General features: G+C 72.1%; 53 protein-coding genes (2 of these 53 only partly in view). 32 read left to right on the forward strand and 21 right to left on the reverse strand.

What is annotated here, in order from left to right; all coding sequences use genetic code 11:
• From ABZ471_RS14565 to ABZ471_RS14580, 4 genes are all read left to right on the forward strand, one after another.
• On the forward strand, positions 1-219 hold the 3' portion of the coding sequence (locus ABZ471_RS14565; RefSeq protein ID WP_359066196.1) for a RidA family protein. The gene continues 192 nt to the left of window position 1, outside the view; only the last 219 of its 411 coding nucleotides appear in the window; its start codon lies beyond the left edge, outside the window; the stop codon is at positions 217-219.
• Complete coding sequence (gene hisF / locus ABZ471_RS14570) at positions 216-971, forward strand: imidazole glycerol phosphate synthase subunit HisF (protein ID WP_359066198.1); 756 nt, start codon at positions 216-218, stop codon at positions 969-971. The genes ABZ471_RS14565 and hisF overlap by 4 nt, the downstream gene beginning before the upstream one ends.
• 123 nt (positions 972-1,094) lie before the next feature.
• Positions 1,095-1,682 (forward strand): helix-turn-helix domain-containing protein, encoded by a 588-nt coding sequence (locus ABZ471_RS14575; RefSeq protein ID WP_359066200.1) that lies wholly within the window; start codon positions 1,095-1,097, stop codon positions 1,680-1,682.
• A gap of 13 nt (positions 1,683-1,695) precedes the next feature.
• On the forward strand, positions 1,696-2,949 hold the full coding sequence (locus ABZ471_RS14580; protein ID WP_359066202.1) for an MFS transporter: 1,254 nt from the start codon (positions 1,696-1,698) through the stop codon (positions 2,947-2,949).
• A 3-nt stretch (positions 2,950-2,952) separates the two neighbouring features.
• On the opposite strand, the gene ABZ471_RS14585 is transcribed toward ABZ471_RS14580, so the two are convergent.
• Entirely contained in the window at positions 2,953-3,360 is a 408-nt protein-coding gene (locus ABZ471_RS14585; protein ID WP_359066204.1) for a VOC family protein, read from the reverse strand.
• A 10-nt stretch (positions 3,361-3,370) separates the two neighbouring features.
• Positions 3,371-4,006: a TIGR03085 family metal-binding protein gene (locus tag ABZ471_RS14590; RefSeq protein ID WP_359066206.1), complete on the reverse strand. Its 636-nt coding sequence runs from the start codon at positions 4,004-4,006 to the stop codon at positions 3,371-3,373.
• A gap of 82 nt (positions 4,007-4,088) precedes the next feature.
• Between ABZ471_RS14590 and hisI the strand changes: the two genes are divergently transcribed.
• From hisI to lgt, 11 genes are all read left to right on the forward strand, one after another.
• Positions 4,089-4,499, forward strand: a complete 411-nt coding sequence (hisI, locus tag ABZ471_RS14595; RefSeq protein ID WP_359066208.1) for a phosphoribosyl-AMP cyclohydrolase — start codon at positions 4,089-4,091, stop codon at positions 4,497-4,499.
• Positions 4,500-4,510: 11 nt separating this feature from the next.
• The gene (locus ABZ471_RS14600; protein ID WP_359066210.1) at positions 4,511-5,989 is read left to right on the forward strand and encodes an anthranilate synthase component I; all 1,479 of its coding nucleotides are present in this window, start codon (positions 4,511-4,513) and stop codon (positions 5,987-5,989) included.
• Between the two features lie 60 nt (positions 5,990-6,049).
• Positions 6,050-6,679 (forward strand): TIGR02234 family membrane protein, encoded by a 630-nt coding sequence (locus ABZ471_RS14605; RefSeq protein WP_359066212.1) that lies wholly within the window; start codon positions 6,050-6,052, stop codon positions 6,677-6,679.
• A 207-nt stretch (positions 6,680-6,886) separates the two neighbouring features.
• Complete coding sequence (locus ABZ471_RS14610) at positions 6,887-7,144, forward strand: HGxxPAAW family protein (RefSeq protein WP_359066214.1); 258 nt, start codon at positions 6,887-6,889, stop codon at positions 7,142-7,144.
• Between the two features lie 95 nt (positions 7,145-7,239).
• Positions 7,240-7,680 carry a DUF2752 domain-containing protein gene (locus ABZ471_RS14615; protein ID WP_359066216.1) on the forward strand — a complete coding sequence of 147 codons (441 nt, stop codon included), beginning with the start codon at positions 7,240-7,242 and terminating at the stop codon, positions 7,678-7,680.
• A 143-nt stretch (positions 7,681-7,823) separates the two neighbouring features.
• Complete coding sequence (trpC, locus tag ABZ471_RS14620; RefSeq protein WP_359066218.1) at positions 7,824-8,633, forward strand: indole-3-glycerol phosphate synthase TrpC; 810 nt, start codon at positions 7,824-7,826, stop codon at positions 8,631-8,633.
• Positions 8,634-8,654: 21 nt separating this feature from the next.
• The gene (locus tag ABZ471_RS14625; protein WP_359066220.1) at positions 8,655-8,906 is read left to right on the forward strand and encodes a tryptophan synthase subunit(beta); all 252 of its coding nucleotides are present in this window, start codon (positions 8,655-8,657) and stop codon (positions 8,904-8,906) included.
• Between the two features lie 60 nt (positions 8,907-8,966).
• Positions 8,967-10,250: a tryptophan synthase subunit beta gene (gene trpB / locus ABZ471_RS14630; protein ID WP_359066222.1), complete on the forward strand. Its 1,284-nt coding sequence runs from the start codon at positions 8,967-8,969 to the stop codon at positions 10,248-10,250.
• Between the two features lie 14 nt (positions 10,251-10,264).
• Positions 10,265-11,083 (forward strand): tryptophan synthase subunit alpha, encoded by an 819-nt coding sequence (trpA, locus tag ABZ471_RS14635; RefSeq protein ID WP_359066312.1) that lies wholly within the window; start codon positions 10,265-10,267, stop codon positions 11,081-11,083.
• A 62-nt stretch (positions 11,084-11,145) separates the two neighbouring features.
• Positions 11,146-11,919, forward strand: coding sequence for a thioredoxin domain-containing protein (locus tag ABZ471_RS14640; RefSeq protein ID WP_359066224.1), 774 nt, complete (start codon positions 11,146-11,148; stop codon positions 11,917-11,919).
• A gap of 82 nt (positions 11,920-12,001) precedes the next feature.
• Positions 12,002-12,970, forward strand: a complete 969-nt coding sequence (gene lgt / locus ABZ471_RS14645; RefSeq protein WP_359066226.1) for a prolipoprotein diacylglyceryl transferase — start codon at positions 12,002-12,004, stop codon at positions 12,968-12,970.
• A 61-nt stretch (positions 12,971-13,031) separates the two neighbouring features.
• Here lgt and ABZ471_RS14650 read toward each other — a convergent pair whose 3' ends face one another.
• From ABZ471_RS14650 to ABZ471_RS14680, 7 genes are read right to left on the reverse strand one after another with little or no spacing between them, the layout of a single operon-like run.
• Positions 13,032-13,844: a CoA ester lyase gene (locus ABZ471_RS14650; RefSeq protein ID WP_359066228.1), complete on the reverse strand. Its 813-nt coding sequence runs from the start codon at positions 13,842-13,844 to the stop codon at positions 13,032-13,034.
• The gene (locus ABZ471_RS14655; RefSeq protein WP_359066230.1) at positions 13,841-15,079 is read right to left on the reverse strand and encodes a CoA transferase; all 1,239 of its coding nucleotides are present in this window, start codon (positions 15,077-15,079) and stop codon (positions 13,841-13,843) included. The genes ABZ471_RS14650 and ABZ471_RS14655 overlap by 4 nt, the downstream gene beginning before the upstream one ends.
• Positions 15,076-15,969: a ribokinase gene (rbsK, locus tag ABZ471_RS14660; RefSeq protein WP_359066232.1), complete on the reverse strand. Its 894-nt coding sequence runs from the start codon at positions 15,967-15,969 to the stop codon at positions 15,076-15,078. The genes ABZ471_RS14655 and rbsK overlap by 4 nt, the downstream gene beginning before the upstream one ends.
• Positions 15,966-17,327, reverse strand: coding sequence for an ADP-ribosylglycohydrolase family protein (locus ABZ471_RS14665; RefSeq protein ID WP_359066234.1), 1,362 nt, complete (start codon positions 17,325-17,327; stop codon positions 15,966-15,968). The genes rbsK and ABZ471_RS14665 overlap by 4 nt, the downstream gene beginning before the upstream one ends.
• Positions 17,315-18,490 (reverse strand): ADP-ribosylglycohydrolase family protein, encoded by a 1,176-nt coding sequence (locus tag ABZ471_RS14670; RefSeq protein ID WP_359066236.1) that lies wholly within the window; start codon positions 18,488-18,490, stop codon positions 17,315-17,317. The genes ABZ471_RS14665 and ABZ471_RS14670 overlap by 13 nt, the downstream gene beginning before the upstream one ends.
• A gap of 8 nt (positions 18,491-18,498) precedes the next feature.
• Positions 18,499-19,728: an ADP-ribosylglycohydrolase family protein gene (locus tag ABZ471_RS14675; protein WP_359066238.1), complete on the reverse strand. Its 1,230-nt coding sequence runs from the start codon at positions 19,726-19,728 to the stop codon at positions 18,499-18,501.
• Positions 19,623-20,732 (reverse strand): ADP-ribosylglycohydrolase family protein, encoded by a 1,110-nt coding sequence (locus tag ABZ471_RS14680; protein ID WP_359066240.1) that lies wholly within the window; start codon positions 20,730-20,732, stop codon positions 19,623-19,625. Before ABZ471_RS14680 ends, ABZ471_RS14675 begins: the two co-directional genes overlap by 106 nt.
• A gap of 271 nt (positions 20,733-21,003) precedes the next feature.
• Here ABZ471_RS14680 and ABZ471_RS14685 point away from each other — a divergent pair, with 271 nt between their 5' ends.
• From ABZ471_RS14685 to ABZ471_RS14695, 3 genes are all read left to right on the forward strand, one after another.
• Positions 21,004-21,735, forward strand: coding sequence for a VIT1/CCC1 transporter family protein (locus ABZ471_RS14685; protein ID WP_359066242.1), 732 nt, complete (start codon positions 21,004-21,006; stop codon positions 21,733-21,735).
• Between the two features lie 402 nt (positions 21,736-22,137).
• A complete protein-coding gene (gene gltB, locus ABZ471_RS14690; RefSeq protein WP_359066244.1) occupies positions 22,138-26,730 on the forward strand; it encodes a glutamate synthase large subunit in 4,593 nt (1,530 codons plus the stop codon).
• On the forward strand, positions 26,723-28,186 hold the full coding sequence (locus ABZ471_RS14695; protein WP_359066246.1) for a glutamate synthase subunit beta: 1,464 nt from the start codon (positions 26,723-26,725) through the stop codon (positions 28,184-28,186). Before gltB ends, ABZ471_RS14695 begins: the two co-directional genes overlap by 8 nt.
• A gap of 109 nt (positions 28,187-28,295) precedes the next feature.
• Here the strand turns inward: ABZ471_RS14695 and ABZ471_RS14700 are convergent, their stop codons facing one another.
• Positions 28,296-29,204, reverse strand: coding sequence for a rhomboid family intramembrane serine protease (locus tag ABZ471_RS14700; protein ID WP_359066248.1), 909 nt, complete (start codon positions 29,202-29,204; stop codon positions 28,296-28,298).
• A 141-nt stretch (positions 29,205-29,345) separates the two neighbouring features.
• Between ABZ471_RS14700 and ABZ471_RS14705 the strand changes: the two genes are divergently transcribed.
• Positions 29,346-30,074 (forward strand): VWA domain-containing protein, encoded by a 729-nt coding sequence (locus ABZ471_RS14705; protein ID WP_359066250.1) that lies wholly within the window; start codon positions 29,346-29,348, stop codon positions 30,072-30,074.
• 75 nt (positions 30,075-30,149) lie between these two features.
• On the opposite strand, the gene ABZ471_RS14710 is transcribed toward ABZ471_RS14705, so the two are convergent.
• The gene (locus ABZ471_RS14710; RefSeq protein WP_359066252.1) at positions 30,150-31,127 is read right to left on the reverse strand and encodes an acyl-CoA dehydrogenase family protein; all 978 of its coding nucleotides are present in this window, start codon (positions 31,125-31,127) and stop codon (positions 30,150-30,152) included.
• Positions 31,127-32,266 (reverse strand): acyl-CoA dehydrogenase family protein, encoded by a 1,140-nt coding sequence (locus tag ABZ471_RS14715; RefSeq protein WP_359066314.1) that lies wholly within the window; start codon positions 32,264-32,266, stop codon positions 31,127-31,129. The genes ABZ471_RS14710 and ABZ471_RS14715 overlap by 1 nt, the downstream gene beginning before the upstream one ends.
• A 53-nt stretch (positions 32,267-32,319) precedes the next feature.
• Between ABZ471_RS14715 and ABZ471_RS14720 the strand changes: the two genes are divergently transcribed.
• The 3 genes from ABZ471_RS14720 to ABZ471_RS14730 are packed head-to-tail and all read left to right on the forward strand — an operon-like array spanning position 32,320 to position 34,961.
• Positions 32,320-33,105 carry an SDR family oxidoreductase gene (locus ABZ471_RS14720; RefSeq protein WP_359066254.1) on the forward strand — a complete coding sequence of 262 codons (786 nt, stop codon included), beginning with the start codon at positions 32,320-32,322 and terminating at the stop codon, positions 33,103-33,105.
• 24 nt (positions 33,106-33,129) lie between these two features.
• Positions 33,130-33,765: a TetR/AcrR family transcriptional regulator gene (locus ABZ471_RS14725; protein ID WP_359066256.1), complete on the forward strand. Its 636-nt coding sequence runs from the start codon at positions 33,130-33,132 to the stop codon at positions 33,763-33,765.
• 38 nt (positions 33,766-33,803) lie between these two features.
• Positions 33,804-34,961: an acetyl-CoA C-acetyltransferase gene (locus ABZ471_RS14730; RefSeq protein ID WP_359066258.1), complete on the forward strand. Its 1,158-nt coding sequence runs from the start codon at positions 33,804-33,806 to the stop codon at positions 34,959-34,961.
• Positions 34,962-35,049: 88 nt separating this feature from the next.
• Here ABZ471_RS14730 and ABZ471_RS14735 read toward each other — a convergent pair whose 3' ends face one another.
• The 4 genes from ABZ471_RS14735 to ABZ471_RS14750 are packed head-to-tail and all read right to left on the reverse strand — an operon-like array spanning position 35,050 to position 38,470.
• Positions 35,050-36,102 (reverse strand): nitronate monooxygenase, encoded by a 1,053-nt coding sequence (locus ABZ471_RS14735; RefSeq protein ID WP_359066316.1) that lies wholly within the window; start codon positions 36,100-36,102, stop codon positions 35,050-35,052.
• Entirely contained in the window at positions 36,102-36,875 is a 774-nt protein-coding gene (locus tag ABZ471_RS14740) for a CoA-transferase (RefSeq protein WP_359066260.1), read from the reverse strand. Before ABZ471_RS14740 ends, ABZ471_RS14735 begins: the two co-directional genes overlap by 1 nt.
• Complete coding sequence (locus tag ABZ471_RS14745) at positions 36,872-37,726, reverse strand: CoA-transferase (RefSeq protein ID WP_359066262.1); 855 nt, start codon at positions 37,724-37,726, stop codon at positions 36,872-36,874. Before ABZ471_RS14745 ends, ABZ471_RS14740 begins: the two co-directional genes overlap by 4 nt.
• On the reverse strand, positions 37,727-38,470 hold the full coding sequence (locus tag ABZ471_RS14750) for an enoyl-CoA hydratase family protein (protein ID WP_359066264.1): 744 nt from the start codon (positions 38,468-38,470) through the stop codon (positions 37,727-37,729). It lies immediately after the preceding gene.
• A 136-nt stretch (positions 38,471-38,606) separates the two neighbouring features.
• Here ABZ471_RS14750 and ABZ471_RS14755 point away from each other — a divergent pair, with 136 nt between their 5' ends.
• Positions 38,607-39,362 carry an SDR family oxidoreductase gene (locus tag ABZ471_RS14755; RefSeq protein ID WP_359066318.1) on the forward strand — a complete coding sequence of 252 codons (756 nt, stop codon included), beginning with the start codon at positions 38,607-38,609 and terminating at the stop codon, positions 39,360-39,362.
• A gap of 5 nt (positions 39,363-39,367) precedes the next feature.
• Complete coding sequence (locus ABZ471_RS14760) at positions 39,368-40,288, forward strand: SDR family oxidoreductase (protein WP_359066320.1); 921 nt, start codon at positions 39,368-39,370, stop codon at positions 40,286-40,288.
• Between the two features lie 83 nt (positions 40,289-40,371).
• Here ABZ471_RS14760 and ABZ471_RS14765 read toward each other — a convergent pair whose 3' ends face one another.
• Positions 40,372-41,205, reverse strand: a complete 834-nt coding sequence (locus ABZ471_RS14765) for a helix-turn-helix transcriptional regulator (RefSeq protein ID WP_359066266.1) — start codon at positions 41,203-41,205, stop codon at positions 40,372-40,374.
• A gap of 228 nt (positions 41,206-41,433) precedes the next feature.
• Between ABZ471_RS14765 and ABZ471_RS14770 the strand changes: the two genes are divergently transcribed.
• The gene (locus ABZ471_RS14770; protein WP_359066268.1) at positions 41,434-42,168 is read left to right on the forward strand and encodes an SDR family oxidoreductase; all 735 of its coding nucleotides are present in this window, start codon (positions 41,434-41,436) and stop codon (positions 42,166-42,168) included.
• 49 nt (positions 42,169-42,217) lie between these two features.
• On the opposite strand, the gene ABZ471_RS14775 is transcribed toward ABZ471_RS14770, so the two are convergent.
• Together ABZ471_RS14775 and ABZ471_RS14780 are read right to left on the reverse strand one after the other, a co-directional pair.
• Positions 42,218-43,099 carry a hypothetical protein gene (locus ABZ471_RS14775; RefSeq protein ID WP_359066270.1) on the reverse strand — a complete coding sequence of 294 codons (882 nt, stop codon included), beginning with the start codon at positions 43,097-43,099 and terminating at the stop codon, positions 42,218-42,220.
• Positions 43,100-43,213: 114 nt separating this feature from the next.
• Positions 43,214-44,971: a beta-galactosidase family protein gene (locus ABZ471_RS14780; RefSeq protein WP_359066272.1), complete on the reverse strand. Its 1,758-nt coding sequence runs from the start codon at positions 44,969-44,971 to the stop codon at positions 43,214-43,216.
• A gap of 98 nt (positions 44,972-45,069) precedes the next feature.
• On the opposite strand from ABZ471_RS14780, the gene ABZ471_RS14785 reads away from it, so the two are divergent.
• The 3 genes from ABZ471_RS14785 (at position 45,070) to pepN (ending at position 48,939) form a co-directional block, all read left to right on the forward strand.
• The gene (locus tag ABZ471_RS14785) at positions 45,070-45,948 is read left to right on the forward strand and encodes an AraC family transcriptional regulator (protein ID WP_359066274.1); all 879 of its coding nucleotides are present in this window, start codon (positions 45,070-45,072) and stop codon (positions 45,946-45,948) included.
• Positions 45,949-46,004: 56 nt separating this feature from the next.
• A complete protein-coding gene (locus tag ABZ471_RS14790; protein ID WP_359066276.1) occupies positions 46,005-46,355 on the forward strand; it encodes a chorismate mutase in 351 nt (116 codons plus the stop codon).
• Between the two features lie 103 nt (positions 46,356-46,458).
• Positions 46,459-48,939: an aminopeptidase N gene (gene pepN, locus ABZ471_RS14795; protein ID WP_359066278.1), complete on the forward strand. Its 2,481-nt coding sequence runs from the start codon at positions 46,459-46,461 to the stop codon at positions 48,937-48,939.
• 34 nt (positions 48,940-48,973) lie between these two features.
• Here pepN and ABZ471_RS14800 read toward each other — a convergent pair whose 3' ends face one another.
• Entirely contained in the window at positions 48,974-49,510 is a 537-nt protein-coding gene (locus tag ABZ471_RS14800) for a GNAT family N-acetyltransferase (protein ID WP_359066280.1), read from the reverse strand.
• Between the two features lie 226 nt (positions 49,511-49,736).
• On the opposite strand from ABZ471_RS14800, the gene ABZ471_RS14805 reads away from it, so the two are divergent.
• Positions 49,737-51,095, forward strand: coding sequence for a pyridoxal-dependent decarboxylase (locus ABZ471_RS14805; protein ID WP_359066282.1), 1,359 nt, complete (start codon positions 49,737-49,739; stop codon positions 51,093-51,095).
• Entirely contained in the window at positions 51,092-52,504 is a 1,413-nt protein-coding gene (locus tag ABZ471_RS14810) for a SidA/IucD/PvdA family monooxygenase (RefSeq protein ID WP_359066284.1), read from the forward strand. The genes ABZ471_RS14805 and ABZ471_RS14810 overlap by 4 nt, the downstream gene beginning before the upstream one ends.
• A gap of 17 nt (positions 52,505-52,521) precedes the next feature.
• Here ABZ471_RS14810 and ABZ471_RS14815 read toward each other — a convergent pair whose 3' ends face one another.
• Positions 52,522-54,327 carry a 5'-nucleotidase C-terminal domain-containing protein gene (locus tag ABZ471_RS14815; RefSeq protein ID WP_359066285.1) on the reverse strand — a complete coding sequence of 602 codons (1,806 nt, stop codon included), beginning with the start codon at positions 54,325-54,327 and terminating at the stop codon, positions 52,522-52,524.
• 149 nt (positions 54,328-54,476) lie between these two features.
• On the opposite strand from ABZ471_RS14815, the gene ABZ471_RS14820 reads away from it, so the two are divergent.
• Both ABZ471_RS14820 and pyk read left to right on the forward strand, forming a co-directional pair.
• Positions 54,477-55,172, forward strand: coding sequence for an SIMPL domain-containing protein (locus tag ABZ471_RS14820; RefSeq protein WP_359066287.1), 696 nt, complete (start codon positions 54,477-54,479; stop codon positions 55,170-55,172).
• 158 nt (positions 55,173-55,330) lie between these two features.
• On the forward strand, positions 55,331-56,278 hold the 5' portion of the coding sequence (gene pyk, locus ABZ471_RS14825) for a pyruvate kinase (protein WP_359066289.1). 489 nt of this gene lie beyond the right edge of the window; 948 of the gene's 1,437 nt are visible here — the first part of the coding sequence; it begins with the start codon at positions 55,331-55,333; its stop codon lies off the right edge, out of view.

Here is a 56,278-nt window from a genome sequence, read left to right on the forward strand (position 1 = left end):
CAGCTGGGGCTCGGCCGGGACGATGTCGTGCGCACGCGCATGTACATCACGCACGCCCGGGACGTGGACGAGGTCGGGCGGGCTCACAAGGAGCTGTTCGACACCGTCCGGCCCGCCGCATCCATGATCATCGTCTCCGGTCTCGTGGACCCCAGTCTGGTCGTCGAGGTCGAGGTGGAGGCGTTCCGCTCCAGCGGAGAACACGGAGTGTCCGCATGACCTTGGCCGTACGAGTCATCCCCTGCCTGGACGTGGACAACGGCCGGGTCGTCAAGGGCGTCAACTTCCAGAACCTGCGCGACGCGGGCGACCCCGTCGAGATGGCCAAGGTGTACGACGCCGAGGGTGCCGACGAGCTGACGTTCCTGGACATCACCGCGTCCTCCGGCAACCGGGAGACGACGTACGACGTGGTGCGCCGCACCGCCGAGCAGGTGTTCATCCCGCTGACGGTCGGCGGTGGCGTCCGCACGGCCGAGGACGTGGACAAGCTGCTGCGGGCGGGCGCGGACAAGGTCGGCGTGAACACGGCGGCCATCGCCCGTCCGGACCTGATCCGTGAGATCGCGGAGCGCTTCGGCCGTCAGGTGCTGGTGCTGTCGGTGGACGCCCGCCGTACCGAGTCCGGCTCCTTCGAGGTCACCACCCACGGCGGCCGCAAGGGCACCGGCATCGACGCCGTCGAGTGGGCGCACCGGGCCGCGGAGCTGGGCGCGGGCGAGATCCTGCTCAACTCCATGGACGCGGACGGCACCAAGGACGGCTACGACCTGGAGATGATCGCGGCTGTCCGGGGGCACGTCTCGGTCCCGGTGATCGCCTCGGGCGGCGCGGGCAGGCTGGCGGACTTCCCTCCGGCCATCGCTGCCGGTGCGGACGCGGTCCTGGCCGCCTCCGTCTTCCACTTCGGCGACCTGCGCATCGGTCAGGTGAAGCAGACGCTGCGGGAGGCGGGCCACCCCGTTCGGTGAGGCCGCGGTGAGCTTTCGGCCCCGGTTGCCCTCGGGCGGCCGGGGCTTTCTCATGGCAAACAGGAAAGAGAAGTTGCGCAAAATATGTTGTGCAACTTTTCTTTTCTGTCTAGCGTTGGGTGCATGACAGACAAGGGGAGCCGTTCCATCACGGACGTGGGCACGCTCAAGGCGCTCGCCCACCCGCTGCGGATGAAGCTGTACCGAGCCCTGTGCGTGGCCGACATGGCGACCGCCTCGCACCTCGCCGACCAGGTCGACGAGGCCGTCTCACTGGTCAGTTACCACCTCCGCAAGCTCGCCGAGCGCGGTCTGATCGAGGAGGCCGAGCCGCAGAGCGCGGACGGCCGGGAGCGCTGGTGGCAGCCCTCCTCGGAGGGGGTGAGCATCCGCGGCACGGACTTCCGGGACGCCCCCGAGAAGGCGGCCGTGCACCTGGCGGCGACCCGGCTCTTCCACGACCAGCGCGCCGACCTGTACCGCCGCTACCTGGACGAGCGCGCCACCTGGAGCGCCGAGTGGAACGCCGCAGTACCCGACAGCGAGTCCCTGCTGCGCCTCACCGCGGCCGAACTGGCCGAGCTCCAGCAGGAGTTGCTTTCCCTGGTCAGGAAGTACGACGAGAGGGGCCGGTCCGCCGAAGCCGCCGGTGAGACCGAAGGGCGCGAGCACGTCGCGCTGCACGTGTCCGGATTCCCGTTCCGCGTCTGAGAGGGCCCCTCCCGTGACCGACACCCTGATACCCCCGGCCGCCGTCACCGCCGACCGCCCCGCCCACCGCGACCCCAACGTCCTGCGCTGGCTCGGTGCCTACACCTCCTCGATGCTGGGCGACAGCATCTACTACATCGCCCTGTCCTGGGCCGCCGTCCAGGCCGGGACCCCGGCACAGGCAGGCGTCGTGATGGCGGTCAGCGCGGTGCCGAGGGCCGTGCTGATGCTCGGCGGGGGAGTGCTCGCCGACCGGCTGGGCCCGCGCCGTGTCGTCATCGGCAGTGACGTCGTGCGCTGCGCGGCCGTCCTCGCGGTGGCCGCCCTGCTGTTCCTCGCCGGCCCCGGACTGTGGCTGCTCGCCCTGCTGGCCCTGCTCTTCGGCACCGTCGACGCCGTGTTCATGCCCGCCGTGGGCGCTCTCCCGGCGCGGATCACCGGCAAGGGGCAACTCGCCCGGTTGCAGGGCCTGCGCGGTCTCGCGATCCGTGTCGCGAGCGTCGTCGGGGCCCCGCTCGGCGGCCTCGGCGTGGCGGTCGGCGGCGCGGCGACCGCGTTCGCCCTCGCCGGTCTGCTCATCGCGGTCTCGGTGCCGCTGCTGGTCTCCGTACGGGTCCGGGACCTGCCGTCGGACGACAGGACCCGGACCCGGGAGGCGACCCCCTGGCGGGACCTGCGTGCCGGGCTGCGCTACGTCCGCGGCCACCGCGTCCTGGCCCCGCTGATGCTCGCCATCGCCCTCGGCGACTTCGGCTTCGTCGGGCCGCTCAACGTCGGCCTGACCCTGCTCGCCGACCAGCGCGGCTGGGGCGCCTCGGGGATGGGCTCGGTGCTCGCCGGGTTCGGCGTCGGCGCGGGCGCCGCCTCGCTGCTGCTGGCCGTCCGGGGCCGGCTGCCGCGCGCCGGGCTGGTCGCCGCGTACGCGATCCTCGCGGGCTGCGTCGCGATCGGCGCCCTCGCCTACGTCCCGAGTCTCGTCGCGGCCGTCGGGGTGGCCCTGCTCATCGGCCTTCTCGCGGGGCTCAGCGGCGCCCTGTGCGGCGCCCTGCTGCAGACTCAGGCCGACCCCGCCTACCTCGGCCGGGTCACCGCCGTCGCCAGCCTGGTCAGCCTCGGTCTCGCCCCGCTGAGCATGCCGTTCGCGGCCGCCGCGATCGGCGCCTTCGGCCTCGGCCCGGTGTTCGTCGCCAGTGCCGCCGTCTGCGGGCTCGGCGGGGTCGTCGCCCTGTGCGTCCCGGGGCTGCGCCGGGCCGAACTGCCCCGGTGATCCTCAGCCGTGGTGCGGCTTGGGCTGCGCCAGCTGGATCAGATTGCCGACCGTGTCGTCGAGCACGGCCGCGATCACCGGCCCCTGCTCCTGCGGCTCGTGCGTGAAACGCACACCGAGGCCCACCAGCCGCTTGTACTCCGCCTGGATGTCGTCCACCGAGAAGACGATGCACGGGATCCCCGCCTCGTACAGGGCCCGGCGGTACGGCTCCGCGATGGGGCTGTCGCCGGGCTCCAGCAGCAGCTGGAGATCCGGCTGGGCCCTGTCCGGCGCGCCGACCGTGACGAACAGCGTGCCGTCGCCCAGGTCCAGACGGGTCTGCGTCTCGAAGCCGAGGACGTCCGTGTAGAAGGCGTGCGCCCGCGCCACGTCGTCGACGTACACACCGGTCATCGCGACCTTGATCATGAGGTGCCTCTCAGATGCCCAGGCGCTTCGACTCGTGCAGCTTGGCGATCGCGTTCTCCTCGCCGTCCAGCTCGACCTTCGCCGTGCTCTGCCGGCCGAACACGAACATCAGCAGCTCCGACGGCTCGCCCGTCGCCGTCACCACGGGCGTGCCCCGGTGGGCGACGGCCGTCTGGCCGTCCGGGCGCCGCAGGACCAGACCCGTCGGCACACCCCGGCCCAGCAGACGGGCGGTGCGCTCCAGACGGGACCACAGGGACTCCTGGAAGACGGGGTCCAGCTCGCGCGGCGTCCAGTCCGGCTGGGCGCGGCGGACGTCCTCCGTGTGGACGTAGAACTCCACGATGTTGGCCGCCTCGTCGACCTGCTTGAGCTGGAAGGGCGAGAAACGCGGCGGGCCGGTACGGATCAGCTGGATCAGCTCCTCGTACGGCTTCGCGGCGTACTCGCCCATCACCTTCTCCAGCCGCGGCGCGAGCTGCTTGATCAGCGTGCCCCCGGCCGCGTCCGGCCGACGCTCCCGCACCACCACGTGCGCGGCGAGATCGCGCGTCTGCCAGCCCTCGCAGAGGGTCGGGGCGTCCGGACCGGTGGTTTCCAGGAGGTCGGCGAGCAGAAGCCGTTCACGCTGGGCGAAGGTCGACATGAATTCAGCCTACGACCACACTGTAGGTCCGCACAGTGGACACGGACCGTCACTGTCGGTGGGGCGCGGCACAATGGCACCCATGACCAGCACGCCCCCGCCCAGCGGCCTCGACCCCGAGATCGCCGCGCGCCTCAAGCGCAGCGCCGACGGCCTCCTGCCCGCCATCGCCCAGCAGTACGACACCGGTGAGGTGCTGATGCTCGGCTGGATGGACGACGAGGCGCTGCACCGCACGCTCACCACGGGCCGCTGCACCTACTGGTCGCGCAGCCGCCAGGAGTACTGGGTCAAGGGCGACACCTCGGGCCACTTCCAGTGGGTGAAGTCCGTCGCCCTGGACTGCGACGCCGACACCGTGCTGGTCCAGGTCGACCAGGTCGGCGCCGCCTGCCACACCGGCGACCGCACCTGCTTCGGGGCGGACGTGCTCCTCAAGGACGCAGATCTCCCCGAGGACGCCGATTCCGGCGTACCGGCCGCGGATCAGTAAGGTCAGCCGCCATGGACCTCGAGACCTTCCGCAAGCTCGCCACCGACCGGCGTGTCATCCCGGTCACGCGCAAGCTCCTCGTCGACGGCGACACCCCGGTCGCGCTCTACCGCAAGCTCGCCGCCGAACGCCCCGGCACCTTCCTGCTGGAGTCCGCGGAGAACGGCCGCTCCTGGTCCCGCTACTCCTTCGTGGGCGTGCGCTCCGCCGCGACCCTCACCGCCCGGGACGGCGAGGTCCACTGGCTCGGCAGCCCGCCCGTGGGCGTGCCCACGTCCGGCGACCCGCTCGCCGCCCTGCGCGCCACCCTCCAGGCCCTGCACACCCCGCACCAGGAGGGCCTGCCGCCCTTCACCGGCGGCATGGTCGGCTATCTCGGCTACGACATCGTCCGCCGCCTGGAGAAGATCGGCCCCGGCGAACGCGACGACCTGAAGCTGCCCGAGCTGACCATGCTCCTCACCAGCGACCTCGCCGTCATGGACCACTGGGAGGGCTCGGTCCTGCTGATCGCCAACGCGATCAACCACAACGACCTCGACACGGGCGTCGACGAGGCCCACGCGGACGCCGTGGCCCGCCTGGACGCCATGGAGGCGGATCTCTCCCGTCCGGTCGCCCAGCCCCCGGCCCACCTCCCGCCGTCCGAGCTGCCCGAGTACACCGCCCTGTGGGGCGGCCCCGACTTCCAGGCGGCCGTGGAGGACGTCAAGGAGCGCATCCGCGCGGGCGAGGCCTTCCAGGTGGTGCCCTCCCAGCGCTTCGAGACCCCGTGCACCGCGAGCGCGCTGGACGTCTACCGCGTCCTCAGGGCGACCAACCCGTCGCCGTACATGTACCTCTTCCGCTTCGACGGGTTCGATGTCGTCGGTTCTTCCCCCGAGGCGCTGGTCAAGGTCGAGGACGGGCGTGCGATGGTCCACCCCATCGCCGGCACCCGGCACCGCGGCGCCACCCCGCAGGAGGACCAGGCCCTCGCCGAGGAACTGCTCGCCGACCCCAAGGAGCGCGCCGAACACCTGATGCTGGTCGACCTCGGCCGCAACGACCTCGGCCGGGTCTGCGAACCCGGCTCGGTGGAGGTCGTGGACTTCATGTCCATCGAGCGCTACTCGCACGTCATGCACATCGTCTCGACCGTCACCGGCAGGGTCGCGGACGGCCGTACGGCCTTCGACGTGCTGACGGCGTGCTTCCCGGCGGGCACCCTCTCCGGCGCCCCCAAGCCCCGCGCCATGCAGATCATCGACGAACTCGAACCCTCCCGGCGCGGCCTGTACGGCGGCTGCGTCGGCTACCTCGACTTCGCCGGCGACTCCGACACGGCCATCGCCATCCGTACGGCCCTGCTCCGGGACGGCACGGCCTACGTGCAGGCCGGCGCGGGCATCGTCGCCGACTCCGACCCGGTCGCCGAGGACCAGGAGTGCCGTAACAAGGCGGCGGCGGTGCTGCGCGCGGTCCATACGGCGAACCGGCTGGGCAAGTAGGGCGCTTCTCATATGAACCCCGGGTGACGGTTCGCCCGGGGTTCAGGCGATAGTGGATACGTGACTGCCGTACCTCACCCCCGTTCCGATGCCGCCGCGCCCGCCCGGTCCGGCCGGCGGAGCCTCGCCGTGGCCCTGCTGTCCGGTGCGCTCGGCGCGGCCGTGACCCTGCTCGCGACCCGGCAGCGCTGGTCGGAGGGCACCGCCACGGTGGCTGGCGGAGCGTTCCCGCTGACCGCCAAGGGCAGCGACGTCACGGGCGTCCCCGCGGCCCTCGCCATAGTGGGCCTCGCCGCGCTCGTCGCCGTCTTCGCCGTCCGCAAGGCCGGCCGCCACGTCGTCGCGGCCCTGCTCGCGCTCTCCGGCGCGGGCATCACCGCCGCCGCCCTCGTGGAGGGCTCCGACAGCTCCGCGCTGGACGAGAAGGCCGCGCAGGCCACCGGCGACGCCTCGGCCACGGTCGCCTCTCTCAGCCACACCGGCTGGCCGTACGTAGCGGCCGTCGGCGGCGCCCTGATCCTGCTCGCCGGGCTGCTCGCCCTGCGCTACGGCCGCCTGTGGCCCGCCATGTCGGGCCGCTACGAGCGCGGGTCCGACCGCCCGCGGCGGTCGGCGCGTCCGGTGGACCCCGAGCGGCCCGAGGAGATCTGGAAGGCCCTGGACCGCGGCGAGGACCCGACCGGCGCCTGAGCCGGAGCCGTACGCGCCACCGGGCGGGCCGTCGCCGGATGTGGCGAACCAGACGTCACCCCCGCGTCCGGCACGGGTGCGCGTACGGGACAATGGACGACGAGCGTCCGGCTCGGACAGTGACGGGGCGGGCTCGGAACCGTACGCCACGTACGGCACGAACTACGACACGTACACAGCCACGTACACAGCAACGAGGAGCAAGTCATGGCGGGCAGCAGCCACGGTCACACCCCGGCCGCCTGGACCGGCGTCACCATCACCTTCATCGGTTTCTGCGTCGCGGGCGCCTTCATGGTGATGGCCCAGCCGGTCGGCTTCTGGGCCGGGATGGCGATCGTGGTCCTCGGAGGCGTCGTGGGCGCCGCCATGCGCGCCATGGGTCTCGGCATGCCCAAGCAGGCGCACGCCGTCGCGCACGTGGCCCCCGCCACGACCCGCGAGCCGGCCGGCGCCGACGCCTGAGCACCACCGCTTCCCGCGAGGGGCGGCCGGTACCCGAAGAGGGTGCGGGCCGCCCCTCGCGCGCGTGAGCGGGGCGTGCGGGGCAGAATGCCAGCGTGAACGCCGAGAGCCGAACCGCCCCGCGCACCGCACCGTCCCCCGCTCTGTGGGGCCGGCTCGCCGTCCCGGCCGGCCTGCTCGCGGCCGTCGCCGGCGCCTTCGCGTACGTCGGCACGGTCGACCCCAACGAGCCCGGCCACTACCCGGTGTGCCCCCTGTACCGCGTCACCGGCCTGTACTGCCCCGGCTGCGGCGGACTGCGCAGTGCGCACGCCTTCGTCCACGGCGACTTCCTCACCGCCCTGCACGACAACGCGGCGGGCGTGGCCGCCTACCTCGGCTTCGCCGTCCTGTGGACCGTCTGGGTGGTCCGCGCGGTGCGCGGCCGGCCGGTGCGGATCGAGCTCGGGCGGCTGCAGATGTGGAGCATCGGCGCGTTGCTGCTGGTCTTCAGCGTGGTCCGGAACCTGCCGGGCGGTGGTTGGCTCCATCCATGACCACTCACGGAATGTCCAGCTTGTGGGACCGGAATGGCTCGGATGCAGGGCCTTCGTGGACCTCCGGATACCATCGGTATGACCAAGGGTTTTCACAACCCGAAGGAACAACTGGAACAACCGTCTGAAAGGGGGCCGCTCGCGTGAGTGTGCTCGACGAGATCATCGACGGAGTCCGTGCCGACCTCGCGGAGCGGCAGGCACGCGTCAGCCTCGACGAGCTCAAGGAGCGTGCGGCGAAGGCCCCGGCCGCCAAGGACGGGGTGGCCGCACTCAAGGGCGACGGCGTCAAGGTGATCTGCGAGGTCAAACGCTCCAGCCCCTCCAAGGGCGCGCTGGCCGCGATCGCCGACCCGGCCGGGCTCGCGGCGGACTACGAGGCAGGCGGCGCTGCCGTCATCTCCGTCCTCACCGAACAGCGCCGCTTCGGCGGCTCCCTCGCCGACCTGGAGGCGGTCCGCGCGCGCGTGGACATCCCGGTCCTGCGCAAGGACTTCATCGTCACGTCGTACCAGCTGTGGGAGGCCCGGGCGTACGGCGCCGACCTCGCGCTGCTCATCGTCGCCGCCCTGGACCAGCCGGCCCTCGAGTCGCTGATCGAGCGCGCCGTCTCCATCGGACTCACCCCGCTCGTCGAGGTGCACGACGAGGACGAGGTCGAGCGGGCCGTGGCCGCGGGCGCCAAGATCATCGGCGTCAACGCACGCAACCTGAAGACGCTCGAGGTCGACCGCGGCACGTTCGAGCGGGTCGCCCCGGAGATCCCCGAGGGCATCGTCAAGATCGCCGAGTCCGGTGTGCGCGGACCGCACGACCTGATCGCGTACGCCAACGCCGGTGCGGACGCGGTCCTGGTGGGCGAGTCCCTGGTCACCGGCAAGGACCCGAAGACGGCGGTCTCCGACCTGGTCGCGGCGGGCGAGCACCCCGCGCTGCGGCACGGCCGGGGCTGATCCCCCGATAGGGTTGCTCCGATGACCCCGACGATCCCCGTGACGACCACGGACCGGTACGCGCGCCTCGCGCGCGGTTGCCGGCCCCGTGGCTGCCGCGCGCCCGCCCGCAGGGTGCACGGCCGCAGGGTCCGGTACGTCATCGGCGACGAACCGGGGCAGGTGAACGGCATGCGATGGCAGCAGCCGACCTTCAGGGGCGCGGGGCAGAATCAGATTCTGCGGCTCCGCCGCGTGGGCGCGACCAGCCACATCTGGCCCGCAGCCGACTGACCATCCCCGCTCCCACGGCGATCAGTGCTGTTCACACACCACTCACCGTGAGGTTTCTGCATGCCCAGCCAGTTCTTCATCCCTGACCCCGCCGGTCAGGTGCCCAGCGTCGAGGGCTATTTCGGCGAGTTCGGCGGCAAGTTCATCCCGGAGGCCCTCGTCGCCGCCGTGGACGAGGTCGCCGTCGAGTACGACAAGGCCAAGGCCGACCCGGAGTTCGCCCGCGAACTCGACGACCTGATGGTCAACTACACCGGCCGGCCCAGCGCACTGACCGAGGTGCCGAGGTTCGCCGAACACGCCGGTGGTGCCCGGGTCTTCCTCAAGCGGGAGGACCTGAACCACACCGGATCGCACAAGATCAACAACGTTCTCGGGCAGGCGCTGCTCACCAAGCGCATGGGCAAGACCCGCGTCATCGCGGAGACCGGCGCCGGCCAGCACGGCGTCGCGACGGCCACTGCCTGCGCCCTCTTCGGCCTCGACTGCACCATCTACATGGGCGAGATCGACACCGAGCGCCAGGCCCTCAACGTGGCCCGCATGCGCATGCTCGGCGCCGAGGTCGTCGCCGTGAAGTCCGGCAGCCGCACGCTGAAGGACGCCATCAACGAGGCGTTCCGGGACTGGGTCGCCAACGTCGACCGCACCCACTACCTGTTCGGCACGGTCGCGGGCCCGCACCCGTTCCCGGCCATGGTCCGCGACTTCCACCGGGTGATCGGCGTCGAGGCCCGCCGCCAGCTCCTGGAGCGCGCCGGGCGCCTGCCCGATGCGGCGGTCGCCTGCGTCGGCGGCGGCTCCAACGCCATCGGCCTCTTCCACGCCTTCATCCCGGACGCGTCCGTCCGCCTGATCGGCTGCGAGCCGGCCGGGCACGGCCTGGAGACCGGCGAGCACGCGGCCACCCTGTCCGCGGGCGAGCCCGGCATCCTGCACGGCTCGCGGTCCTACGTCCTGCAGGACGACGAAGGCCAGATCACCGAGCCGTACTCGATCTCGGCCGGTCTGGACTACCCGGGCATCGGGCCCGAGCACTCCTACCTGAAGGACACCGGCCGCGGCGAGTACCGCGCGGTCACGGACGACGCCGCCATGCAGGCCCTGCGCCTGCTGTCGCGGACCGAGGGCATCATCCCGGCCATCGAGAGCGCCCACGCCCTCGCCGGCGCCCTGGAGGTCGGCAAGGAGCTGGGCAAGGACGGGCTGATCCTGGTCAACCTGTCCGGCCGTGGCGACAAGGACATGGACACCGCGGCACGGTACTTCGGCCTCTACGACACCGACGCCGAGGTCGCCGCCAACGAAGCCGACACCGCCGAGATCGAGGGGGACGCCAAGTGAGCGGCGCTGTATCAATTGGTGGCAAGGGCCAGCTGTTGAGCGACACCCTCGCCGGTACCAGGGCCGAGGGGCGCGCCGCGCTCATCGCCTACCTCCCGGCCGGCTTCCCGACCGTGGACGGCGGCATCGAGACGATCAAGGCCGTGTTCGACGGCGGCGCCGACATCGTCGAGGTCGGCCTGCCGCACAGCGACCCGGTCCTCGACGGCCCGGTCATCCAGACCGCCGACGACATCGCCCTGCGCGGCGGGGTCAGGATCGCGGACGTCATGCGGACGGTCCGCGAGGCCCACGAGGCCACCGGGAAGCCGGTGCTCGTGATGACGTACTGGAACCCCGTCGACCGCTACGGCGTCGAGCGCTTCACCGCCGAGCTGGCCGAGGCGGGCGGCGCGGGCTGCATCCTGCCCGACCTGCCGGTCCAGGAGTCGGCCCTGTGGAGGGAGCACGCGGAGAAGCACGGTCTCGCCACCGTCTTCGTCGTCGCCCCGAGCAGCAAGGACGAACGGCTCGCCCAGATCACCGCTGCGGGCAGTGGCTTCGTCTACGCGGCCTCGCTGATGGGGGTCACCGGCACCCGCGAGTCCGTCGGCACGCAGGCCCGGGACCTGGTCGAGCGGACCCGGGCCACCGGCACCCCGCTGCCGGTGTGCGTAGGACTCGGCGTCTCCAACGCGGCCCAGGCCGCCGAGGTCGCCGGCTTCGCCGACGGTGTCATCGTCGGCTCGGCGTTCGTGAAGCGGATGCTGGACGCCCCGGACCACGCCTCCGGCATCGACGCGGTGCGCGGCCTCGCCGGCGAGCTGGCGAAGGGTGTACGCGGACAGGTGTAGTCCGAACGGGTGGACCTCAGGCCGGGGAGGCGCGCTGCGCCTCCCCGGTTCGTTCTGGGGGTGTGAGCGAGAAGAACCGTGACGGAAAGCGCACCGCCCGTGAGCGACTGGCGGTCGAGCGCGAGAAGCAGAAGTCCGCGGACAAGCGACGTCGGACGCTGATCGTGGGCGCGAGCATCGTCTGCGTCCTGGGTCTCGCGGCGGTGATCGGCGTGGTCGCCGCGAACGCGGGCAAGGACAAGGACACCAGCGCGGGCCCCGTCGTGGCGCCTTCGGGCGCGCAGGGCAAGGACAGTCTCGCGATCCCGGTCGGCAAGGACGGCGCCAAGTCGACGCTCACGGTCTGGGAGGACTTCCGCTGCCCGGCCTGCAAGGCCTTCGAGACGGCGTACCGGCCCACGCTCCACGAGCTGGAGGACGCCGGCAAGCTCAGAATCGAGTACCACCTGGTCCGGCTGATCGACGGCAACCTCGGCGGCACCGGCTCCCTGCGTGCGGCCAACGCCGCGGCCTGCGCCCAGGACGCCGGAAAGTTCCGCGACTACCACGACGTGCTGTTCGAGAACCAGCCCGAGGAGACCGACGACGCCTTCGCGGACAACGGCAAGCTGATCCGGCTGGCGGGCAAGGTGAACGGTCTCGACACCCCGGCCTTCCAGAAGTGCGTCAAGGACGGCGCCCACGACAGCTGGGTGGACAAGTCCCACAAGGCCTTCCAGGCCGGCGGCTTCTCCGGCACGCCGACGGTCCTGTTCGGTGGCAAGAACATCTACCAGGACCAGACGATGACCCCGGCGAAGCTGAAGCAGATGGTGGAGCAGGAGAACCAGGGGTAAGCGTTTCTCACGTCCCCGTTATGGACCCGTTGCCGGGCTGCTTGCCGCCCCACCGGCCCGGCACGGTAGCGTCGACCCTGCCATGAACCTTGCCTCCATTCCCAGCCCGTCGCACGGGGTGTACTACCTCGGCCCCATTCCGCTGCGCGGCTACGCCTTCTGCATCATCATCGGCGTCTTCATCGCCGTCTGGCTCGGCAACAAGCGCTGGATCGCCCGTGGCGGGCGGTCCGGCACGGTCGCCGACATCGCAGTCTGGGCCGTCCCCTTCGGTCTCGTCGGCGGCCGGCTCTACCACGTGATCACGGACTACGAGCTGTACTTCAGCGAGGGCCGTGACTGGGTGGACGCCTTCAAGGTGTGGGAGGGCGGCCTGGGCATCTGGGGCGCGATCGCGCTGGGTGCGCTCGGAGCGTGGATCGGTGCGCGGCGCCGGGGCATCCCGTTGCCCGCGTACGCCGACGCCGTCGCGCCCGGCATCGCCTTCGCGCAGGCCATGGGCCGCTGGGGCAACTGGTTCAACCAGGAGCTGTACGGACGCGAGACGCATGTTCCGTGGGCCCTGCACATCACCTCCTCCGAGGGCGGCCGGGTACCGGGCTACTACCACCCGACCTTCCTGTACGAGTCGCTGTGGTGCATCGGCGTCGGCGTGCTGGTCATCTGGGCGGACCGCCGCTTCAAGCTGGGCCACGGCAGGGCGTTCGCCCTGTACGTCGCCGCCTACTGCCTGGGCCGCGGCTGGATCGAGTACATGCGCGTCGACGACGCCCACCACATCCTGGGCCTCCGCCTCAACGACTGGACCGCGCTGATCGTGTTCCTGCTGGCGGTGGTGTACATGGTGGTGTCGTCGAAGAAGCGACCGGGCCGGGAAGCCGTGGTGGAACCGGGCGCTGCCGCTGAGGTACCCGGTGAGGACGGTGAGCCCGAGCCGCAGGAGTCCTCGGACCCGGCTCAGCCCGAGGTGCAGGACTCCCCCGGATCCGAGCAGCCCGAGCCGCAGGACTCGGCGAAGGACGAGGCCGGGTCGGCGACCAAGAAGAGCTGACGACCTGCTGTACCGCGGTGAGGGGCCCGGAGTGCTTCCGGGCCCCTCACCGTGTGAGGACTCAGCCCCGGCGCGCCAGCGACAAGGTGCGCTGCGCCGCTGCCACCACCGCCGCGTCGACGAAACGGCCGTCGGGGAGGGCCTGGGCGCCCGCGTTCGTCGCTGCTGCCTTGATGATCGTTTCCGATGCCTCGATCTCCGCCGACGTGGGGAGATAGGCCCGCTCGATCACCGGCAGCTGCCGGGGGTGGATCGCCGCGCGGCCCAGGAAGCCGAGGGTGCGGCCACGGGCGCAGGACGCGGCCAGACCGTCCAGGTCGCGGATGTCGGGGTGGACGGACTGGGGCGGCGGCGCGAGACCTGCCGCACGGGCGGCGACGACCACGCGGGAGCGCGGCCAGTCCAGGCCCGCATCGGCCCGTACGCCCAGATCGGCGCGGAGGTCGGCCTCACCGAGCGAGACGCCCCGCAGGGCCGGGTGGGCGGTGGCGATGCCGTAGGCGTGCTCGATGCCCAGGGCCGATTCCAGGAGGGCGTAGAGGGGGACGGGAGTGGCCACGGCGACCTGCCTGATCTGGGCCGGGGACGTCACCTTCGGGAGCCGTAGCCCGGACAGGCCGGGCAGCGTGGCCAGTGCCGTGAGGTCGGCGGCCGCCCAGGGACCGTCGAGGGCGTTGACGCGGACGTGGACCGGGACCGGCTGTGGTTCGCGCAGGCGCTCGGCGGTGGCCGTGCGGGCGTACTCCTTGCGGTCGGGGGCGATGGCGTCCTCCAGGTCGATCACCACCACGTCGGCCCCGGTGGCCAGCGCCTTGGTCACGACGTGCGGACGGTCCCCGGGGACATAGAGCCAGGTGAGCGGGAACGGCGTCACAGGGCACCCTCCTCACGCAGGGCACGCAGGTCGGCCGGGGTGAGGCCCAGCTCGGTGAGGACGGCGTCCGTGTCGGCGCCGTGCCGGCGGCCGGACCAGCGGATCGCCCCGGGCGTGGCCGACAGCCGGAAGAGGACGTTCTGCATGCGCAGCGGCCCCAGCTCCGGGTCGGCGACGGTGGTGACCGTGTCCAGGGCCTGGTACTGGGGGTCGGCCAGGACGTCCCGTACGTCCTGGACCGGTGCGATGGCCGCGTCCGCCTTCTCGAAGGCCGCCAGCACCTCGGCGCGGCTGCGGGCGGCGATCCAGGAGCCCACCGCCTCGTCCAGCACGTCGGCGTGCGCGGCTCGGTCCGCGCCCGTGGCGAACCACGGCTCCTCGATCAGCTCCGGGCGGCCCACCAGCCGCATCACCCGCTCCGCCACCGACTGGGCGGAGGTGGAGACGGCGACCCAGAGGCCGTCGGCGGTTCGGTAGGTGTTGCGCGGGGCGTTGTTCGCCGACCGGTTGCCGGTGCGCTCCTGGACGTGGCCGAGCTGGTCGTACCAGGTGGGATGGGGGCCGAGGACGGCGAGGATCGGTTCGATGATCGCCATGTCCACGACCTGCCCCTCGCCGGTCCGGTCACGGGCGGCCAGGGCGGTGAGCACGGCGTACGCCGTGGCCAGGCCCGCGACCGAGTCCGCGAGCCCGAACGGCGGGAGCGTGGGCGGCGCGTCCGGCTCGCCGGTGAGGGCCGCGAAGCCGCTCATCGCCTCGGCGAGGGTGCCGAAGCCGGGCCGGTGCGCATACGGGCCGAACTGGCCGAAGGCCGTGACCCGGGTGAGGACCAGCCGCGGGTTGGCGGCGGCCAGCTGCGTCCAGCCCAGGCCCCACCTCTCCAGGGTGCCCGGGCGGAAGTTCTCGATCACCACGTCGGCGGTGGCGGCGAGCCGGAGCAGGGTCGTGCGACCACCGGACGTGGACAGGTCGAGGGTGATGGTGCGCTTGTTGCGGCCGAGCACCTTCCACCACAGGCCGGCACCGTGCTTCGCCGGCCCGTGTCCCCGGGACGGGTCGGGCCGCTCCGGATGCTCCACCTTGATCACCTCGGCGCCGAAGTCGCCGAGCAGGGTGGCGGCCATGGGGCCCGCGAAGAGGGTGGCCAGGTCGAGGACCCGCAGGCCGTCGAGGGGCTGGATCGGCGGGGGCGCACTCGCGGCGGCGCTCGCACTCGTCGTCGTACGCATGCTCATGCCGTGTACTGCGCGTCGATCTCGGGGCGGTACGGCATCGACGCCGACGCCCCCTCCCGCTGCACGGACAGGGCCGCCGCGGCGGCCGCCCAGGACAGGGCCTCGCGCACCGGTTTCTCCTCGGCGAGGGCCACCGCGAGCGCGCCGACGAAGGTGTCGCCCGCCCCGGTGGAGTCCACGGCCTTCACCTGGGGTGCGGGCACCACCAGCGGTTCGGCGCCCCTGGCCAGGTACAGGCAGCCGGTCGCGCCCAGTGTGACGACGACCTCCGGGACCAGTTCGAGCAGGGCGGCGGCGGCCTCCCGCGGGTCGGTGCGGCCGGTGAGGGTGACGGCCTCGTACTCGTTGGGGACCAGCAGGTCGGTCGCGGCGAGGAGTTCGGGCGGGAGCGGCTGGGCGGGGGCGGGGGTGAGGACTGTGCGGACGCCGTGCCGGCGGGCCGCTTGCGCGCCTGTGACGACCGCGGCGAGCGGGATCTCCAGCTGGAGCAGCAGCGCGTCGGCGGAGGCGAGGACGCCCTCGTCGCCGGGCACGAGGTGGTCGACGGTGCCGTTCGCGCCGGGGACGACGACGATGGAGTTGCCGCCCTCGTCGTCGACGACGATGTGCGCGGTGCCGGACTGGCCCTCGACCGTGCGCAGGAAGTCGGTGTCCACACCGGAGTGTTCGAGGGTGTCGCGCAGGCGTACGCCGAAGGCGTCGTTGCCGACGGCGCCGATCATCGTGACCGTGGCACCGGCGCGGGCCGCGGCGATCGCCTGGTTGGCGCCCTTGCCGCCGGGGATCGTACGGAACTCCCGTCCGGTCACGGTCTCGCCGCGCTGCGGAGCCTTGGTGACGTAGGTGACGAGGTCCATGTTCGTGCTGCCGAGGACGGCGATGTGGGTCATGGTCGGGTCGCCTCCAGGTGCGTGAGGTGGGCGAGGGTGTCGAAGCCGGTGCCGTCGAAGTCGGCGACGGTGGTGGTGAGCCGGTTCTTCAGCGGGGCCCGCCAGCGGTCGGGGAGCGCGCTCGGGGAGCCGGCGAGGAGCCCGGCGATGCTGCCGGCGGTCGCTCCGTTGGAATCCGTGTCCCAGCCGCCGGAGACCGCACGGCAGACCGATCCCGTGAAGTCGCCGTCGGCGTGGGTGAGGGCGGCGACGATCAGGGCGGTGTTGGGGACGGCGTGGACCCAGTGGTGGGTGCCGGAGTAGGTGGCGTGGAGCGCGTCCACGACGTCGTCGAAGTCCTGGTGTCGCGTGGCCAGGCCGAGGGCGTGGTCGATCGCCCTCGCCAGGCGGGAGCGGGGTGGCACCACCGTGCGGCCGGTGCGCAGGCAGGCGTGGACGTCGTGGGTGCCGGTGGCCGCGGCGGCGAGGGCGGCGGCCGTGAACATCGCCGCGTAGACGCCGTTGGCGGTGTGGGTGAGGAGCGCGTCGCGGTGGGCCTGTTCGGCGGCGGCCCCGGGGTCGCCGGGGTGGGTCCAGCCGTGCACGTCGGCGCGGATCAGGGCGCCGATCCATTCGCGGAACGGGTTGCGGTGGCGGGCGGTGTGCGGGGGCTCGATGCCGGTGAGGAGGTTGCGGAAGGCGATGCGCTCGGCCGTGAAGGTGCGGCCGGGCGGCAGTTCGTCCAGCCAGAGCCCCGCCACGTCGGTGGTGGTGAAGGCCTTTCCGCGGCGCTGGAGCAGAAGGAGGTTGATGAGGGAGTAGTTGAGGTCGTCGTCCTCGGGCATGCCGTCGATGTTCTCGGCGAGGGAGGTCGGGGCCGAGCGGCGGTTCCAGGGGTGCTGGGCGAGGAGGTCCGCGGGGACGCCCTTGGCCGTGAACCAGCTGGACAGGGGCCAGTTGCCGGTTGCTTTCGCGAGGGCGCGGATGCCGTCGAGGGGGAGTTTCTCCACGGGTTTGCCGAGGAGGCAGCCGATGGCTCGGCCGAGCCAGGCGGCTTCGAGGGCGCGGGGCGCCGGGACGGGGACGCTCGTCCGCGTGGGCCAGTCCTTGCACAATGCCCTGATGCGCGCCAGGTCCGTCGGCTCGTCCTCGGCCGTCCTGCTGGGGAGGTCGGCCAGTTCGTCCAGCAGGTCCTCGGCCAGCAGGCGCAGATAGCGGGACGCCCGATCCGGTGAGGCGCCCGCTCGCTCCGGGGCCGCCGTGCCGCCGGCCGCCCGCCACCTGGCCTCGATCCTCGACGGTTCCCGGCCGTCCAGGCGGGCCTGGCGCAGTTCGTGGCCCAGGAGGTCCTCCGGCTGGACCCAGGTCAGTCGGAGCATGCCGTGCCTCCGAGCGCCGTGAAGGCCCGCTCGTGGGTGCGTCGGCGGCGTACGTCCCGTTCGAAGATCTCGCGGGTGACCCCGGTGAGCGCGCGGGCCGGTTCCCACAGGTCCGTGCGGCTCGCCTCCGCCACCGTCTTCGACCAGTCCTCGGGCACCGGGGAGCCCAGCGCGCCCGCGAGCGCGCCGGCCATCGTGGCGATCGAGTCGCAGTCCCGGCCGTAGTTGACCGAGCCGAGGACCGCCTGCCGGAAGTCGCCGCCGGAGACCAGCAACATGCCCAGGGCGACGGGGAGTTCCTCGATGGAGTGCAGCCGGGAGGGGCGGCGGGCGCCGAGGGAGGGGGCGCGGTAGTCGGGGCCGACCGTGTCGTACGGGGCCACCGCCTCCCGGAGGGGGACCAGGGCGGACTCGAAGTCGCTGTGGTCGCATGCCACTTCACAGACCTTGTCGATCGCCGTGCGCGTGCCGTCCTTCGCCAGGGACAGAGCGGCGGCCACCACCGAGTCCGGGGTCGCGTCCGGCGCGATGGCGGCGGCGACCGCCGCGGCGAAGACCCCCGCGGCCTCGCGGCCGTACGACGACTGGTGCGCGCCCGCGATGTCCAGCGCCTCGGCGTACGCCCCGGCCGGGTTGGCCGCGTTGACCAGTCCGACGGGGGCCATGTACATCGCCGCGCCGCAGTTGACGATGTTGCCGACGCCCGCCTCCCGGGGGTCCACGTGGCCGTAGGCCAGCCGTGCCACGAGCCACTTCTCGGCGAGGAAGACGCGGTGGAGGGGCAGCGCCTCGGCCTCCAGCTCCGGGATCCAGCGCGGACGGGTCATCAGGTCCGGGACCAGATGCTCGGCGACGGCGTACGCGTCGAGGTGGTCGCGGACGCGGGCGTAGACCCGGACCAGCGCATGGGTCATCAGGGTGTCGTCGGTGACGTGGCCGTCGCCCTTGTGGTACGGGGCGATGAGGCGGGCGGTGCGCCAGTCGTCGCCGTGCCAGGGGCCGACGACGCCGTGGACGCGACCGCCGTGGCGGTCGGTGATCTGATCGGGGGAGTAGCCCTCGACGGGGCCGCCGAGCGCGTCGCCGACGGCGGCTCCGACCAGGGATCCGGCGATCCGTTCGTCCAGACCGGCCTCGCGGGTTTCTTCTCCTATGGGCGTCATGCCCCGAATCATCCTCCTGGTCGGGCCCGTTGCGCGGCTTCCAGGAGTCCGGCGAGTTCCACCAGGTCGGTGCCGGTGAGGCGGGGGAGGGCGCAGCCGGAGAGGGTGCGGCAGGCGTCCCGCCAGCTGCCGGGTACGGCCGCGCCGCCGCCCAGGGCGCCGGTCAACGCGCCCACGAGGGCAGGGGCGGAGTCGGCGACCCGGGAGAGGCACGCAGCCGCGGGGACCGCCTCGGCGATACGGCCCCGCGCGGCCGTGGCGAGGGCGAGTGCGACGGGGACGGTCTCGGCGGCGGCGATGCCGTAGCTGTAGACGTGGTCGACGATCTGGTGTTCCAGGAGGGGGACGAGGGCGAAGGCCGACTCGCCGGCCTCCGTGCCGGCCCTGGCCAGGACGAGGGCATGGCGGGTGTTGCGGCCGATCTCCGTCTCCGCGGGGAGTTCGGCGAGCGCGGCCGCCACGCAGCTGTCCGTGTCCGCTCCGGTGAGAGCGAGTGCGAGGGCCGCCGCCATCGCCCGGGCGCCGTGCACGCCGTCGCCGTCCTGGGTGTAGCGGGCGTCGAACTCGGCGAGGTCGGCGGCGCGTTGGGGGTCGCCGGGGTGGGCCACCGCGAGGACGCAGGCGCGGACACAGGCGGCGTCGTCGAAGTAGTGCGGGTTGTCGTGGCCGGTGGCGGGCGGGCGCAGGCCGGCGGCGAGGTTGCCGAGACCGGCGCGGACGGAGATGCGGGCGCGCAGCGGGAGGACGGCGGACTCGATCTCGGGGGCGCGTTCCGCTGCCGCGGCGACCTCGGAGGCCACGGCGGTCCAGGTGAGGTCGATGGCGGCGCGCATACGGCGTTCCCGGCTGAGGTCGCCGAGTACGTCGTCGTCGCCGGCCCGCAGGACCGCTTCCGCGGCGAACGCCGCCCACTCGGCGTCGTCGGAGGGGCCGAGGCGCAGGGGCTCGGGGGGCTGGTTGAGCGCGATCGGTACGGGGAGGGTGGTGGTGGCGTTCTGCTCGGCGAAGGTGTCCAGCTCGCGGGTGAGGCGGCGGGTCCACTCGGGCATCCGGGCGGCGCGGTGCCGTGCCGCGGGCCAGCCGGCGGCGTCGCCCGCGGCGAGGCCCAGCAGGAGTCCCTCGATGCGGCGCGTCATGACACCGGCTCGCTGTCCTGATGACCGGGGTTCCCCGCACCGACGGGAATCCTCTGGGCCCTGTCCGGCAGGAAGTCCGGGAGCACCACCCCCGCTCCCCACTTCCCGCCCTCCTCCGGTACCAGCAGCTCCGCCACGTCCAGGACGTGATGGCCGGCCATCGACGGCAGGCAGCGGCCCCTCGCCGGGCCGATGGCCGCCGCCCAGTCCGGGGGGATGGCGGAGATGCCCTGGGTCGCGCCGGACAGGGCGCCCGCGACCGCCGCCGTCGTGTCCGCGTCGCGGCCCATGTTGACCGCCGTGAGGACCGCTTCGCGGAAGTCGCCGTCGGCCGCCGCGTACGCGCCGAAGGCCAGGGCGACCGCCTCGGGGGCCAGGTCGGTCCAGGGGTAGCCGCCGATGACCACCGCCGAGCGGACGGCGCGTTCGCCGCGGTGGGCCACGGCCACCGCGCGCCGCAGCGAGCGGGCCGTCCAGGAGTCCTCGGGGACGACGGCGAGCGCCGAGGCGATGGCCACCGCGGGCGAGGCGCCCGCCATCGCCGCCGCCACTCCCGCCGCGACCGCCTGTCCGCCGTAGATGCCCTCGCCCTCGTGGCTGACCAAGCCGTCGATCGCCACCAGCCGGGCCGCTTCGGCGGGGCGGCCCGCCGCGAAGACGCCGAAGGGGGCCGCCCGCATCGCCAGACCGTCGCTCCAGGCGTGGCGGTGCTGGGCGGAGATGGGGGCCGCGAGGCCGCGGCGCAGGTTCTCCAGCGTGCCCCGCTCGCTGAAGCCCGCGCCGCGGAAGGGGCCCTCGGCCCGGTCGGCGATCCACTCGTGCCAGGCGGCCTCGACATGGGCGGGGGTGAGCGCCGAGCCGTGCCGGGCGAGCAGCAGACCCGAGAAGATCGCGTACTCGGTGTCGTCGGTGCCGCACGGCTTCTCGGTGACATAGCCGGTGATCCGGCCCCAGCGGGCGCGGATCTCGGACGGCTTCAGGTTCTCCGCGGGTGCCCCGAGCGCATCGCCGACGGCCAGACCGAGCAGCGTGCCGCGGGCCCGCTCACGCAGTCCGGCGGCGTCCCCGGGCGCCGGGGCCGGGGGAGTGCAGGCGATCGATGCCATGGGCGGCCTCTCCTTCACGGGACCCCGGGGGTCGCGGGGACCTTTGCGGATGTGTCCCACGGGAGGGGCGCGCGTGAGCCTCGACGAACGTCGTGTCACCCGGTCGGCATCTGAGCGCAGATCAGCACCGATGAGCGACTGAGGGAAAAGCCGCAGGTTAGCCGAGCCTTTCCTTGCTGGCGGCCGCGACATCGGCGGCGTATGTTCAGTGTTGTCAAAAAATAGAACTCGTCCAAAGTTAGCTTTGGCTAAGCTTCCTGGGGGACCCCGCATGGCCATCATCGAAACCGAGGCGGCGCTGCACGAGGCGCACCGCGACAACCACACGCACCGCGACGTGAACGGCGGCTGGCTGCGCCCCGCCGTCTTCGGTGCGATGGACGGCCTGGTCTCCAACCTCGCCCTGATGACCGGCGTCGCCGGCGGATCCGTCGGTCATCAGACGATCGTCATCACCGGGCTCGCGGGGCTCGCCGCCGGCGCCTTCTCCATGGCGGCCGGCGAGTACACCTCCGTCGCCTCCCAGCGCGAACTCGTCGAGGCCGAACTGGATGTGGAGCGGCGCGAACTGCGCAAGCACCCGCAGGACGAGGAGAACGAGCTGGCCGCACTGTACGTGGCCCGCGGGGTCGAGCCCGAGCTGGCCCGCGAGGTCGCCCGGCAGCTGTCCGAGGATCCCGAGCAGGCTCTGGAGATACACGCCCGCGAGGAACTGGGCATCGACCCGGGTGATCTGCCGTCGCCGCTGGTCGCCGCGGTGTCGTCCTTCGGCTCGTTCGCGCTCGGCGCCCTGCTGCCCGTCCTGCCGTACCTGCTGGGTGCGACCGTCCTCTGGCCGGCCGTGCTGCTCGCCTTCGCCGGGCTGTTCGGCTGTGGTGCCGTGGTGGCCAAGGTGACCGCGCGGACCTGGTGGTACAGCGGCCTCAGGCAGCTCGCGCTGGGCGGTGCGGCCGCCGGTGTGACGTACGCCCTGGGCAGTCTGTTCGGGACCGCCGTAGGATAGCGCCGCCGGTACATATGCGTTGGGCCGCATAAGTAGCCGTTACTCGCTGGTTTCGAATGCTTAACCACCGGGCATGAGCCGTAAGCGCTGTGGGCAATGACGCCTGCGGCGCACTCGCGGGATGGGTGAAGACGCTCGCCCGCCCCTCGAAGACCGATGGATGACGATCTGACCGATCTTGTCCGGTTCGGTCCCACACATTTTCAGCCGTCCGTGCGCGGCGCCCCGCCGTGACCCCGCGGCACTCCGCTGCAACCGCGGCGTCCGCATGCTGGAACGCAGTATCCGGTTCCCGAGAACCACTCCATCATGTAACCTGCACGAAATTTTGCACTCCAAAGCAGAGGGCCAACGTCGTCCCTCGGCACATGCATATGCCACATGACGACGACGGGAGAGCCGATGCGTACGCCGCGCCAGCCGTCCCAGCATTCCGCGAATGGCCAGAACTGGTCGTTCATGGATGCTCGCCCTGCTGCGCAGGGTATGTACGACCCCCGCAACGAGCACGACGCCTGCGGCGTCGGCTTCGTGGCCACCCTCACCGGTGAGGCGAGCCATGCGCTGGTCGAGCAGGCGCTGACTGTTCTGCGCAACCTCGAGCACCGCGGCGCCACCGGCTCCGAGCCGGACTCCGGCGACGGCGCGGGCATCCTCTCCCAGGTGCCGGACGCCTTCTTCCGCGAGGTGGCCGGATTCGACCTTCCCGCGGCGGGCTCGTATGCCGTAGGCATCGCCTTCCTGCCGGAGGAGGGGACCCAGGACGCCGTCTCGCGGATCGAGACGATCGCGAGCGAGGAGGGCCTCACCGTCCTCGGCTGGCGCGAGGTCCCGGTCGCCCCCGACCTGCTGGGCGCCACCGCCCGTTCGACCATGCCGGTCTTCCGTCAGGTCTTCGTCACCGACGGTTCGAGCGAGGGCATCGCGCTCGACCGCACGGCCTTCGTGCTGCGCAAGCGCGCCGAGCGGGAGGCCGGTGTCTACTTCCCGTCGCTCTCCGCCCGCACGATCGTCTACAAGGGCATGCTGACCACCGGCCAGCTGGAGCCCTTCTTCCCGGACCTGTCCGACCGCCGCTTCGCCTCGGCCATCGCGCTCGTCCACTCGCGCTTCTCCACGAACACCTTCCCGTCGTGGCCGCTCGCGCACCCCTACCGCTTCGTCGCGCACAACGGTGAGATCAACACCGTCAAGGGCAACCGCAACTGGATGCGCGCCCGCGAGTCGCAGCTGGTCTCCGACCTCTTCGGCAGCAAGGACCTGGAGCGGATCTTCCCGGTCTGTACGCCGGACGCCTCCGACTCGGCGTCCTTCGACGAGGTGCTCGAGCTGATCCACCTCGGCGGCCGCTCGCTCCCGCACTCCGTGCTGATGATGATCCCGGAGGCGTGGGAGAACCACGACTCCATGGACCCGGCCCGGCGCGCCTTCTACGGCTACCACTCCACGATGATGGAGCCCTGGGACGGCCCCGCCTGTGTCACCTTCACCGACGGCACCCAGGTCGGCGCCGTGCTCGACCGCAACGGTCTGCGCCCCGGCCGTTACTGGGTCACCGACGAGGGCCTCGTCGTCCTCAGCTCCGAGGTCGGCGTCCTCGACATCGACCCGGCCAAGGTCGTCCGCAAGGGCCGCCTGCAGCCCGGCAAGATGTTCCTCGTCGACACCGTCGAGCACCGCATCATCGAGGACGACGAGATCAAGGCGTCCCTCGCCGCCGAGCAGCCGTACGCCGAGTGGCTGGAGGCCGGCGAGATCGAGCTGGGCGACCTGCCCGAGCGCGAGCACATCGTCCACACCCACGCCTCGGTCACCCGCCGCCAGCAGACCTTCGGCTACACCGAGGAGGAGCTGCGCGTCCTCCTCGCGCCGATGGCCAAGTCCGCGGCCGAGCCGATCGGCTCGATGGGCACCGACTCGCCGATCGCGGCGCTCTCGGCCCGCCCGCGCCTGCTCTTCGACTACTTCACCCAGCTGTTCGCGCAGGTCACCAACCCGCCGCTGGACGCCATCCGCGAGGAACTCGTGACCTCGCTGCGCTCCTCGCTGGGCCCGCAGGGCAACCTGCTCGACCCGACCGCAGCCTCCTGCCGGTCCGTCGTGCTGCCCTTCCCGGTCATCGACAACGACGAGCTGGCCAAGCTCATCCACGTCAACGCCGACGGCGACATGCCCGGCTTCAAGGCCGCGACCCTGTCGGGTCTGTACCGGGTCTCCGGCGGCGGTGACGCGCTCGCTGCGCGCATCGAGGAGATCTGCGCGGAGGCCGACGCGGCCATCGAGAACGGCGCCCGGCTGATCGTCCTCTCCGACCGCCACTCGGACGCCGAGCACGCGCCGATCCCGTCGCTGCTGCTCACCGCGGCCGTCCACCACCACCTCATCCGCACCAAGCAGCGCACCCACGTGGGCCTGCTGGTCGAGGCCGGCGACGTCCGCGAGGTCCACCACGTCGCCCTGCTCATCGGCTTCGGCGCCGCCGCCGTCAACCCGTACCTGGCGATGGAGTCCGTCGAGGACCTGGTCCGCGCGGGCACCTTCCTCTCGGACATCGAGCCCGAGCAGGCCATCCGCAACCTGATCTACGCCCTCGGCAAGGGCGTCCTGAAGGTCATGTCCAAGATGGGCATCTCGACCGTCGCCTCCTACCGCGGCGCCCAGGTCTTCGAGGCCGTCGGCCTCGACGACGTCTTCGTCGAGAAGTACTTCAACGGCACGGCCACCAAGATCGGCGGTGTCGGCATCGACGTCGTCGCCCAGGAGGTCGCCGCCCGGCACGCCAAGGCCTACCCGGCCTCCGGCATCGCTCCCGCGCACCGCGCGCTGGAGATCGGCGGCGAGTACCAGTGGCGCCGCGAGGGCGAGCCGCACCTGTTCGACCCGGACACGGTGTTCCGCCTCCAGCACTCCACGCGCTCCGGCCGCTACGACATCTTCAAGAAGTACACCGAGCGCGTGAACGAGCAGTCCGAGCGTCTGATGACGCTGCGCGGCCTGTTCGGCTTCGCGTCGGGCCGGGCACCGATCCCCGTCGAGGAGGTCGAGCCGGTCTCCGAGATCGTCAAGCGGTTCTCGACCGGCGCCATGTCGTACGGCTCCATCTCCAAGGAGGCGCACGAGACCCTCGCCATCGCCATGAACCAGCTGGGCGGCAAGTCCAACACCGGTGAGGGCGGCGAGGACCCGGACCGCCTGTACGACCCCGCGCGCCGCTCGGCGATCAAGCAGGTCGCCTCCGGCCGCTTCGGTGTGACCTCCGAGTACCTGGTCAACGCGGACGACATCCAGATCAAGATGGCCCAGGGCGCCAAGCCCGGCGAGGGCGGCCAGCTGCCCGGCCACAAGGTCTACCCGTGGGTCGCCAAGACGCGTCACTCGACGCCGGGCGTGGGCCTCATCTCCCCGCCGCCGCACCACGACATCTACTCCATCGAGGACCTGGCCCAGCTGATCCACGACCTCAAGAACGCCAACCCGGCGGCACGTGTTCACGTGAAGCTGGTGTCGGAGGTCGGCGTCGGCACGGTCGCGGCCGGCGTGTCCAAGGCGCACGCGGACGTCGTCCTCATCTCGGGCCACGACGGCGGCACCGGTGCCTCCCCGCTGACCTCCCTGAAGCACGCGGGCGGCCCCTGGGAGCTCGGCCTGGCCGAGACCCAGCAGACGCTGCTGCTCAACGGCCTGCGCGACCGGATCGTCGTCCAGACCGACGGCCAGCTCAAGACCGGCCGTGACGTGGTCATCGCCGCGCTGCTCGGCGCCGAGGAGTTCGGTTTCGCGACCGCTCCGCTCGTCGTCTCCGGCTGCGTGATGATGCGCGTCTGCCACCTGGACACCTGCCCGGTCGGCATCGCCACCCAGAACCCGACCCTGCGCGACCGCTTCTCCGGCAAGGCCGAGTACGTGGTGAACTTCTTCAAGTTCATCGCCGAGGAGGTCCGCGAGATCCTCGCCGAGCTGGGCTTCCGCTCCATCGAGGAGGCCGTCGGCCACGCCGAGGTCCTCGACGTCCACCGGGCCGTCGACCACTGGAAGGCGCAGGGCCTGGACCTGGAGCCGCTCTTCCACGTGCCCGAGCTGCCCGAGGGCGCGGTCCGCCACCAGCTGATCGAGCAGGACCACGGCCTGGAGAAGGCTCTGGACAACGAGCTGATCAAGCTCGCCGCGGACGCCCTGGCCGCCTCGGACGCCACCGAGGCACAGCCGGTGCGCGCCCAGGTCGCCATCCGCAACATCAACCGCACGGTCGGCACCATGCTCGGCCACGAGGTGACGAAGAAGTTCGGCGGCGCGGGCCTGCCCGACGACACCATCGACATCACCTTCACCGGCTCCGCCGGCCAGTCCTTCGGCGCGTTCCTGCCGCGCGGCATCACGCTGCGTCTGGAGGGCGATGCCAACGACTACGTCGGCAAGGGCCTGTCCGGCGGCCGGATCGTCGTCCGCCCGGACCGCGCGGCCGACCACCTCGCCGAGTACTCGACCATCGGCGGCAACACCATCGCCTACGGCGCCACCGGCGGCGAGCTGTTCCTGCGCGGCCGCACCGGTGAGCGGTTCTGCGTCCGCAACTCCGGCGCGCTGGTCGTCTCCGAGGGCGTGGGCGACCACGGCTGCGAGTACATGACCGGCGGTCGCGCGGTGGTCCTCGGCCCGACCGGCCGCAACTTCGCGGCGGGCATGTCCGGCGGCGTCGCGTACGTCATCGACCTCGACCGCGACAACGTCAACGTCGGCAACGCGGGCTCGGTCGAGGCGCTGGACGACACGGACAAGCAGTGGCTGCACGACGTGGTGCGCCGCCACGCCGAGGAGACCGGCTCTACGGTCGCCGGCAAGCTGATCGCCGACTGGGACGCGGCCGTGGAGCGGTTCAGCAAGATCATCCCCAGCACGTACAAGGCAGTGCTCGCCGCCAAGGACGCCGCCGAGCGAGCGGGTCTCACCGAGACCGAGATCACCGAGAAGATGATGGAGGCGGCGATCAATGGCTGACCCGAAGGGCTTCCTGAACCACGGCCGTGAGGTCGCCAAGTCCCGCCCCGTCGCCGAACGCGTCAAGGACTGGAACGAGGTCTACGTCCCCGGCTCCCTGCTGCCGATCATCAGCAAGCAGGCCAGCCGGTGCATGGACTGCGGCATCCCGTTCTGCCACAACGGCTGTCCGCTGGGGAACCTGATCCCCGAGTGGAACGACTACGCCTACCGCGAGGACTGGGCGGCCGCCTCCGAGCGCCTGCACGCGACCAACAACTTCCCGGAGTTCACCGGTCGCCTCTGCCCGGCCCCCTGCGAGTCGGCGTGCGTGCTCGGCATCAACCAGCCCGCCGTCACCATCAAGAACGTCGAGGTCTCGATCATCGACAAGGCGTGGGAGACCGGTGACGTCGCCGCGCAGGCACCCGAGCGGCTGTCCGGCAAGACGGTCGCCGTCATCGGCTCGGGCCCGGCGGGCCTCGCCGCCGCCCAGCAGCTGACCCGGGCCGGCCACACCGTCGCCGTCTACGAGCGCGCGGACCGCGTCGGAGGCCTCCTCCGGTACGGCATCCCCGAGTTCAAGATGGAGAAGCGGCACATCAACCGCCGTATCGAGCAGATGCGTGCGGAGGGCACCCGCTTCCGCACGGGCATCGAGATCGGCCGCGACATCAAGGCGGGCGACCTGAAGAAGCGGTACGACGCGATCGTGATCGCCGCCGGCGCCACGACCGCCCGCGACCTGCCGGTGCCCGGCCGCGAACTCAAGGGCATCTACCAGGCGATGGAGTTCCTGCCCCTGGCCAACAAGGTCCAGGAGGGCGACTACGTCACCGCGCCGATCTCGGCCGAGGGCAAGCACGTCGTGGTCATCGGCGGCGGCGACACCGGCGCGGACTGCGTGGGCACCGCCCACCGCCAGGGCGCGGCCTCCGTCACCCAGCTGGAGATCATGCCCCGCCCGTACGACGAGCGGCATCCGACCAACCAGCCCTGGCCGACGTTCCCGATGCTCTACAAGGTCACCTCGGCCCACGAGGAGGGCGGCGAGCGGGTCTACTCCGTCTCCACCACCCACTTCGAGGGCGACGAGGACGGCAACGTCCAGTGGCTGCACCTGGCCGAGGTCGAGTTCGTCGACGGCAGACTGACCCAGAAGCCGGGCACCGAGCGCAAGATCCCGGCCCAGCTGGTCACCCTCGCCATGGGCTTCACCGGCACCGACCGGGAGAACGGCCTGGTGGAGCAGTTCGGCCTGGCCCTCGACGAGCGCGGTAACATCGCCCGCGACGCCGACTTCCAGACCAACGTGCCGGGTGTGTTCGTCGCCGGTGACGCCGGCCGCGGCCAGTCCCTCATCGTGTGGGCGATCGCGGAGGGCCGCTCGGCCGCCCGCGGAGTCGACCGCCACCTCACGGGCGTCAGCGAGCTGCCGGCCCCGATCCGCCCGACGGACCGGGCCCTGGCGGTCTGACGGCCCGTCAAGAAACGTCCCGTACAAAGGCGTACGGAACACAGGCGACGCCTGCCCACCAAGTCCCCGACCGGACCGATGGGCAGGCGTCGTCGTATGCCGGAGCCTGCTACGCGGTCAGACCCGACACCTTGACCCAGGTGAGGGCCGGCAGGAGCGCCGACAGTGCCACGCACACGCCGGCCTGGACCAGGACGCGGCGGCCGTCCCGGGGTGCGTACGCGTACGCCAGCGTCACCGCCCCGCCCGCCAGCAGGCCGCCGAGGTGTCCCTGCCAGGAGGTCATCCCCGCGGAGATCACCAGCCACAGCAGCAGGTCGGTCATGTAGCGGTTGACCGCCTGCATGTCGTGGCCGAGGCGGCGGCCCATGACCCAGTACGCGGCGCCGAGGCCGAAGATCGCACCGGAGGCGCCGACGCTCAGTTCGTCCGGGGCGATCAGCAGCTCCAGGACGGAACCGCCCAGTGCCGACAGCAGGTACAGGGCGAGGTAGCGGGCGCGGCCCAGCTGCGCCTCCACGATCCGGCCGACGGTCCACAGCGAGGCCATGTTCATCACGATGTGCAGGACGCCGATGCCCTCGGTCGGCGGCAGGTGCAGGAAGGCGCCGGTCAGCAGCCGCTCCCACTGGCCGCCCGCGAGTCCCTCGGCGTGCACCGAGGAGTCGTACGGGTACTGCCACAGGTAGTGCGCCCCGTCCGAGTCCTGGAGACCGGCGCCCAGCATCCCGAACCGGTCCACGAGGGACGGGCGGGCCAGCTCGGCGAGGTAGGCGAGCACGTTGAGCCCGATCAGGACGTACGTCACCAGCGGCACCGCGCTGAGTCGGCCGCCGAACGCGGTGCGCGCCTGCCTGACCGATCGGGTGCCCTCCTTCACGCACTCCGGGCACTGATGACCGACGGCGGCCTCGCGCATGCAGGACGGGCAGATGTAGCGGTCGCAGCGCGTGCAGCGGACATGCGACTCCACCTTGGGATGACGAAAGCAGGTGGTGACGGCGGACTCGGCGGTCACGGCCGGCTCCTCGGGGAAAGGATGGGACAGGATGAGCCGGTGGGGACGGCGGCGAACAAAGTAGCGAACCACTGTGGCGGGAGTGACCACTGGGGCCCGTGATCACATAGGCTCGCCGTGCCGGAATGCCAAGGGGGGACCATGGCCGCGATCAGTCTGCGCAAGGTGGAGGAGACCGCGCCCGCACTGGTGGGCGCGTACCGATCGGCCGGCGTGTCGCTGGAAAAGCACGGCCTGGACGGGCTGCGGGCCGCCGTGTACCTGGTGGTCGACTACTCGGGTTCGATGAAGCCGTACTACCAGGACGGCAGCGTGCAGGCGCTCGCCGACCGGGTGCTGGGCCTGTCCGCGCACCTGGACGACGACGGCCGGGTGTCGGTGATCTTCTTCTCCACGGACGTCGACGCGGTCACCGACATCGCCCTGGACGGCCACGAGGGCCGCATCGAGCGGATCGCCGCCGGACTGGGGCACATGGGCAAGACGAGCTACCACCTGGCGATGGACGCCGTCATCGACCACTACCTGGACAGCGGTGCCACCGCTCCCGCGCTGGTCGTGTTCCAGACCGACGGCGGCCCGATCAACAAGCTCGCCGCGGAGCGCTACCTGTGCAAGGCGGCGCGGCTGCCGCTGTTCTGGCAGTTCGTCGGCTTCGGCGACCCGGCCAGCCGGCAGTTCGACTTCCTGCGGAAGCTGGACGAGCTGGCGGTGCCCGGCAAACGGCTCGTGGACAACGCCGGCTTCTTCCACGCGGGCCAGGATCCACGGCGGGTCTCCGACACCGAGCTGTACGACCGTCTCGTCGGCGAGTTCCCGCAGTGGCTGGCGGCCGCACGCGCCGCGGGCGTCGTACGGTCCTGGCCGTGACGCGCCGTGACGCGAGGAGCTGACATGGGTGTGAGCTTCCGTGACGTGCTGGAGTTGGGCCACTTCCTGGTTGAGTCACCCCCTGGTCGAGTCACCTCCTGGTTCGGTCGCGTCGTCGAGCACCGCGCCCCGGCACTCGTCGGGCGTGCCCCAGGCCGTGCGCAGGGCGCGGGCCTTGGTCAGCCACAGGGACAGGTCGTACTCCGCCGTGTACCCGATCGCGCCATGCAGTTGGAGCGCCGCGCGGGCGGTGGCGTACGCCGCCTCGCAGGCCTTCAGTTTGGCGGCGGCCACGTCGCCGGGGCGCAGGGATGTCGCCGCTCCGAAGAGCAGTGGGCGGGCGAACTCCAGGGCGGTCTTCGCATCCGCCAGGCGGTGCTTGACCGCCTGGAACGAGCCGACGGGGACACCGAACTGCGTGCGCTGCCCGACGTGGGCGACCGTGCGGTCGAGCAGGGCGAGTCCGACGCCGAGGGCCTGGGCGGCGGTCGCCAGACGGGCCCAGGCGAGGGCGTGGGCGCGCGGCGGGTCGGGGGCCAGGAGTTCGCCGCCGGGGGTCGGCGGGGTGAGGCGGCGGGCAGGGTCGAGGGAGGGGCGGACCGGGCCGGCGCCCGGGGACAGGTGCAGTCCGCCGGGCGTCGGGGAGAGGCGGAGCGTGGCCGCGTCGCCGTCGAGGGCGTACCCGCCCGGCGCGGCCACGGTCGCGATGATCTCGCCCGCCGCGATCCCGGGCAGGAACCGCTCGGCCTGCCGGCCCTCGCCGAGCAGCACCGCCGCCGCGACCGTCTCCACCAGCGGCCCCGGCACCGCGTGCCTGCCCAATTCCACGAAGGCGACGGCGAGTTCCACCGGGCGCGGCCCCAGCCCCCCGTACTCCTCCGGCACCGCAAGGCCGAACACTCCCGCCTGGGCGATACGGCGCCACAGCGCACGGCCGCTCGCGTGGTCGCCGCGGCTCCAGTCCCGGATCACCGCCGGGGTGTCCGCCGCCGTCAGCATCGCGTGCAGCGAGTCGGCGAAGTCACGCTGCCCGGTGTCGAGGAGGAAGCGCATCACCGGCGTCCCTTCGGCAGGCCGAGCAGACGCTCGGCGACGATGTCGCGCTGGATCTCGTTGGTGCCCGCGTAGATGGGCCCGGCCAGGGCGAAGACGTACCCCTCCGCCCAGGCCGTGTCCGTCAACTCACCTTCCTCGCCCAGGAGATCGAGCGCCGTCTCGTGCAGCGCCAGGTCGTACTCGGACCAGAACACCTTGTTCATGCTGGACTCCGGGCCGAGCGAGGCGCCGTCCAGGAAGCGGGAGGCGGCCGCGTAGGTGAACAACTGGTAGGCGCGGGCGCCGGCCAGGGCGTCCGCCACCCGGGCGCGGGCGTGCTCCGGGCGGCCCTGTGCCTTCCACAGCTCCAGCAGCCGGGCGGCCGAGGCCAGGAAACGGCCGGGGGAACGCAGGGTGAGGCCGCGTTCGTTGCCCGCTGCGGACATCGCGATCCGCCAGCCCTGGCCGGGCTCGCCGATGACGTCCTCGTCCGGCACGAACACCTCGTCCAGGAACAGCTCCGCGAAGGCCGGCTTTCCGTCCAGGCGGCCGATCGGGCGGACGGTGACGCCGGGGGCGCGCAGGTCGAACATGAGGTACGTGAGCCCCTGGTGCGGCTTCGGCAAGCCGGGGTCGCTGCGGAACAGGCCGAAGGCCCGGTCGGCGAAGGCGGCCCGCGAGGACCAGGTCTTCTGGCCGCTCAGCAGCCAGCCGCCGTCCGTGCGCACCGCCCTGGAGATGAGCGAGGCCAGGTCGGAGCCCGCCTCCGGCTCGGACCAGGCCTGCGCCCAGACCACCTCGCCGGAGGCCATCGGCGGCAGCACACGCGCGCGTTGCTCCTCGGTGCCGTGGTCGAAGAGCGTCGGCGCGAGCAGGCTGACGCCGTTCTGGCCGACCCGGCCCGGCGCGCCCGCCGCCCAGTACTCCTCCTCGAAGACCAGCCAGCGCAGCAGCCCGGCGCCCCGCCCGCCGTACTCCTCGGGCCAGGACACCACCGACCAGTGGTCCGCGGTCATTTCGGCCTCCCAGGCGCGGTGCGCCGCGAAGCCCTCCGCGGTCTCCAGGGAGGGGAGCGGGGCACGGGGCACATGGGCCTCCAGCCAGGCGCGGGCCTCGGCGCGGAACTTCTCGTCGGCCGGAGCGTGGGTCAGGTCCACGGTCGCCGTCACCGTCCTTCCCTAACAAGTGTTTGGTAGGTTAGCGTGGCCCTATGACAGGCGTCGAGAGTCCGGCGTACGTGCCCGGGCACGGGCTGCTGAAGGGTCGCACCGCCGTCATCACCGCGGCGGCCGGCGCGGGGATCGGCGGCGCGACCGCGCGCCGCTTCCTGGAGGAGGGCGCCCGGGTGCTGATCAGCGACGCGCACACGCGCCGCCTGAAGGAGCACGAGGCCCGGCTCGGCCGGGAGTTCCCCGGCGCGGTGGCCGCGGTGCCCTGCGACGTCACCGACGACGCCCAGGTCCGGGCGCTGTTCGAGGCAGCCGTACGGGAGCACGGAAAGCTGGACATCGTGGTCAACAACGCGGGCCTCGGCGGGACTTCGGACCTCGCCGACATGACCGACGAGGAGTGGTCCCGCGTCCTCGACGTCACGCTGAACGGCACCTTCCGCTGCACTCGGGCGGCCCTGCGCGCCCTGCGCGACACCGGCGGCGGCGTGATCGTCAACAACGCTTCCGTCGTCGGCTGGCGCGCCCAGGCCGGTCAGGCCCACTACGCCGCCGCCAAGGCCGGCGTGATGGCACTGACCCGGTGCGCGGCGATCGAGGCGGCCGCGTACGGGGTGCGGGTCAACGCGGTGGCGCCCAGCCTCGCCATGCATCCGCACCTGGTGAAGGTCACCTCGGCCGACCTGCTGGAGCAGCTGACCGAGCGGGAGGCCTTCGGGCGGTACGCCGAGCCCTGGGAGGTGGCCAACGTGATCGTCTTCCTGGCCTCCGGCTACTCCTCGTACATGACCGGCGAGGTCGTCGCCGTCAGCAGCCAGCATCCCTGACGACGGGCAGACCACAATGGGTTCGTGCCGACCAAGAAGAAGCCTCAGGTGACCGCCCCGAAGAAGCCCGCGGCGGCCGCCGCCCTGGCGCGCCGCAGCGAACTGCTCGGCACCGCCGCCGAGGTCTTCGCCGAACAGGGCTACAACGCCACCACCGTGCGCACCATCGCCGACCACGCCGGGATGCTCGCGGGCAGCCTCTACTACCACTTCGATTCCAAGGAGTCGATGCTGGAGGAGATCCTGCGGACCTTCCTCGACGAGCTGTGGGACGGCTACGACACCGTCCTGGCCTCCGGACTCGGGCCGCGCGAGACCCTGGAGGCGCTGGTCACCGAGTCCTTCCGGGAGATCGACCGGCACCGCGCCGCCGTCGCGATCTACCAGAAGGAGAGCAGGCAGCTCATGGCGCAGGACCGCTTCGCCTTCCTCGCCGACTCGCAGCGCCGGTTCGAGAAGGCATGGCTGTCCACGCTGGAACGCGGGGTCGCCGAGCGTGTCTTCCGTGCCGACCTGGACGTCCGTCTCACCTACCGGTTCGTCCGGGACACCGTGTGGGTCGCCGCGTCCTGGTACCGGCCCGGGGGACAGCACAGCCCGGAGGAGATCGCCCGCCAGTACCTGTCCATGGTGCTGGACGGAATCGCCGTACGCGCATGACATCACGCTGAACACCCCTTTCCTGTGAGGGAGTCGCCATGGCCGAGGCCTACATCGTCGAAGCGGTCCGCACGCCCGTCGGGCGGCGCGGGGGAGGGCTCGGCCGGGTCCATCCGGCCGACCTGGGTGCGCATGTGCTCAAGGCACTCGTGGAGCGGGCCGGGGTCGCCCCGGCGGCCGTGGAGGACGTCGTCTTCGGCTGCCTGGACGCGGTCGGGCCGCAGGCGGGGGACATCGCCCGCACCAGCTGGCTGGCCGCCGGCCTGCCCGAGGAGGTGCCGGGCGTGACCGTCGACCGCCAGTGCGGCTCCTCCCAGCAGGCCGTGCACTTCGCCGCGCAGGCCGTGCTCTCCGGCACCCAGGACCTGGTGGTCGCGGGCGGCGTGCAGAACATGTCCCAGATCCCCATCGCCTTCGCCTCCCGGCAGGCCGCGGACCCCCTCGGCCTGACCGACGGACCCTTCCTCGGCAGCACCGGCTGGCGCGCCCGCTACGGCGACCAGCCCGTCAACCAGTTCGCCGGCGCCGAGATGATCGCCGCCAAGTGGGGCATCAGCCGTGCGGACCAGGAGGAGTTCGCCCTGCGCTCGCACCGGCGGGCGGTGTGGGCCATCGACACGGGCCGCTTCGAGCGCGAGACCGTCCCCTACGGCGAGGTCACCGTCGACGAGGGCCCCCGCCGGGACACCTCCCTGGAGAGGATGGCCGCGCTGAAGCCGGTCCTCGACGGCGGCACCATCACCGCAGCCTGCTCCTCCCAGGTCTCCGACGGAGCCGCGGCCATGCTGCTCGCCTCCGAGCGGGCGGTACGGGAACACGGGCTGCGCCCACGCGCCCGCGTCCACCACCTCTCCGTACGCGGCGAGGACCCCATCCGCATGCTCTCCGCGCCCATCCCGGCCACCGCACACGCTCTGAAGAAGACCGGGCTGACCATCGACGCCATCGACCTCGTGGAGATCAACGAGGCCTTCGCCCCCGTCGTGCTCGCCTGGCTCAAGGAGACCGGCGCCGACCCGGAGAAGGTCAACGTCAACGGCGGCGCGATCGCCCTCGGCCACCCGCTCGGCGCCACCGGCGTCCGACTGATGACGACCCTGCTGCACGAACTGGAGCGCACCGGCGGCCGGTTCGGCCTCCAGACCATGTGTGAGGGCGGCGGTCAGGCGAACGTGACGATCATCGAACGCCTCTGAGCGTAAGCGTTCCGATGGAAGTGCCGGCGATGTGCCGTCTTTCGGCTGCGGCGCCGTCGTGGCTGGTCGCACAGTTCCCCGCGCCCCTTCAGGGCGCTGCCCTGCTCAGCCCCGCCAGCACCTCCTCCGCCTCCTTCACGATCCGCTCCACCAGCTCCGCGCACGACGGCAGGTCGTCGATCACCCCGGCGACCTGCCCGGATGCCATCACCCCGAGATCCGTACGACCTTCCACCATCGCCGACTTCAGCAGCATCGGCGTGTTCGCCGCCAGCAGCACCTGGCTCCAGGACAGCTCCTTGCCGTGCTTCAGGGCCAGACCGTCCCGGATCATCTGCCGCCAGGTGAGCCCCGACAGCCGCCGGAACCCCGCCGCCCTGCGCACCGCGTGGGCGAGGGCCCGTGTCCGGCCGGACCGCTCCAGCACGTCGACCAGGTCCGTGCGCAGCATCCGGTGCGGCAGCCCGTCCACCGCCCGGGTGACCGTGACGTCCCGGACCGTCGCCGCCAGATACCGTGCTTTCGCCGCGTCCGGCACCGTCGAGTCCGAGGTGAGCAGGAACCGCGTGCCCATCGCCACCCCGGCCGCCCCGTAGGCCAGCGCCGCGACCAGGCCCCGCCCGTCGAAGAAGCCGCCCGCCGCCACCACCGGTATCCGCACCGCATCCACCACCTGCGGCAGCAGCACGCTCGTCGCCACCTCGCCGGTGTGCCCGCCGCCCTCGCCGCCCTGCACGATCACCGCGTCCGCACCCCACGCCGCCACCTTCTCGGCGTGCCGCCGTGCCCCGACGGACGGAATGACCACCACACCGGCCTCCTTGAGCCGGGTGATCAGCTCGTGGGAGGGGGCGAGGGCGAAGGAGGCCACCCGGACGCCCTCGTCCAGCATGATCTGCACCCGGTCCGCCGCGTCGGCCGCGTCGGCCCGCAGGTTCACCCCGAACGGCGTGTCCGTGCGCGACCGGACCTCCCTTATCGCGGTACGCAACTGGTCGCGGGTCATCGTCGCGGAGGCCAGGATGCCGAGGGCACCCGCTTCGGCCGCGGCCGAGACCAGGCGCGGGCCCGCCACCCAGCCCATCCCGGTCTGCACGAGGGGATGCCGGACCCCGACCAGCCGGGTCAGTGCGGTCTCCATCACGCCCTTGCCCCCTCGGGCACCTCACGCGCGCGGGCCCCCTCCGGATCCAGCTCCGCACGGATCAGCCGCAGCTCCTCCGCCGTGGGCTCCCGGGTGTACGGCACCTCGTCCGGCACGGTGAGCGGGAATCCCGTCGCCTCCCGCACCTGGTCCACGCTCACACCGGGATGCAGCGAGGCCAGCCGCATCGACTGGTCGGGGGTGGCGAAGTCGAGGACTCCGAGGTCGGAGACGACCCTGGGGATGCGGTGGAAGCGGGCCGTGCTCCCCAGTTCGGCCGCCCGGTCGTACCCCACCCCGCACACCATGTCCGCCCGCTCCACGAACACCCGCCGGGAGTGCCTCGGGATCCAGTAACTCGTCGGATTGTTCAGCGTGTTCAGCGGAGCGCCGCGCACCCCGAGCAGCTGTCGCCGGGGCCGGGTCCAGTCGCCGATGCAGGAGATGTTCTGGTTGCCGTACCGGTCGATCTGGCTCGCCCCCATCATCACGTGCCGGCGGCCGCCCGCCACCAGGGCCAGATGCTGCCGGTAGGGCAGCCAGCCCTCGGGCGTGCCGTCCGGCCGGACCAGCAGTGCCTCGCCGTCGGTGAGCAGCAGGTCCGGCGCGAAGGTGAGCCGGGCCAGCCGTGCGCCCAGCGACGGGATCAGACCCATCGGGCTGGCCAGGATCTCCCCGCTGCCCCGCCAGGCCTCGGCACAGGCGATCACGCAGTACTCGGCGCGGGTGGGTGGGAGAAGGGGGGCCGGAGTGGGACGTGAGACGCTCATTGCTCTCGCTCCTCCTTCTGCCAGGCCCGCACCGACGACCGGTACGCCTCCTCGTCCCCGGACAGGAACCGCTCGGCGAACTCCGGCCAGGGCGTGGCCGCGTACGTCCGCTGGAAGGCCTCGTCCCGGCCGTAGTCCGGTGCGCAGGAGGTGAAGTGCGCGCCGTTCGGGGCCTCGACCACACCGGTCACCGCGAGCCGTTTCAGGAGCAGCGACTGCGGGGCCGCCTCCTTCGTCAACACGGCCGTGTCGACGATCCGTTCGCAGGAGACGTAGGCCGCGTCCGCCGCCTCGCAGAACAGGTCGTCGAAGTACGGGTCCGGGCCCAGGTACTGCCCGTTGCCCAGCCGGTCGGCGCGGTTGACGTGCACCAGGGCCGCGTCCATCCGCAGGGCGGGCATCGCCACGAACGTCTCTGCGTCCTCGTAGGGCGAAGTGACGGTCCTCAGAGTCGGGTTGACCCGCATGACGTCCGAGCCGACACCCGCCCGCACCGGCAGGAAGGGCAGCCGGTGGGCGGCCGCGTGCAGCCCCCACATGAACATCCCCTCGTCCACCTCCGTCAGCTCGAAGTCCCCGCTCTCGCGGGCCGCCCGGTAGTGCGGTTCGAGTGGGATCGAGTCGAGGGTGACGAAGGCGGTGACCAGCCTGCGGATCCGGCCGGCCGCGGCCAGCATGCCGATGTCCGGGCCGCCGTACGAGATGACCGTGAGGTCTCCGATCCCGGCTCTCAGCAGGGCCCTGACCAGCGCCATCGGCTTGCGCCGTGAACCCCAGCCACCGATGCCCAGGGTCATGCCGCTGGAGAGCCGGGAGACCACCTCCTCGGCGGTCATCGTCTTGTCGCCCACCTACGCACCCTCCTTCCCGAACGTGTCGCGGACCCGGTCGGCCAGTCCGCTGAGGTTGGCCTCGAACGTGAAGCCCTGTTCGAAGCGGTAACTGCGGCGCACGTCGACGGGGTCGATCCCGTTGATGGCGGCCTTGGCCATGCGCAGCAGCCGCCCGTCCTTCGCGGCGATCTCGCGGGCCAGCTCCAGCGCGGCCGCCCGCAGTTCCGCGCGCGGCACCACCCGCCACACCGAGCCGTGCGCGTGCAGCTCGGCGGCGCTCGCCGTGCGCGACGTGTAGTACAGCGTGCGCATCAGGTGCTGCGGGACCAGCCGGGCCAGATGCGTGGCGGCGCCCAGCGCGCCCCGGTCCAGCTCCGGCAGCCCGAAGGTGGCGTCCTCGCTCGCCACGATCGCGTCCGCGTTCCCCACCAGGCCTATCCCGCCGCCCAGGCAGAACCCCTGGACCGCCGCTATCACCGGTGTCTCGCACTCGTAGACCGCCGTGAAGGCCTCCGCGCAGCCCTGGTTGGCGCCGATCAGGGCCTGCTGTCCGTTCGCCTGTATCTCCTTGATGTCCACGCCCGCGTTGAACCCGCGGCCCTCGGCGGCCAGCACCACGCACCGCACCTCGGGGTCGTGGCCCGCCGCGCGCACGGCCTCGGCCAGCTCGAACCAGCCGCGCACCGGCAGTGCGTTCACCGGCGGGAAGTCGACGGTGACTACGGAAATCCCCTTTTCCGGGACCGACATGGAGACACCCATGGACGCATCAGCTACCTTCGCACTCAACGCCTTTCCACCAAACATTTGTTAGGTGTGAGGCTTCGAAGCTAGCAGTCGGCGAAGACGAGCGGGAGAGCCTGTGGACAACTCCGCGGCAGGGCCTGTGGACAACTCGCTGCGCGGCAGAACCGTCGTCGTCACCGGCGGCACCCGGGGGGTGGGGGCGGGCATCGCAGGCGCCTTCGCCGCGGCCGGCGCCCGTGTGGTGGCCTGTGCCCGGCGTCCCCCCGAACAGGCCCTGGACGGTGTGGAGTTCTTGCCCCTCGACCTGCGCGACCCGCCGTCCGTCCGCGCATTCTTCGAGGCGCTGCCCCGGCTCGACGTGCTCGTCAACAACGCGGGCGGCACCCCGTACCGGCGGCTGGCCGACGCGGACGCCGAGCGGCACGCCCGGGTCATCGAGCTGAACCTCGTCACCCCGCTGACCGCCTCCCTCGCCGCCTACGAGCAGCTCCGCCGGGCCCGTGGCGCGGTCGTGATGGTCGGCAGCGTCAGTGGCGAGCGGCCCTCGCCCGGCTCGGCGGCCTACGGCGCGGCCAAGGCAGGCCTGGCGAACCTGGCCGCCTCCATGGCCGTGGAATGGGCGCCGGAGGTCCGCGTCAACACGCTGGTCGTCGGCATGGTCCGCACCGAGTTGTCGTCCCTGCACTACGGCGGCCCGGACGGCCTCGCTGCGGTCTCCCGCACCGTCCCTCTCGGCCGGCTGGCCACGCCCTCGGACGTCGGAGCGGCCGCCGTCTTCCTCGCCTCCGACGCGGCCGCCTACATCAGCGGGGCGAGCCTGCTGGTGCACGGGGGCGGGGAGCGGCCCGCCTTCCTGGATGCAGCGACCGCCGACAAGGAACACCGCCGACAAGGAGGCCGGGGATGACGGGGATGAGCGGAATCCGCGGAATCTGCGCAGGGCGAGTCGTCGTCGTCACCGGCGCCGGACGGGGACTGGGCCGCGCGCACGCCCTCGCCCTCGCCGCCGAGGGGGCCCGGGTCGTCGTCAACGACCTGGGCGTCGGGCTGGACGGGGTGCCCGGTCCGGACAGTCCGGCGGCGGCCGTCGTCGCGGAGATCCGGGAGGCGGGCGGCGACGCGGTCGCGCACGGCGGTGACATCGCGACGACCGAGGGGGCCGCTTCCCTGATCCGGACCGCCGTCGAGACGTACGGCCGGCTCGACACGCTCGTCAACAACGCCGGCTTCCTGCGTGACCGTATGCTCGTCAACCTCGACGAGGACGACTGGGACGCCGTGATCCGCGTCCACCTCAAGGGCCACTTCCTGCCCCTCAAGCATGCCGCCGCGCACTGGCGGGCCGAGGCCAAGGCCGGGCGCACCCCGGTGGCCCGCATCGTCAACACCAGCAGCGGAGCAGGCCTGCTGGGCTCGGTCGGGCAGGGGAACTACAGCGCCGCCAAGGCCGGGATCATCGCGCTGACCCTCGTCGCGGCGGCCGAACTGGCCCGCTACGGCGTCCAGGTCAACGCCGTCGCCCCGGCCGCCCGCACCCGCATGACGGAACGTACCTTCGCCGGGACCATGGCCGCCCCGGCCGCCGGATTCGACGCCATGGCCCCCGAGAACGTCTCCCCGCTGGTCGTCTGGCTCGGCTCCGCCGCGAGCACCGGTGTGACCGGCCGGGTGTTCGAGGCGGAGGGCGGCCGGATCACCGTCATGGAGGGCTGGCGCCCCGGTCCCGGCGCCGACAGGGGAGCGCGCTGGACCCCGGCCGAGGCAGGGGAGACCGCACTGAAGTTGCTGGCGGAGGCGGAGAGCCCAGGGGCGGTGTACGGCTCTGAGGGGTAGGGGAGTTCAGTCCGTCAGGCGGGTGGCCGCCTGCTCGCACGCTTGCGCCGACCCGTCCGGACCCCTTGATCGACACCCGGCCCCTACCGGGCGCCCTGGCCCGAGGTGGCGTGGAGGGAGCCGAGCAGGCCGAGGGCCTGGGCGCTGGGGCTGCCGGACTCGGCCTGGTGGATGACGAGCTGCTGGCCCGGAGCGTCGCGTACATCGAAGGCCTGGTAGGTGAGGGTCAGGGGGCCGACGTCCGGGTGGAGGAAGTGCTTGGTGTCCTGGGTCTTGCCCCGCACGGCGTGGGTGTCCCACAGGCGGGTGAAGTCCGCGCTGTGCTCGGTGAGGGTGCGGACGAGTTCCCGCAGCCGCGGGTGGTCCGGGTCGAGGCCGGCCGCCTGGCGCAGGTGGCCCACGACGGCCTGCACCGTGTCGCTCCACCGCGTGTAGAACTGCCGGCCTGCCGGGTCGAGGAAGGCCATGCGGGCCAGGTTGTCCGTCGGCTCGAAGGGCGAGTGCAGGGCCTCGGCCAGGGCGTTGGCGGCCAGGACGTCCAAGGCCCGGTTGATGACGAACGCCGGGGCGCCGGGGTAGCCGTCCATGAGCCGGCGCAGGGCGGGACCGACCCGGTCCGTGGTGTGGGTGAACCGGTCGCTCGGCGCTGTCCCGGCCAGCTGGTGCAGGTGCGCGTGCGCGTCGGGGCCCAGTCGCAGGGCGCGGCCGAGCGCGTCGAGCACCTGGGCCGAGGGGTGCCGTTCCCGCCCCTGTTCCAGGCGGGTGTAGTAGTCCGCGTTCACCCCGGCCAGGACGGCGACCTCCTCACGGCGCAGTCCGGGGACTCGGCGTACGCCGTAGCTCGCCATGCCGACGTCCTCCGGCCGCAGGGCCGCCCTGCGCGCGCGCAGGAACTCTCCCAGATGGTTGTCGGTCATGTCCCCAGGCTAGGCCGCAGGGGCGGTGTGCTGCCCGGGTGCACCGCACCCAGGCAGCACACGTCCTGGTCGGCGGTCTTCGACCTGCCCAGACTCGGTCGGGCAGGACGGATCCGCACCCATGGACGAAGGGAGTCCGTCATGGCAGGGAACGCGCACGACGGGCGACATCCGCGACGGGGTGCACCACCACGAGCACCTCGTGCTCTACCGAGAGGGACGGCAGGTATGACAGACACAGCCAAGGTCGTGGCGGTCACCGGAGCGAGCAGCGGGATCGGGGAGGCGACCGCCCGACGGCTTGCGGCCGACGGCCACCTCCTGTTCCTCGGAGCGCGGCGCACCGATCGTCTGGATGCGCTGACCGGGCAGATCACCAGCGCAGGCGGCACTGCGGCCTTCCAGCGGCTGGATGTCACGGACGCCGTCGATGTCCGGGCCTTCGTGTCCGCCGCCCGTGAGCGCTACGGCCGACTGGACGTGGTGGTCAACAACGCCGGGGTGATGCCGCTCTCGCCCCTGGAGGCGCTGAAGACCGACGAGTGGGACCGGATGATCGACGTCAACGTGAGGGGTGTTCTGCACGGTATCGCCGCCGCTCTGCCCGCGATGCGCGCTCAGGGCGGGGGCCACTTCGTGAACATCGCCTCTGTCGGCGCGTACGAGGTCTCTCCCACCGCCGCCGTCTACTGCGCCACCAAGTTCGCCGTTCGCGCGCTCTCCGAAGGACTGCGTCAGGAGTCCACCGGGAACATCCGGGTCACTCTCGTCTCTCCGGGCGTGACCGAGTCCGAACTCGCCGAGAGCATCTCCGACCCTGCTGCCCGGGAGGCCATGAAGACCTACCGCGCGGTGGCGCTGCCCGCCTCCGCCATCGCGGAGGCCATCGCCTACGCCGTCTCCCAGCCTCCGGAGGTCGACGTCAACGAAATCGTCGTCCGTCCCGCCGCAAGCGCCCAATGACCGGGCAGACGTGTTTCTCGGCCTGCCGAGTCGGGCGGGTGGGCGAACCCTAGGTGTCGCACTCCAGCACCGTTCTGCACAGGCCGCACCGCGCCCGTACCCGCCCCCGTACCGGCACCCTGATGCGCTGGTGGCAGGTGGGACAGGGGAAGGAGACGCGGAGGTGGCCGGCGGGGTCGGGGCTGAAGGCGTAGGGCGCCCCGGGCGGGACGCCGGGCGCGTGGCGGCGGTCGTGGGCGTAGCGGCGGCGGCCCGCCCAGCCGGCGCCGGTCAGCGGGGGCTGCTGCTCGTCCCACCGGGCCTGGTCCATGCCCTTGCCGTAGGCCGTGTAGGCCTGTGGACTGGTGAACCACACGGAGGGATCCTCGTGGAAGAGCAGGGAGCGCTTCGCGAGGACGTAGCCGAACTCCTCCGGGGTGAGGTAGCCGAGCTTCTGGGAGGAGACGCCGTCCTCGCGGTAGGCGTCCAGCAACAGCCAGCCCGCGCCCAAGTAGGTCGTCACCGTGTCCGTCAGGATCTCGTTCTCGGCCGTGGTGGGGAAGGCGAGGCCGAGGCGGTGCAGATAGACATGGGTCACCTCGTGGGCGAGTGCCGCGCCGATGTCCCTGCGGTGCGTGCGGAAGCGGTCGTTCAGCTCGACGAAGTACTCGGGGCCCGCCGCCAGTTCGACGTTGGCCGCATGGGTCATCTCCCGGAAGCCGACGATGAGCCGAGCGTCCGGCAGCCGGAAGTGCCGCACGATCTCGCGGGCCACCCGCTGCGCACCCAGATGCAGGTCGTCCGTGTCGGCGAAGGCCACGTCGGCCGGGGCCACGCTGGCCGAGAAGGTCTGGACGGTGTCGTACGACAGCCGCCTGTACAGCGCGGTGACGGCGGCCCGCACCGTCTCCAGATGCGGGTAGCCGTGCTCGACCGGTCCGCCGTTCGCCACGTCCGACCCCCAATGACGCCCGGAACTCCTTTCCACTGTATGCGGGTGTGAGCGGATTTCCGCCGGCCGGGTTTCCCCGGCGGGGCGTGAGATCAGCCCTTGCCGCTCCCGGTCTCAGGCCGGCAGCAGACGCGGCGGGCACGGCCCCGGCCCCGCCTCCTGCAGCTCCAGTACCCACACCTCGTTCGAGCCCTCCCGCAGCACCGGCCCGGGGACGTACAGGGACCGCTGAGGTCCCACGGACCAGTAACGGCCCAGATTGAAGCCGTTGACCCAGACGAAGCCCCGTGTCCAGCCGGGCAGTTCGATCCGGGCGTCCCCGGCCCCGCGGACCGTGACCGCGCCCCGGTACAGCCCCGGGGCACCCGCGCCGGACAGCGCGCCGAAGGGCACCGCCTCCACACCCTCGGCGAAGGCGTCCAGGTCGAGCCCACGCGCGCGTACCCCGTGCAGATACTGGCGCTCGTGCAGGACGCCCCCGGTGATGCCCTTCGCCTCGCCGGAGCGCGGCCCGTAGTTGACCCTCCCCAGGGACTCCACCCACAGCTCCACGCGCGCGGGGCCCGCGACGGGCTCCTTCAGCCGGGGCTCCTCCTCGGTGAGCACCCCGGCCCGCTCCCCGTCGACGTACACCACCGCGAGATCCCTGAGCCCGCGCACCGTCAGCGGGTACGGCTGCCGCGGCCCTGGCACGCTCACCTCGTAGCGCACCAGACCCCGGGCGACGCCCAGTTCTTCGAAGGCCGGCGGTACGGGGGTGACGGTCTCCGCGCCGCCGAGCGCCTCCAGAACGTCGCCCATGGGTGCCCATCCGGACAGCACGGCCTCAGTTGGAGAACCAAACGGAGCTGGTGGAGGCGGCAGTCCGGGTAGGGGATCGGAGTGGTACTCGGCCAGCACCTCGCGGAAGCGCCAGAACTTCTCCGTGGGGCGCCCGCACTCGTCCACCGGCGCGTCGTAGTCGTACGAGGTCACGTCCGGCTCCAGCAGGCCCTCGTGCAGGTCGCCGCCGCCCCGGTTCGCGCCCGCCCAGCCCGCGAAACTCGTGCCGCCGTGCGCCATGTACAGGTTCACCGAGGCACCGCACTCCAGGATCTCCCGCAGGGCCTGCGCCGCCTCCCCGGGATCCCGTACGACGTGTTCGCCGCCCCAGTGGTCGAACCAGCCGCACCAGAACTCCATGCACATCAGCGGGCCCTCGGGGCGATGGCGGCGCAGCGCCTCGAAGGCCACGCGCGCGTGGGAGCCGAAGTTCACCGTGGCGAGCACACCGGGCAGCGAGCCGCCGGTCAGCATGTGGTCCTCCGGGCCGTCGGAGGTGAACAGGGGAACGTCGACCCCCTTGACCCGCAGCACCTCGGCGAGCTGCTCCAGGTAGTCCGCGTCCGAGCCGTAGCTGCCGTACTCGTTCTCGACCTGCACCATGATCACCGGGCCGCCCCGGTCGATCTGCCGGGGAACGATCTCGTGCAGCAGGTGGTGGAACCAGCTCCGTACGTGGAACAGGAAACGCTCGTCACGGGTACGCGCGCGCGTGCCCGGCTCGCCCGTCACCCAGTGCGGCAGCCCGCCGTTCTCCCACTCGGCACAGATGTACGGCCCCGGCCGCACGATCGCCCACAGGCCGGCCTCGCGGACCGCGTCCAGGAACCGGCCGACCGCCTGCACGTCCCGGAAGGTCCCCGGGCCCGGCTGGTGCAGGTTCCACGGGACGTACGTCTCCACGCAGTTGAGGCCCATCGCGCGCAGCATCTCCAGCCGGTGCCGCCACTGCGCCTCGTGCACCCGGAAGTAGTGCAGGGCGCCGGACAGCAGCCGTACCGGCCGCCCGTCCAGCAGGAAGGCGGATTCCCCCACCGTGAACTCGCTCATGCGCCCCAGCCTCGGCCCTGGCGGCGATCGGCGCCATGGACGAAGATCGGCGCTGCTTGGACAAAAGTCCTCCGCCGACGACGCCGGGAGGAGCACCGATGTACCACACCTGGATGCGGTTCCTCAGTCCCGGCCCCGTCCACCACCGCCTCGGCCTGGTCTGCCTCGGCGTCGGCCTCCAGTACGGCGCGCTGCCCACGGTCGGCCCCCGCACCCTCGACCACCACGTGGCCGTCGTGATCAGCGCGGGCGGCGGCTGGCACCGGGGCGCCGACGGCCGCCGTACGACCGTCACCGCGCCCGCGCTGCTGTGGCTCACCCCCGGAGTGGCGCACCACTACGGGCCCGACCCGGAGACCGGCTGGGACGAGGGTTTCGTCGACTTCGCCGGACCCGCCACCGCGACCTACACCGAACTCGGCTACATCGAGCCCGAACGTCCTGTCGTCCCGCTCTCGGACGCGGCCGGCCCCCGGGCGGTCGTCGCCCGCATCGCCCGCGCCGCCCGCCGCGGCAACCCCCTGCTGGAGGTGGAGACCGGCGCAGCCGTCCACGAGCTGCTCGTCGCCCTGCGCCGGGCCCGCGCCGACCTCGCCCCCGACGGCGACGAGGTGCTCCAGGCGCTGGCCCGGGACGCCTGCAGGCCGATGAGCGTCGCCGACCACGCCGCCCGGCACGGCATGACCCCCGCCGAGCTGCGCGGCGCCGTCCGCCGTGCCGCGGGGTGCAGCCCCAAGGACTACCTCCTCGGCATCCGCCTGGGCCGTGCCAAGGAACTCCTCGCCGCCACCGAACTGCCGGTCGCGGCCGTCGCCCGCCGCGTCGGCTACGACGACCCCGCCTACTTCTCCCGCCTGTTCACCCGCCGGGTCGGCCTCGCCCCCGTTCGCTTCCGCGCCCAGCAGGGCCGCAGCGTCCCGGGAGGCTGGAGCGACCGGATCCCGGATCCGGACGATCCTCCGACGATCGGCACCTGATCGCATGCTGGTCAGCCGGTGATCGCCAGGCGTCGCGCCCCTTAAGGTTGACGCCCATGACCATCAGCAACACCGGTACCGGTGACGTCGACCCCGCGGTCCGCCAGGAGCTGGATCGGCTGCGCGAGAGCATCGACAACATCGACGCGGCCGTCGTCCACATGCTCGCCGAGCGCTTCAAGTGCACCCAGCAGGTCGGCCGTCTGAAGGCGGTGCACCAGCTGCCGCCCGCCGACCCGGCCCGCGAGGCGCGGCAGATCGAGCGGCTGCGCAGCCTCGCCGAGAACGCCAAGCTCGACCCGGCGTTCGCCGAGAAGTTCCTGAACTTCATCATCGCCGAGGTGATCCGGCACCACGAGTCCATCGCCGAGGACGCCGCCGGCGGGCAGCCGGCCTCGGCCGGCTGACCAGCGGCACCCGGCGCGGAGCGGGAGGCGCACGGAATCGGACATATGCCGTGTACCGATCCACCCCTGTGCGCTGTCGGTGCCATCAGGCAGCATGGCTTGCATGTCCGTCATCACGCGCGACGAAGCGCAGCTCCGAGCACAGTTCCTCGACGTCCACCGTTACACGATCGAGCTGGACCTCACCACGGGGGACGAGACCTTCGACTCCCGTACCGTGATCAGGTTCAGCGCGCAATCCGGCGGGGACACGTTCGTCGAGCTGAAGCCCGCCGAGCTGCGCGGCGCCACACTCGACGGAAAGCCCCTCGACCCGGAGTCCTTCCGCGACGGCCGGCTGCCGCTGGAGAACCTCACCGCCGGCGAGCACGAACTGCGCGTCGACGCGGCCATGCGCTACTCCCGCACCGGCGAGGGCATGCACCGCTTCACCGACCCCACCGACGGCGAGACGTACGTCTACACACAGCTGTTCCTCGACGACGTCCAGCGCGTCTTCGCCGCCTTCGACCAGCCCGACCTGAAGGCCGTCTTCGAGCTGACCGTCACCGCCCCCGAAGGCTGGACCGTCCTCGCCAACGGCATCACCGAACACCTCGGCTCGGGCCGCTGGCGTGCCGCCCCGACCCCGCTGATCTCGACCTATCTCGTCGCGGTCGCCGCCGGCCCCTTCCACTCCGTGCGCACCGAGCACCGCGGACTGCCCTTCGGCATCCACTGCCGCCGCTCCCTCGCCCCCCACCTCGACGCCGACGCCGAGGAGATCCTCGACGTCACGCGCGCGTGCTTCGACCGCTACCACGAGAAGTTCGAGGAGCCCTACCCCTTCGACTCCTACGACCAGGCGTTCGTCCCCGAGTTCAACGCCGGCGCCATGGAGAACCCCGGCCTGGTCACCTTCCGCGACGACTTCGTCTTCCGCTCGGCCGTCACCGACACCGAGCGGCAGACCCGCGCCATGGTCATCGCCCACGAGATGGCCCACATGTGGTTCGGCGACCTCGTCACCCTCAAGTGGTGGGACGACATCTGGCTGAACGAGTCCTTCGCCGAGTACATGGGCTACCAGACCACCCTCGAGGCGACCCGCTTCACCGAACCGTGGGTCGAGTTCGGCGTCACCCGCAAGGCCTGGGGCTACGACGCCGACCAGCGCCCCTCCACCCACCCGGTCGCCCCCGAGGCGGTCGACGACACCGCCGCCGCGCTGCTCAACTTCGACGGCATCTCCTACGCCAAGGGCGCCTCCGCGCTGCGCCAGCTGGTGGCCTGGCTCGGCGAGAAGGACTTCCTCGCCGGCATCAACATCCACTTCAAGCGGCACCGCTTCGCCAACGCCACCCTCGCCGATTTCATCGACTCCCTCGCCGCGGCCACCGAGCGCGACGTGCACGCCTGGGCCGACGCCTGGCTGCGCACCACCGGAGTCGACACGCTCACCCCGTCGCTCCGGTCCGCCGACGGCACCTGCGCGCTGACCGTGGACCGCGCGGGCAGCCGCCCGCACCGCGTCACCGTCGGCCTGTACGACCGCGACCTCACCGACGAGGGTCGCCTCGTCCTGCGCGAACGCATCGACCTCGACCTCCCGCAGACCGCCCCGGAGCCCGTCGGAAAGCGTCCCGCGCTGCTCCTGCTCAACGACGGCGACCTGACCTACGCCAAGGTCCGCTTCGACGCCGAGTCCTTCGAGGCGGTCCGCTCGAGCCTGTCCGGGCTGCCCGACCCGCTCACCCGCGCGGTGGTGTGGAACGCCCTCAGGGACGCCGTCCGCGACGGCGAACTCCCGCCCCGAGCCTACCTGGACACGGCCCGCGCCCACCTCCCGCGCGAGACCGACCTGGCCCTCGTCCAGGGAGTCCTCGCCTTCGCCTCCGCCCATGTCGCCGACCGCTATCTGAGCGCCGAGGAGCGCCCGGCCGCCCTCGCCACCCTCGGTTCCCTCTGCCGCGACCTGCTGCGCCGCACCGAGGACGGCGACAACCCCGGCCTGCGCCTGATCGCCGTACGGCACTTCATCGACGTCGCCGCCCACCCCGACACCATCGCGGCCTGGCTCGCCGACGGCACGGTGCCCGGCGGCCCGGAACTCGACCCCGAGCTGCGCTGGCGCATCCTCGGCCGGCTCGCCGTGCTCGGCGCCACCGACGAGGCCGCCGTCGCCGCCGAGTTGGAGCGCGACCCGTCCGCCACCGGCCAGGAGGGCGCCGCCACCTGCCGTGCCGCCCTGCCCGACGCCGAGGCCAAGCGCGCGGCCTGGGAGGCGATGTTCGCCACGGACGACCTCTCCAACTACCTGTTCACGGCCACCGCGCGGGGTTTCTGGCAGCCTGAACAGGCCGATCTGGTACGGGAGTACGTATCGCGCTACTACGAGGACGTGGTCGCCCTCGCCGCCCGCCGCGGCCCGGCCATCGCCGTCGCGGCCGGCCGCTGGGCCTTCCCGTACCACGCCGTCGACGCCGAGCACCTCGCCCTCGGCGAGGCCTGTCTGCGCGAGGCCGACCCGGTCGTCGCCCTGCGCCGCAAGCTGGTCGACGAACTGGACGACCTGGCCCGGGCATTGCGGGCACGGGGCGAGTAACCACCCGAGGAGCAGCCTCTTCGGCGGACCGGGTTCAGCCCGTGCCGGTCCGCCGCAACTCGGCCCGCCGCACGCCCCCTTCGCGTGGTCCCGTCCACCGGCTGCCCGTCTCGGCCGGGGCGGGAACAGCGGCGTCCAGGGCGAAACCGAGCCGCTCGAGGAAGCGCTCGCCGGAGCGCCAGCCGGCCGGCACCGCCGCCGTGACCAGGGGCACCTGCCCGGCACGGGCCAGCAGGGACTCGGCCAGCGCACGGCCCAGACCCCGGCCCCGCGCCCACGGCGCCAGCAGGAACAGGCCCACCGCCACCGCGCCCGGCTCCGGATGGTCCCGCACGGCGTCCACCAGGCCCGCGACCACGCCGTCCCGCTCCAGCACCAGAAGCACCTTGTCGTCGGGGCTCGCGCCCTCCGGCAGTGCGTAGAACAGGCTCTGCACGTCACCCGGCCCGGACGGCAGCCCCGTCACCGCCACGAACCAGTCCTCGCACTCCCCGAACAGCGTCAGCAACGGCACCTCGTCCGCGGGACCGGGCTCGCGCACCACCACCCGCTCACCGGGCACGTCGATCATCCACGCCTCCATCCGACCGACGTTAGCCGCGGGACCGGCGCCGTTCCCACGTTCCAACGTGTTTGCCCCGTACGGCAGTACCCACTTTCGGGTTCCGATCGTTGGGCTTTCCGGACGCGCGGGATCCTTCCCGTACAAACTGGAAGACGCCGCCGCACAAAGGCCCCTGCACAGGCCGGACACCCCCATGGTCGCCCCCTTGCCCCCGCGTCCCGGAGGAGAGCCCATGAGTACGCCGCCCCTCGCCTCAGGACCCGACGGCCCCGGAGCCCTGCGGCCGCTCCTGGACACCGTGCTCGACGCGCTCGCGAGCGGCGGCCGGGCCCGCGGCGGCCCGCTGCCGGCCGGCGGGCCCGAGGTCGTCGCCGCACGGGTCGCCGACGCCCTCGGGGACGTCCTCCCGAAGGACGGTGACCCCGACGCGCTGCGTGCCCTCGTGCACGCCCTGGCCGCAGGCGCCGCCGACCCCGCCGACCCGCTGTGCGCGGCCCATCTGCACTGCCCGCCCCTCGCCGTCGCCACCGCCGCCGACCTCGCCGCGAGCGTCCTCAACCCGTCCCTGGACTCCTGGGACCAGGCTCCGGCCGCCTCCGCCCTGGAGGCCGAGGTCACCCGCGCCCTCGCCCGCGAGATCGGCCTCGCCGACGCCCTGGTCACGACCGGCGGCACCGAGTCCAACCAGCTCGCCCTGCTGCTCGCCCGCGAGGCCCACGGCGGCAGCGTCCGCCTGGTCTGCGGGGCCAACGCCCACCACTCCCTGCCCCGCGCCGCCTGGCTCCTCGGCCTGCCGGAGCCGGTCGTCGTCCCCGCCCCCGGCGGCGTCCTCGACCCGGCCGCCCTCGATGCCGCCCTCAGCGCGCTCTCCGGCCCGCTGCTGGTCGCCGCCACCGCCGGCACCACGGACGCCGGGCTCATCGACCCGCTGACCGAGATCGCCGGCCTGTGCGGCGTCCACGGCGTCCGCCTGCACATCGACGCCGCCTACGGCGGAGGCCTCGCCTTCAGCGAGCGGCACCGGGGGAAGCTGGCCGGACTCGACGCCGCCCACACGGTCACCCTCGACCTGCACAAGCTCGGCTGGCAGCCGGCCGCCGCCGGCCTGCTCGCCGTGGCACGGCCTCCGGAACTCGCCGTCCTGCACCAGCACGCCGACTACCTGAACGCCGACGACGACACCGAGGCCGGACTCCCCGATCTGCTCGGCCGCTCCCTGCGGACCACGCGCCGCCCGGACATCCTCAAGATCGCCGTCACCCTGAAGACGCTGGGCCGCACCGGCACCGGCGCCCTGGTCGACCAGGTCTGCGCCCGCGCACGCGAGTTCGCCGCGCTCGTCCAGGGCCACCCCCGCCTGGAGCTGTACGACCGGCCCGTCATCAGCACGGTCCTGTTCCGGCCCGCGGGCGCGGACGACGACGCCGTGGCCGCCGTACGCCGCAGGCTGCTGCACGAGGGCCGGGCCGTCCTCGGCCGCGCACGCCTCGACGGCCGCCTCTGGCTCAAGGCCACCATCCTCAACCCCCACACCCGGCCGGACGAACTGGCCCAGCTCCTCGCACTCGTAGAAGGAACGACCCCCAGATGACCATCCCCCCACTCCACGAGCCCGAGTCCCCGCGCGACCTGGTCGGCATCGGCATCGGCCCCTGCAACCTCTCCCTCGCCGCCCTCGCCCACCCGCTCGCCGAACTCGACGCCGTGTTCTACGAGCAGCGCCCCGCCTTCGACTGGCACCCCGGCCTCCTCATCGAGGGCGCCACCGTCCAGGTGCCCTTCCTGGCCGACCTGGTGACCCTCGCCGACCCCACCAGCCCGTGGAGCTTCCTCAGCTACCTCAGAACCCGCGAGCGGCTCTTCCCCTTCTACTTCGCCGAGCGCTTCCACATCCAGCGCGCCGAGTACGACGCCTACTGTCGCTGGGTCTCCCAGAACCTCCCCGGGCTGCGCTTCCGCCACCAGGTCGACGCCGTCCGCTGGAACTCCGAACGCGACGTGTTCGAGGTCGACTTCACCCAGCTCGACGCCGACGGCGAGGCCGAGTCGCTGGGCCGCACCTACACCCGCAACATCGTTCTCGGTGTCGGCACGGCCCCCTACGTGCCCGACCACCTCAGGCCCCTGGTCGAGGCGTCCGGCGTCCCGGTCTTCCACGCCGCCGACTACCTCGACCACCGCGCCGCCGTCCTCGCCGCCGAGCACGTCACCGTCGTCGGCTCCGGACAGTCCGGCGCCGAGGTCTTCCTCGACCTGCTGCGCCACCGCCCCGCGGGCCGCGAGAAGCTGCACTGGATCGGGCGTACCGAGGCGTTCGCGCCCATGGAGTACTCCAAGCTCGGCCTGGAGCACTTCACCCCCGACTACACCCGCTACTTCCACGCCCTCGCCGAGCCCGTCCGCGAGCGGTTGATCCCCGCCCAGTGGCAGCTGCACAAGGGCATCGACGCCGGCACCCTCGCCGCCGTCCACGACGAGCTGTACCGGCGCAGCCTGGACGGCGGCTGGCCCGATGTCGTCCTGACCCCCGGCGTCCAGGTCCGCACCGGCGGCCGCATCGCCACCACCAAGATCGAACTGCACCTGGAACACCTTCAGCAGGGCAGCCGCACCCGGCTCACCACCGATGCCGTCGTCCTGGCCACCGGCTACCACGAACGCCCGCTCGACCGCATGCTCGCCGGGCTCGACCCCTACCTGCGCCGCGACAGCAGCGAACGCCCGCGCCTTGAGGAGGAGTTCCGGCTCGTCCTCGACCCCTCGGTCACCGGATCGGTGTACGTCCAGAACGCCGGACTGCACACCCACGGCGTCGGCACCCCCGACCTCGGCCTCGCCGCCTGGCGCAGCGCCACCATCCTCAACTCCCTCACGGGGAAGGAGCCGTACCCGCTGCCCGCGCGTACGGCCTTCACCACGTTCGGACTTCAGCAGCCGCAGCCCCGAATCCCGCAGGTCAGGCAGGCGAAGCGACTGACTCCGCTCGTCGAGGACAGGTAGCCGACCGTGTCCGGTCTCTAGAAGACCGGCGTGCCGCCCCGGGTCAGCTTCCAGTCCACGGACGCGAACTCCTTCGGGTCCAGGACGCCCTTGGCGGTGACCCACTCCGCGATCCGGGTGCGGATCTCCGTCGACTCCGACCACAGCTCCTTGGCCGAGGCGACGTGCGGGAAGGCGCCGCCGCCGTTGGCGCGGTAGTTGTTCACCGCGAACACGAACTGCTGGGCGTCGTCCAGCGCGGCACCGTTGAAGGTGAGGTTCTTGATCCGCGATCCGGCCGGCTGCGCGACGTCGATGTCGTACGACAGGCCCGAGACGTAGTCGTAGTTGTAGTCGGGACGGCCGCCCGCGTTCGTCAGCTTCTCCACGTCGACCGCGGCGTCGGCGGCCGTCTGGACGTAGTACGCCGCCGAGTACTCCAGGTAGGCCCGTACCTGGGCGCCCGTCAGCAGCTTGGCGACCAGCGTGTTGTCGTACACGTACAGGCTCGACAGGTCCCGGATGGTCACCTTGCCGGCCGGGATCTCGGAGGTGCGGGAGAACGGCGAGGCCTGTGCGATCACCGGCAGCGAGGCGTACTCGGTGCCCGCGAGCGCGGTCTTGACCACGTCCTCCTGGACCTTGGTGATCAGGTCGATGATCGGGGCGTCCTTGTAGCGGGCCTCGACCGTCGTCAGGGTGTCGGTCGCGGTGCCGACGACCTGGTTCACGTAGGTGACGACCTTCGCGTGCTCGTCGCCGAGCAGCTTGGTGATCTTCGGGTCGTCGGCGGCCGTGTTGGAGTTGAGCACCTTCGAGGAGACGGACTCGACGGTCCACCGGCCCTTGGCGAAGACCAGCTCGATGTCGAACACGGACAGCCGCTCCGCGTACGCCAGCGGCTCCGACAGCACGACCGTCTTCCCGGTCTTGTCGTTGGTGACCTTCAGCTCCGGGATCTCCACGTGCGCGTGGCCGACGAGGATCGCGTCGATGTCCGGAACCTGCTTGGCGACGTTGGCGGCCGCGTTCTCGACGTACGGCAGCTGGTCACCGTACGACGACGTGCCGGAGGACCCGGAGTGCGCCGACACGACGACGACGTCCGCACCCAGCGACTTCAGCTTCGGCACCCACTTCGCGGCCTGCTCCTCCAGGCCCGGGAACGTCAGCTTGCCCTGGACGTAGGCCTTGTCCCAGATCGCGATGCCCGGGTTGGTCAGACCGAGCACGGCGACCTTGACCGGCCGGGCGCCCGGCACGTGGAACGTCTTGACGAAGTAGGGCGGGAAGGCGGGCCGCAGCGTCTTCGCGTCGACGGCGTTGGCACCGAGCAGCGGGAAGTCCAGCTGGTCCTCGAACTTGCGCAGGGTCTCGATGCCGTAGTTGAACTCGTGGTTGCCGAGCGCCGCGGCGTCGTACCCGATCGCGTTCATGGCCTGCGCCATCGGGTGCACCGGGCCGCCCTTGGCGGTGATCGGGTCGACCTTGGCGTAGTAGTACGTCAACGGGGTGCCCTGGATCGTGTCGCCGGCGTCCAGCAGCAGCGTGTTGCAGTGGCCCTTCTCCGCGCGGATCTGGTTGACGAGCGTCGAGATGCGGGCCAGGCCCTGGGCGTTGCCCGCCTTGTCGGAGTACTCCGTGTCCTTGAAGTAGTCCCAGTTGAAGACGTGGCCGTGCAGGTCGGTGGTGCCCATGACGGTGAGCGAGTAGCGCTTCACGTGCTTCCCGGGCCGCTGCTGCTCGGCCGCCTCGGCCGCCGGAGCCGCTGCCGCACCGGCGATCGCCACTCCCGCTCCCGTCGCGGCGGACTTCTTCAGGAACTTCCGGCGGTTCAAGGGCATCTCTGGGTCTCCTCGGCGAATGGTCAACAACGCGCGTAGATTCTGTCCTGCTCATGACCTACGGCAACAGGTCCAAGAGGTTGCGATCTGGTGACCTGTTGCGTGAACTCCGACCGCCCGACCGGGAAGCGCGTGACAGAGTGGGGCGTATGACCTCTTCTGCGACCGTCCCGTACGGGACTCCCGACGCTCCCCTCCTGGTGGTCCGCGGCGAGGCCGAACTCGAGGTCGAGCCCGAGGTAGCCCGCATCGGCGTGACCGTGAGCGCCCGCGGCCGCGACCGGCGCTCGACGCTGGACGACCTGACCCGGCGCAACGCGACCGCCCTCGACCTCGTGAAGTCCTACGGGGACGCGGTGGAGGAGCTGTCCACCGGCGCCTTCTCCATCACCCCGGAACTCACCGAGCGCGGCCGGGGTGAGCGGGTGCGCAGTTACCAGGGACGGGTCCATCTCGGCGCGGAGTTCTCCGACTTCACCGTCCTCGGTGAACTGACCACCCGGCTGGCCGACTTGGAGCTGACCCGGGTCGACGGCCCCTGGTGGTCCCTGCGTCCCGGCTCGCCGGTGCATGCCGAGGCCCGGCGGCGGGCGGTCGGCGAGGCGGTCCAGCGCGCCCGGGAGTACGCCGAGGCCCTGGGCACCACGATCGCCGCCCTGGTCGAGCTGGCCGACACCGGCGCCGAGCGTCCGCGGGCCGGCGGGGCCGCCTTCGGCCGGGGCGTCCGGCGCATGAGCATGGCCGATGCGGCCGAGGAGGCCGAGCCCCTCGACCTGGAACCTTCGCGCCTGCGGGTGACGGCTCAGGTCAGCGCCCAATTCACCCTCGTGCCGCCACGGCTGTGAATCAACGAACGATCACGGACAATGGGCGACCGAAAAAATCGCTCATAGGAGCGGGCCACTGCACAATTCAACACTTGTCAATAGCCCTTTACTCAAAGGTTGTTGAGTGGTCATGCTGCCCGGATTTTCTACCGGCCGGTAAGGCCTAGGCTCGAAACATGCGCCGAGCAAAGATCGTCTGCACTCTGGGGCCCGCCACCGACTCGTACGACCAGATCAAGGCACTGGTCGAGGCCGGAATGGACGTCGCCCGCTTCAACCTCAGCCACGGCACTCACGCCGAGCACGAGGAGCGTTACCAGCGCGTACGAAAGGCGGCCGACGAAACCGGTCGCAGCGTCGGAATCCTCGCCGACCTTCAAGGTCCGAAGATCCGGCTCGGCCGTTTCAGCGAAGGTCCCGTACTCCTTGAACGCGGCGACTCCTTCACCATCACCGTGGAGGAAGGTGTCGAGGGCGACCGGCACGCGTGCGGCACCACCTATGCCGGTCTCGCCGCCGACGTCACGCCCGGCGAGCGCGTCCTGGTCGACGACGGAAAGGTCTGCCTGGAGGTCACCGCCGTCGACGGCCCCCGGGTTCACACCCGGGTGGTCGAGGGCGGCATGGTCTCCGACCACAAGGGCCTGAACCTCCCGGGTGTCGCCGTCTCGGTGCCGGCTCTCTCCGAGAAGGACGAGGACGACCTGCGCTGGGCGCTGCGCACCGGCTTCGACGTCATCGCCCTCTCCTTCGTCCGCAGCGGCAAGGATGTCGAGGACGTCCACCGGATCATGGACGAGGAGCGCCGCCGCCTCCCGGTGATCGCCAAGGTCGAGAAGCCGCAGGCCGTCGACAGCATCGACGACATCGTCGCCTCCTTCGACGGCATCATGGTCGCGCGCGGCGACCTGGGCGTGGAGATGCCGCTGGAGCAGGTCCCGATCGTGCAGAAGCGCGCTGTCAAGCTCGCCAAGCGCAACGCCAAGCCGGTCATCGTGGCCACCCAGATGCTGGACTCGATGATCGACAACTCCCGCCCGACCCGCGCCGAGGCCTCGGACGTGGCCAACGCGGTGATCGACGGCACGGATGCGGTGATGCTCTCCGGCGAGACCAGCGTCGGC

Origin of the sequence: Streptomyces sp. NPDC005728 (assembly GCF_040630895.1) — a bacterium.
In the GTDB taxonomy this organism is placed as follows: Bacteria; Actinomycetota; Actinomycetes; order Streptomycetales; family Streptomycetaceae; genus Streptomyces.

Coding starts and splice junctions, on each gene's coding strand:
- ABZ471_RS14780 (WP_359066272.1), bottom strand. CDS start 44,971: ATGAGCGAGTTCACGGTGGGGGAATCCGCCTTCCTGCTGGACGGGCGG.
- ABZ471_RS14695 (WP_359066246.1), top strand. CDS start 26,723: ATGGCTGACCCGAAGGGCTTCCTGAACCACGGCCGTGAGGTCGCCAAG.
- ABZ471_RS14750 (WP_359066264.1), bottom strand. CDS start 38,470: ATGGGTGTCTCCATGTCGGTCCCGGAAAAGGGGATTTCCGTAGTCACC.
- ABZ471_RS14680 (WP_359066240.1), bottom strand. CDS start 20,732: ATGGCATCGATCGCCTGCACTCCCCCGGCCCCGGCGCCCGGGGACGCC.
- ABZ471_RS14625 (WP_359066220.1), top strand. CDS start 8,655: ATGACCCCGACGATCCCCGTGACGACCACGGACCGGTACGCGCGCCTC.
- ABZ471_RS14805 (WP_359066282.1), top strand. CDS start 49,737: ATGAGTACGCCGCCCCTCGCCTCAGGACCCGACGGCCCCGGAGCCCTG.
- ABZ471_RS14710 (WP_359066252.1), bottom strand. CDS start 31,127: ATGCGCTTCCTCCTCGACACCGGGCAGCGTGACTTCGCCGACTCGCTG.
- ABZ471_RS14740 (WP_359066260.1), bottom strand. CDS start 36,875: ATGAGCGTCTCACGTCCCACTCCGGCCCCCCTTCTCCCACCCACCCGC.
- ABZ471_RS14670 (WP_359066236.1), bottom strand. CDS start 18,490: ATGACGCCCATAGGAGAAGAAACCCGCGAGGCCGGTCTGGACGAACGG.
- ABZ471_RS14785 (WP_359066274.1), top strand. CDS start 45,070: ATGTACCACACCTGGATGCGGTTCCTCAGTCCCGGCCCCGTCCACCAC.
- ABZ471_RS14815 (WP_359066285.1), bottom strand. CDS start 54,327: ATGCCCTTGAACCGCCGGAAGTTCCTGAAGAAGTCCGCCGCGACGGGA.
- ABZ471_RS14685 (WP_359066242.1), top strand. CDS start 21,004: ATGGCCATCATCGAAACCGAGGCGGCGCTGCACGAGGCGCACCGCGAC.
- ABZ471_RS14600 (WP_359066210.1), top strand. CDS start 4,511: ATGGACCTCGAGACCTTCCGCAAGCTCGCCACCGACCGGCGTGTCATC.
- ABZ471_RS14585 (WP_359066204.1), bottom strand. CDS start 3,360: ATGATCAAGGTCGCGATGACCGGTGTGTACGTCGACGACGTGGCGCGG.
- gltB (WP_359066244.1), top strand. CDS start 22,138: ATGCGTACGCCGCGCCAGCCGTCCCAGCATTCCGCGAATGGCCAGAAC.
- ABZ471_RS14770 (WP_359066268.1), top strand. CDS start 41,434: ATGACAGACACAGCCAAGGTCGTGGCGGTCACCGGAGCGAGCAGCGGG.
- ABZ471_RS14665 (WP_359066234.1), bottom strand. CDS start 17,327: ATGCTCCGACTGACCTGGGTCCAGCCGGAGGACCTCCTGGGCCACGAA.
- hisI (WP_359066208.1), top strand. CDS start 4,089: ATGACCAGCACGCCCCCGCCCAGCGGCCTCGACCCCGAGATCGCCGCG.
- ABZ471_RS14800 (WP_359066280.1), bottom strand. CDS start 49,510: ATGATCGACGTGCCCGGTGAGCGGGTGGTGGTGCGCGAGCCCGGTCCC.
- ABZ471_RS14760 (WP_359066320.1), top strand. CDS start 39,368: ATGAGCGGAATCCGCGGAATCTGCGCAGGGCGAGTCGTCGTCGTCACC.
- ABZ471_RS14820 (WP_359066287.1), top strand. CDS start 54,477: ATGACCTCTTCTGCGACCGTCCCGTACGGGACTCCCGACGCTCCCCTC.
- hisF (WP_359066198.1), top strand. CDS start 216: ATGACCTTGGCCGTACGAGTCATCCCCTGCCTGGACGTGGACAACGGC.
- rbsK (WP_359066232.1), bottom strand. CDS start 15,969: ATGACCCACATCGCCGTCCTCGGCAGCACGAACATGGACCTCGTCACC.
- ABZ471_RS14655 (WP_359066230.1), bottom strand. CDS start 15,079: ATGAGCATGCGTACGACGACGAGTGCGAGCGCCGCCGCGAGTGCGCCC.
- ABZ471_RS14575 (WP_359066200.1), top strand. CDS start 1,095: ATGACAGACAAGGGGAGCCGTTCCATCACGGACGTGGGCACGCTCAAG.
- ABZ471_RS14730 (WP_359066258.1), top strand. CDS start 33,804: ATGGCCGAGGCCTACATCGTCGAAGCGGTCCGCACGCCCGTCGGGCGG.
- ABZ471_RS14705 (WP_359066250.1), top strand. CDS start 29,346: ATGGCCGCGATCAGTCTGCGCAAGGTGGAGGAGACCGCGCCCGCACTG.
- ABZ471_RS14610 (WP_359066214.1), top strand. CDS start 6,887: ATGGCGGGCAGCAGCCACGGTCACACCCCGGCCGCCTGGACCGGCGTC.
- ABZ471_RS14810 (WP_359066284.1), top strand. CDS start 51,092: ATGACCATCCCCCCACTCCACGAGCCCGAGTCCCCGCGCGACCTGGTC.
- ABZ471_RS14735 (WP_359066316.1), bottom strand. CDS start 36,102: ATGGAGACCGCACTGACCCGGCTGGTCGGGGTCCGGCATCCCCTCGTG.
- ABZ471_RS14720 (WP_359066254.1), top strand. CDS start 32,320: ATGACAGGCGTCGAGAGTCCGGCGTACGTGCCCGGGCACGGGCTGCTG.
- ABZ471_RS14790 (WP_359066276.1), top strand. CDS start 46,005: ATGACCATCAGCAACACCGGTACCGGTGACGTCGACCCCGCGGTCCGC.
- lgt (WP_359066226.1), top strand. CDS start 12,002: ATGAACCTTGCCTCCATTCCCAGCCCGTCGCACGGGGTGTACTACCTC.
- ABZ471_RS14765 (WP_359066266.1), bottom strand. CDS start 41,205: ATGACCGACAACCATCTGGGAGAGTTCCTGCGCGCGCGCAGGGCGGCC.
- ABZ471_RS14590 (WP_359066206.1), bottom strand. CDS start 4,006: ATGTCGACCTTCGCCCAGCGTGAACGGCTTCTGCTCGCCGACCTCCTG.
- trpB (WP_359066222.1), top strand. CDS start 8,967: ATGCCCAGCCAGTTCTTCATCCCTGACCCCGCCGGTCAGGTGCCCAGC.
- pepN (WP_359066278.1), top strand. CDS start 46,459: ATGTCCGTCATCACGCGCGACGAAGCGCAGCTCCGAGCACAGTTCCTC.